Raw genomic sequence first — 57,671 nt, 5'->3', positions numbered from 1 at the left:
ATCTTAAATCTGACAATAATTAAAACGGTTTCATCAGAAGTTTTTTAAAAATTGAGAAAAAAAGTCATCTATACTATAATGGTCATTGTAAACGTATGCAAAGGGGGACTGTTTGATGAAAGTGGAAACGCTACCATCAGTAAAAGGGGACTATCATTTAAATGATTATGAGCAAGCATACAAAGAATTTTCATGGGAGGAAGCGAGAAAAAATTTCTCTTGGTATGAAACAGGAAAAGTAAATGCAGCTTATGAAGCGATTGACAGACATGCGGACTCGTTTCGTAAAAACAAGGTGGCGCTTCACTACAAAGATTCACAGCGGGATGAAAAGTATACGTTCAGGGATATGAAAATCAAGACAAACAAAGCAGGAAATCTATTAAGAGAACAGGCACATGTGCAAAAAGGGGATCGCGTGTTTATCTTTATGCCAAGATCACCTGAGCTCTATTTTCTACTGCTTGGTGCTGTCAAAATTGGTGCGATCGTCGGTCCGTTATTTGAAGCATTTATGGAAGGTGCCGTCAAAGATCGTTTAGAAAATAGTGAGGCAAAAGTGATTGTGACAACGCCTGATCTGCTTGAGCGGATTCCGTTTGCAGAACTTCCAAAGCTTGAATCCGTCATCATTGTCGGTGGTGAAAAAGAGGATGCAGGTGGTGTGCGGACGATTCACTTTGAAGAAGCATTTGAGCAGGCAGCGAAGGAACTTGAAATCGAGTGGATGGATGAAAAAGATGGATACTTGCTTCATTACACGTCAGGGTCCACTGGTACGCCAAAAGGTGTGCTCCATGTTCATGGCGCAATGGTGCAGCAAGGCCAGACGGGTAAATGGGTACTTGATTTGAAAGAAGAAGATGTCTACTGGTGTACAGCTGATCCAGGCTGGGTAACAGGGACGGTGTACGGTATTTTTTCTCCGTGGTTGAATGGAGCGACGAATGTGATTTTAGGCGGCAGGTTCAATCCTGATACGTGGTACGAAACCATTGAATCGCTTGGTGTGACCGTTTGGTACAGTGCACCGACAGCCTTCAGAATGCTGATGGGAGCAGGAGACGATCTCATTCAAAAATATGATCTCAGCTCACTCCGTCATGTGTTAAGTGTAGGAGAGCCACTTAATCCAGAAGTGATCCGCTGGGGAGACGCTGTATTCGGTAAACGAATTCATGATACTTGGTGGATGACAGAAACAGGTGCACAGCTGATTTGTAACTATCCATCCATGGATATCAAACCAGGTTCGATGGGGAAACCAATTCCAGGCGTTGAAGCTGCGATTGTGGATAATGCCGGAAATGAACTTCCGCCATACCGGATGGGGAACCTTGCCATCAAAAAAGGCTGGCCGTCTATGATGCATACGATCTGGAACAATCCTGAAAAATATGAATCTTACTTTATGCCGGGAGATTGGTATGTTTCAGGAGATTCTGCTTATATGGATGAAGACGGATACTTCTGGTTCCAGGGACGTGTCGACGATGTCATCATGACGTCAGGAGAGCGGGTCGGTCCATTTGAGGTAGAAAGTAAACTGGTGGAACATCCGGCCATTGCAGAGGCTGGTGTCATCGGAAAACCAGATCCTGTGCGCGGTGAAATTATTAAAGCATTTATAGCGCTTAGAAGCGGATACGAACCGTCTGATGACCTGAAAGAAGAAATTCGTACGTTCGTGAAAAAAGGACTCGCTGCACATGCAGCACCGAGAGAAATTGAGTTTAAAGACAAATTGCCAAAAACACGCAGCGGTAAAATTATGAGACGTGTGCTAAAAGCGTGGGAACTGAATTTACCTGCTGGCGATCTCTCGACAATGGAAGATTAATCACTTCCGTCAGTTGACTTGATATCAAAAGTATGTTAAAAATGACTTTAGTTGAATATGAAAAGGTTTTGACTGAGATTCAGTAGAATCATCTTTCCCTGTCCAAGAGAGCTGACGGCTGGTGCGAGTCAGTACAAAGAGATATTCGAATTACCCTCACGAACCGCTTTTACGAAAAGGAGCATATGCTATCTGATTAGTGAAAGAACGGATCTGTCCGTTATCAGTGTAAGTGAAAAGACGTGTTGTTTTGTCTTTTAAGCAGGGTGGTACCGCGATATATATCGTCCCTTCGTTCATTCGAAGGGGCGTTTTTTATGTTGAATTGTAAAAAAAGGAGATTTGGATATGAGTCAATTGATGGAAGAATTATCGTTCAGAGGATTAATTCAGCAACAAACAGATGAAGAAGGTTTAACAAAATTATTAGCAGAAGAAAAAATCAAGCTATACTCCGGCTTTGATCCAACAGCTGACAGCTTGCACATTGGTCACTTACTCCCAATTTTAACATTGCGCAGATTCCAAGAAGCAGGCCATCATCCGATTGCACTTGTTGGTGGCGCAACTGGACTGATTGGTGACCCAAGTTTTAAAAAAGCAGAACGTTCACTAAACCCAGCAGAAATCGTCGAACAGTGGTCAGAGAAAATCAAGGGCCAGCTCTCTCAATTCCTTGATTTTGAAGCAGGTGACAACCCAGCTGTTATCGTCAATAACTATGACTGGATCAGTCAAATGAATGTCATCACGTTCCTTCGTGATATTGGAAAGAACTTCGGTGTCAACTTCATGCTCGCAAAAGATATCGTCAGCTCCCGTATTGAAACAGGGATTTCGTACACAGAATTCAGCTACGTGATTCTGCAATCGTTAGACTTCTTGAACCTTTACAGAAATGAAAACTGTAAGCTGCAAATCGGCGGAAGTGACCAGTGGGGAAATATCACATCTGGACTTGAGTTGATCCGTAAGTCTGAAGCAGAAGGCGCAAAAGCATTCGGTCTCACAATGCCGCTTGTGACAAAAGCAGACGGCACGAAGTTTGGGAAAACAGAAGGTGGTGCCATCTGGTTAGATAAAGAAAAAACATCACCATATGAATTCTACCAATTCTGGATTAACACAGATGACCGTGATGTCGTGAAATACTTAAAATACTTTACGTTCCTATCAAAAGAAGAGATCGCATCGTACGAAGAAAAAGTGCAAACAGCCCCTGAAAAACGTGAAGCACAGCGCCGTTTGGCAGAAGAAGTCACAACACTTGTGCATGGCCGTGAATCACTAGAACAGGCTGTCAACATCTCAAATGCGCTATTTAAAGGCGAGATCAAATCTCTTACAGCAGAAGAAGTGAAAGTAGGCTTTAAAGATGTGCCATCAATGGAGAAAGACAGTGGAGAAGAATTAACACTTGTTGATGTTCTTGTCGAATCAAAACTGTCTCCATCAAAACGTCAAGCACGTGAAGATATCACAAACGGTGCCGTCTACATCAACGGAGAGAGACAAACCGACAAAGACTATGTCCTTTCAGCTGAAGACCGAATTGAAAACCAATTTACCGTCTTAAGAAGAGGGAAAAAGAAATACTTCCTTGTAACGTATAAATAAATCCTTATGAAACAGTAAGTATCATGAAAAGCACCTCAAATGTTCATATACATTGAGGTGCTTTTCTTTTTTATTCAGAAGGAGGAATTAAGCTTTTACAGAGCAGTTTTCTCTCATTTGTCTGTTTCTTATTCAAGAAGTGAATCTTCGTTTGTATAAGCATGTTCTACCTTACAAATTCGGGTTGTATAGGACTCATACCAATCTTTTTTTCCTTTTTTTTGAACACGCTGATGTGCTGTATGTGCTTTCCATTCTTTGATGGCTGCTAATGAATCCCAGTAAGAGACAGTGATTCCAACACCATGTTCATCTCGTGCACTTTCTATTCCAAGAAACCCGTCTAGTTCTTTCGCTAATTGTTCCATTTTTTGAGCAGCAGCAGCGTATTCTTTCTGCTCAACATTCGTTCGTTTTGATGTGAAAATCACTGCATAGTAAGGTGGTGCAGGTGTTTGAGTAAATAGCATCTAGTAGAACCTCCTTTTGTCTATTCACATTATATATGAAAGATAGAGTGGCTCGTAGTCTTTTTGTTTTAGTTTCAAAAAGACCATGGTGCTTTTTCATTAGGTATTGTGCTGTAAAATCATCTCATAAAACATTACCTTGTTCACTTTTCTGACATATTTTTCTTGTATAAAATAGAGTCGAATAAGATGAATAAGGGGGAATGAAAGTGATTCGATTTAAGAAAAAGAGTTTGCAAATTCTTGTTGCCCTTGCCTTAGTGCTAGGTTCAATGGCCTTCATCCAGCCGAAAGAAGTCAAAGCGGCTGCGCATAATCCGGTTGTGATGGTGCATGGTATGGGCGGTGCGTCTTATAACTTTGCTTCGATCAAACGATACTTAGTATCACAGGGCTGGGATCAAAACCAACTTTTTGCAATCGATTTCATAGACAAAACAGGCAATAACCTGAACAATGGCCCGAGGCTCTCTAGATTCGTGAAAGATGTACTAGCCAAAACGGGCGCCAAAAAAGTAGATATTGTGGCTCATAGTATGGGTGGTGCGAACACGTTATACTATATTAAAAACCTAGACGGCGGAGATAAAATTGAAAACGTCGTCACACTTGGTGGAGCGAATGGACTCGTATCACTCAGAGCATTACCAGGCACCGATCCAAATCAAAAAATTCTTTACACATCTGTCTATAGTTCAGCCGATCTCATTGTCGTCAACAGCCTCTCACGTTTAATTGGCGCGAGAAACGTCCTCATCCACGGCGTTGGACATATCGGTCTATTAACCTCAAGCCAAGTCAAAGGCTATGTGAAAGAAGGATTGAATGGCGGAGGACAGAATACGAATTAAAAAATGAAAAAGACAGCGATTTGTGCTGTCTTTTTTGATGTCATGGTTATATAGGGTCTACTAGGTGTTGCAGAAGGTTTTTAGGAGGATAAAAGATGACGCAAAAACTCAAACAATATTTCTTAGGCTACTTTCTCTATTTCCCATGTTCATTTCTGATTATCTATATGATCTGGATGGCAATCGTCAAATCAGTGCAATGGGCAGAAGTCATATCTAATTGTACATCCATCATTGGTATCTATTACTTAATAGCCAGTGTGTGGTTTGTCTTTTTACTGCAAAAACAGACAAAACATCGTACATAGCCAAATAAAAACATGTACAAATCAACCACCATTCCTTACACTACATATAATGAACGAGATTCTTTGGAGGTGGGGATTTGTGCAACATCATCAAAAGGCTTTGATTATGGTCGATGTACAGAAAGCATTCGAGCACGAACAATGGGGAGAACGGAATAATCTAGATGCAGAGAAGAACATCAGTCGTCTATTGACGTTTTGGAGAGAAAAAGGCTGGACAGTCATTCATATTCAGCATACATCGGATCAGCCGCACTCCTTATTTCATCCAGCAAATGAAGGGCACTCCTTCAAAGAGGTCGCCAAACCGCTAGATGAAGAAACGGTCATACAAAAGAAAGTCAACAGTAGCTTTATAGGCACAAACTTAGAGGAACAACTAAGATCGAACGAGATCGACACTATTGTGATCGCTGGACTCACAACACCACACTGCGTATCTACCACAACAAGAATGAGTGGAAACCTAGGCTTTGATACTTACCTCATGTCAGATGCAACAGCCGCCTTTGGACTCGCAGATCAAACCGGTACATACTATGATCCAGAAACGATCCATCGCCTTTCACTTGCAACACTGCATGACGAATTTGCGACTATCCTGACAACTGAGCAGCTGATCACAAATTGGGCAAGCAAAAGCTCCTAGAATCATCTCTAGGAGCTTTTTGCTTGTTCATCCAGCGGCTGTTTTCGTTGTTCAATACTTGAGTAGATGAGATCTATTCCAATAAATAAGAAGCTGACAAAGAAAGATAAAATGAGTGTGCCGTGCTCCCAAATGGAGATATTTACTAGTTTTATGTAAAGGATATACTTAATCGAGAGGTGTAAAACGATCCAAGAACTGATCCACTCCAAAGCAAAAGTCAGCCATGAAGGGAATTTGAGTAAATAAGCCAGCCCTTTGCCTATGAAAAGAAGAAAAGGCGACCAAAAAACCACGATTCCACTCACCAATAAAGAGAACGAGATGAAAGAGAAAAATGAATCATATGTGATGTAATCTCCAAAAAGATAGTTTATCCCTAAAGCAACGATGCACAGCATGACACTTGGAACAGCGATCACGAGGCAGAGAGAAAAATAAAGCAGTAATATGAACGATATCGTAGCCAATAGGTTTGGTGGTGCATCTATGACCTGCTTTTTTCTTAAAAGAGAATAGGCGAAAATAGACAAGAAAAAGAGAACGAAAATCATGACTATGGTAAAAAACATGGAATTCCTCCAGCTTAGTGCGTTAGAAAAAGATCTCTATCATCATTGTACCAATAGACAAACGGCAGCTAAATGATATTTTTTTCCTATAGTTGCATGTGGGAATGACAATCACGTAATGAAGCGTGAAGGTGGTTATGCTGCTAAGAAAGGTTTTTGAATATGGAAGGTAACTTCCAATGTTTTCATGTATAATAGAGAGCGTGCAAATGTACGGCGTACTCAAAGGTGGTCTTGGCTAAATCCCCTTGAAAGGGGGTGCTGCCTATGTCAACTTTTCAAGCATTGTCCCTTATGTTTTTATTTGGGATGTTTATTCTTGCTTTGTTGACGTATATAGACAAAAAGAAATAGACCACCCTTTGAGCCTAGACAACTTGTAGGGTAGGTCCATTTATTGTGTACCTTCTAGCCAGCTCACTTTGAGCCAAGCATTTGTGCATTGCTGGGATGTGACAGCATCCTGGCTTCTTTTAATTTACGCTACATCTATTTGTATTATAACATAAAAAGGATTTGGTTAAACACTGTCATACATCCACTCTCATCTAGTTAGGTGTTAGAACATGATGGAATACAAACAAAAAACCCTAGAAATCCTTGAACAATCAAGGTCTCTAGGGTTTGTTTGATCACTCTCTGAGAGAGTCATGAAATTAACGAGAGTAGAACTCAACGATTAGTTGTTCGCTGATTTCAGGCGCTAATTCAGAACGCTCTGGAAGACGAGTGAAAGTTCCTTCAAGCTTTTCAGCATCGAAAGTAAGGTATTCAGGTACGAAGTTGTTCACTTCAACTGATTCTTTCACAACTGCAAGGTTTTGAGATTTCTCACGAAGAGCAATCGTTTGACCTGGTTTCACAGAGAAAGATGGGATGTCTACACGGCTTCCATCAACAAGGATGTGACCATGGTTTACTAGCTGACGAGCTTGGCGGCGCGTACGAGCAAGGCCAAGACGGTATACTAGGTTGTCAAGGCGAGTTTCAAGAAGGATCATGAAGTTTTCACCTTGTTTACCAGGAAGTTTAGCAGCTCTGTCAAATAGTGTACGGAATTGACGTTCGTTGACACCGTACATGTGACGAAGCTTTTGCTTCTCTTGTAATTGTAAACCGTATTCAGATAGTTTTTTGCGTTGTCCTGGACCATGTGGGCCTGGAGCGTAAGGGCGTTTTTCAAGTTCCTTACCTGTTCCGCTTAATGAAATGCCTAAACGGCGGGAAATCTTCCAACTTGGACCTGTATAGCGAGCCATAATGTGACTCCTCCTTATTGTTTTTATTTGTGAAAAATAAAAACCGTCTGTTCTTTGTCTTTTCCGTCATTATGTTTTCATGCATCCTCGCTCCAGCAGCAGGGAGTTACAAGATGCACCTCCATATAGAAGGAACAAAATGATACAAAAAAGCCGAACAAAAAGGCTGCCATATTTCACACAAACTCTATTATATGACGCCAGATAGGAGAAGTCAACCTATTTAAAGAGGAGAATGTCAAACGTGGTCGGCATTCATCCGGGAAGAAAGCAAAACAAAAAAGCAGACACATTGTCTGCTTTTCACGCATCATGACGCATCAGTAGAGGCTGATAACGCATTTTGGAGAACCTCTGTAAATTGAACTAAGTACGTTTCATCCACTTCATTGAAACGATCTTTCACTGGACTGTCAATATCGAGTACCCCAATGATTTGTCCATTTACTTTAAGTGGGATCACAATTTCAGATTGCGATGCTGCATCACATGCAATATGACCAGGGAATGCATGGACATCAGCGATACGCTGTACATCACCTGTCGCAAATGCTGTACCGCAAACCCCTTTTCCAGAAGGAATGCGTACACATGCGGGCAGTCCGTTGAATGGACCAAGCACAAGTTCTCCGCCTTTTGCTAAATAAAATCCTGCCCAATTGACTTCAGGAAGCGAGTGATAAAGCAGCGCCGCAGCATTGGCTAGGTTGGCAATGAGATCAGGTTCACCATCCGTAATCGCTTCTACTTGCTTGATGAGTAATTGATAGTCTTTCGATGGATCACCAGACTGTTTTTCGACATGAAACATGAAAATCTCCTACTTTCTATCTCAAAAATACATAACTTGCGCTTCGCATGTGGGATTTGTCGAGCAATGATTAAAGGAACTTCCGCCTTCACCTTGAAGTATGTACACATGAAGAGGGGTGAGCGGATGAAAACATCAACAACCGTGCAAACAAAAGACCGTATTATTGAAGCTGCCATCAGACTTTTTAACCAAAAAGGATTTTCTGGAACCTCTGTCCGTGAGATTGCGAAGGAAGCAAACGTCAACGTTGCCCATATATCTTATTACTTTCAAGGAAAAGGAGGGCTGCTCGAGCAACTCGTATCCGATTTTTATGAAGGCTATATTCAGATGATTGAATCGCACATCCAGCACATGGAAACCCGTCATGCAAAAGAATGTTTACTTCATGTGGTTTTTGATATTTTATCTTATCAGCATGAAAATCGTCAATTAACCCGTTTCGTTTATCGAGAGGTGACCATTGATTCAACGCTGATCAGGGAAATCATGTCCACCTATTTAACAAAGGAAAAATACTTGTTTCAGCTCATCATTGAAAAAGGAAAAAGCACCCATGTGATTTGTAAGCAGCTGTCACTCTCATCATTTATGATCCAGCTAAAATCACTTCTGATGATGCCATATTTACAGCCGCAATATTTAACAGAGGTGCTTTATATCAACCCAAACGAGCCTTACTTTTATCAAACGTACTATAAGGAACTGAGCCGGTCGCTTCATCATCTGTTAGAACCAAACGAATCGGCACTTGATCCTCACCTGAAACTCATGATGTCTTCAAATTGATCATACGCATACCCGAGATCTTCCGCTTGATGGGCATCAGACCCGAATATGAGCGGAATTTTTTTCTGTTTTGCAAGATCGATCATCCATTGATCTAAATAGATACTTCTGGCATATGTTTTACGAAGACCTGATGTATTAAAATCTAAGGACATGCCTTTTTTTGCCGTTTCTTCAAGACAAAGGGTAACCCTTTGACATAGTTCTGGCGACATTTCGTATGGGAAAAGTTGTTTGAATTTCTGGACAAGGGTGATATGACCGATTCTCTTTGGCTTATATGGACCTAAAGATGATAGAATAGAAGAATGAATTTGTTCATAGTAGCTTTGATAGACGTGTTCGGTGCTGCCATAGATGCTGATCAGCTGCTTGAAGGCGTGCTCATCAAAATCAAGACAAATATAATCATTGCCAGCAGGAAGAAAGTGAACAGATAAAATGCTATCGTCTAGTTCAGGGCCGTAGCAGTCTAAAAAGGCACTTGTTTCCTCTTCATACTCTTTGATATAGTCGACCTCAAGCCCAGTTTTTACTATTAACTGTCCTTTGTATTCCTGTTTCAGCTGATCCAGCTTCGTCAAATAGGCTTCAAGGTCTTGAAGCTTCATGGCACTATCCTGCTCAGGCGTTGGATCTCGAAACGAAGGAGGCAGCGGGGCATGCTCGGTAAAGGTGATGGAATCAAATCCCTTTTTCATTGCTTTTTCAATATAAGAATGAAAAGGATCAAGCGTACCGTGCGGGCAAAATGGCGTATGTAAATGTGCATCTTGTTTCAACATGTCGTCACCTCTTGTCGATATTTTGAAAAACGTCATGTTTATCAGCGAAAATAATGAAAAATCATGACCAAAAATGCTGGTTACATGGTATCATAATAACAATGAAAACGACAGCTTCTGCATACATAAAAACAGGTCACATCAATACATGTGATCAAATGATAGAAAGCCTGAATGACTTTCTTGAAAAAACATACATAAAACCGTGAATGGATCGTATTGGCAAAAATACAATCCTGCTTATAAAAAACAAATGCAAAGCGGACACGAAAGGGTTCTCAGGTCTACTCGGGACACTACCCTGACATCACTTAGATCACAACAAGGGGGCTCATTATGGAGTTTATCATCGGTTTAATTGTCATTTTGCTTGCTTTGTTTTCAGTCGGTTATTTCCTCAGAAAAAATATATATAAAGAGATTGACCGATTGGAAGCATGGAAAATTGAAATTTTAAACAGATCAATTGTAGAAGAAATTTCAAAAATCAAACATTTAAAAATGACCGGAGAAACAGAGCAGTTTTTTGAAAGATGGCGTGCAGAGTGGGACGATATCGTCACAGCCCATCTTCCAAAGGTAGAGGAGCTATTATATGATGCAGAGGAGTATTCTGATAAATATCGATTCTCCAAAGCGAAGCAAGTTCTTGCACATATAGGAGATCTGCTCACCGCTGCTGATTCAAACATCGAAGACATTTTAAAAGAGATTGCAGACCTTGTCACAAGTGAAGAGCAAAACCGAAAAGACATCGAGAAGGTCAAAGAGCAATATCAAACGGTACGAAAAAATCTACTTGCTTACAGCCATTTATATGGCACCCTTTATGACAAAATGGAGCAGGACTTAGATGAGGCCTGGGAAGGGATCAAGCAGTATGAAGAAGAGACAGAAAACGGAAACTACATGACAGCAAGGAAAATTTTGCTTGAGCAAGACCGCAGACTCGATCAGCTGCAATTATATATCAATGATGTACCGAAGCTCATCGCAGACTGCAAACAAACGGTGCCAGGTCAGCTGACGAAGCTGAAAGACGGTTATAAAGAAATGACAGACAAAGGCTACAAGCTAGAGCACATCCAGATCACAAAAGAGCTGGAGAACTTGAATAAACAGCTGACCAGGGCGGAAAAGCTGCTGATTGATGAACTCAACTTAGATGAAGCATCAAGCATTCTGCAAATGATTGATGATGCGATTCAGACGCTGTATGATCAGCTAGAAGCAGAAGTAGAAGCAGGTCAGGAAATCAAGAGCAAAATGCCTGAGCTGACCGAAGCATTTGAAAAACTTGAACAAGACCACACGCAGACAAAGGCAGAAACGGCTCTTGTGAAAGAAAGCTACAAGCTTACAGCAGGAGAGCTGGATCAGCAGAAAGCCTTCGAAAAACGATTAGAAGAAATTGAAAAGCTCATGAAGCAAATACGAGAGAAGCTTGATCGTGACCATGTCGCATACACATTATTAATGGATGAAATCAATCAGCTTGAGACCTTTATTGAGGATGCCAAAACGCTTCATGAAGCGTTTAAAGATCACCTTCAATCGTTACGAAAAGAAGAATTACAGGCAAGAGAAACATTGGCTGAACTTAAAACCATGCTGACAGATACAGTGCGCCAGCTGCACAAAAGCAACATTCCAGGTGTACCTGCTGACATCAAAGACCGTGCTGAAAAAGCGCAGGAGATGATTCGGCAAGTGCAGGAGCAGCTAGAGAATTTGCCGCTGAATATGCCAGCAGTGAACCAGCAATTAAAAGAAGCCTCTGAAACAGTCAGACATGTCGTTGATGAAACACATGACATGCTTCGTAAAGTGGATCAAATTGAACGGATTATACAATACGGCAACCGGTTTAGAAGTCAAAACCACATTCTTTCAGAGCAATTAAAAGAGGCAGAACGAAGATTTTATGCCTATGATTATAACGATTCATTTGAAGTGGCAGCAGCAGCTGTCGAAAAAGCATCACCTGGAGCCGTCCAGAAGCTTTTAACTCAGCAAGAAAAAGAATATCAGCATCAATAAAAAAGCTGAAGTCCATTTTAGGACTTCAGCTTTTTCCGTGTTATGAAGCTTGCTTTTGACGTTCTTCTGAAGCAGAAGAAGTGAAAAGAGAGATCACAAATCCAATCACGACTCCGAGTATGGCAGGCATAATCCAGCCAATGCCAAGGTCATATAGCGGCAAGATCGTTTGAAAGAGATCTTTCACAGGACCAATCGGCAGTTTCGCCGCTGCTAAGCCGTCAAACAGACTGACGCAGCCAGTTAAAATCAAAGTAAGGATATACACAGGTCTTCTATGACCAAGCCATTTGTCAGCAAGTGATAAAACAATAATCACAATCGCTAACGGGTAAATCGCAGTTAAAACAGGTACTGAAAAAGCGATAATATGAGCAAGTCCAAAATTTGAAATGATAAAACTGAATAATGTCACGAGTGTCACAACTGTTTTATAAGAAAGCTTAGGTAGTAATTTTGAGAAATACTCTCCGCACGATGTCACAAGACCGATGCTTGTTGTTAAACAGGCAACCGTAATCGCCGCGCCTAACACAATATTACCTAAACTGCCAAAAAGAAATTGCGAAGACTGAGCCAAGATCTTACTGCCATCTCCAACAAAACCAATGGCGTGTGTACTTGAAGCGCCTAAATAAGCAAGTGATAGATAAACAAATGTTAATCCGCAAGCTGCAATTAGGCCAGCTTTGATACAAGCAGATGTGAGTGCTTTTTTACTTGTTACGCCGCGTCCTTTAATGGCGTTGATGACAACAACTCCAAACACAATAGATGCAAGAGCGTCCATGGTTTTATAGCCTTCTAAAAACCCTTTGAAAAATGATCCATTGCTATAGGACACATCAGGTGTGCCAATGACGCCCATCGGTGTCAAAATGGCTTTGACGATAATAATCAAAATGATCGTAAATTTAATCGGTGTTAACACTTTCCCTACACGATCCACAATTTTCGTTGGATTTAGCGCAAGATAATACGTAATACCAAAAAAGGCCAGTGTAAATAAAAAAAGTGAGAGCCAAGCTGGTACACCAGCTAAAAAGGGTAGTGCACCAATTTCATATGAAACCGTTCCCGTACGAGGAATAGCGAAAAGTGGCCCGATAGATAAATATAAAATGACGGTAAACGCTGTTCCAAAAGCTGGGTGAGCTTTATCAGCTAATCCTTTTGCATCTCGACCTGTCAAAGCGATTGCAATAATCCCTAGAAGAGGTAAACCGACACCTGTTAATAAAAATCCGCCCATTGCTTTCCACACATTTTGCCCAGCATATTGCCCAAGCTCTGGTGGATAAATCATATTACCGGCGCCGAAGAATAGAGCAAACAGCATAAAACCTATGATAACCGTATCTTTCGTCGACAAAGTTGCCTTCATTGCATTTAAAGCCTCCATTATTATGTTGAAATATTCTGTTAATTAGTTGCTAGGTAACCGTTCATCATTAACAATCACTAATTATAAAGGATGTACGCCTGATGTCAACATGTGTTTTCGTACAAAAGTCATGAATTTTTCTATTTTAGTATATGGAGGACAATAAAAAAACATCCCCTTCACTTTGGAAGAGGATGTTTAAAGAATGATTAGGATGCAAGCTGTTTAGGCGGACCAGTCAACATAGAGATGAGTACGCCAATCCCTGCGCCGATGATCGCTGGTACAACCCACCCAATGCCTAAATCGTAAAATGGAATGAATGAATCTAAGAAGTTAGGTAAACCCCCTAGATTGAATTTGGCAGCAAGTAAGCCGTCAATAATGGCAAAAAATCCAGTGAAGATCAAGGATACGACATAAATCACTCGTCTGCCGTTAATCCAGCGGTCAAGGAACGATAATAAAATAATGACAATGGCCAGTGGATATATCGCCACAAGTACAGGGACTGATAGAGAGATAATTTGTGCCAGTCCAAGGTTTGCAACGAATGTGCTAAATAAAGAAACAATTAGAACGACGGTACGATAAGAAAGCGCTGGGAAAAGCTTTGAAAAATATTCCCCGCATGACGAGACAAGTCCAACACTTGTTGTGAGACAAGCGAATAAAATGGCTGCGCCAAGAACAATGTTACCAGCAGAACCGAATAAAAAGTTTGCAGAAAGTGAAAGTAGTTTTCCTCCTTCATTTGCTCCGACCATTCCAGTTGCATCAGGGCTTGAAGCACCAACATAAGCAAGTGAAATATACACGAGTGCTAGTCCCACTGCTGCAACAAGACCAGCTTTTATACAAGCCGATGCAAGTGATTTTCGTTCTGTGATCCCTCTATCTTTCACAGCTGTTACGACCACGATTCCAAAAACGATAGAAGCAAGAGCATCCATTGTTTTATAACCTTCTAAAAACCCAGTAAAGAGAGGGTTTGCTTTATATGTCGCATCAGGCGCACCGATCATTCCCATCGGTGTAGCAATGGCTTTAAACACAATAATGGCAATAACTGCTAATAAGATTGGTGTCAGCACTTTACCAATTCGATCAACCAGCTTTGAAGGGTTTAAAGCAAGAAGATACGTAATGGTGAAAAACACCAGAGTAAAGATGAATAATGGAATCCATGATTCAGCCTGTCCTTCAGAAAGAAATGGAGCTAATCCAATTTCATAAGAAACGGTACCTGTTCGCGGAATGGCGAAAAATGGCCCAATGGATAAATACAGAATAACGGTGAAGATGGTCCCGAATTTAGGGTGAGCTTTATCCGCAAGACCTTTGGCTCCGGTACCTGTAAGGGCGACAGCAATAACCCCTAATAGCGGAAGACCTACGCCTGTGAGTAGAAATCCGCCGATGGCAAGCCATACGTTTTCACCAGCATATTGTCCAAGAACAGGCGGGAAAATCATATTTCCTGCGCCAAAGAATAATGCAAAAAGCATTAGTCCAATAGCCAATGTTTCTTTTATACTTAAACTATTTTTCAAAATAGTCCCTCCTCAATCAGTGTATTGTGTCAAATTTAAATATTCTGACAATTTAGGTGTTTATATGACAATTGCACTATGGATGATATAGTGAAAATGAAAAGTTGTCAACTGCCATTTTCAGAAAATTCTCTGTCTGACTTCATTATGGTAACATATAAATGCATTTATTTTTTAAGTTTTTTTGTAAGGAGTTTAAGATATGATTTATCTTGATAATAGTGCAACAACAAAGCCTTATCCAGAGGTTTTACAAGTACATCAGCAAGTGAGTGAGCGTTTTTTTGGGAATCCGTCTTCGCTGCATCAACTTGGAATTGATGCGAGCCGTCTATTAAGTGAAACGCGAAAACAAATCCTTCACTATACAGGCTTTACACAATATGAGATTATTTTTACTTCAGGTGCAACAGAAGCAAATAACATAGCCATCAAAGGGGCTGCTCTTGCCAAGATGAACCGAGGCAGACATATTGTCACAACAGCGATTGAGCATCCATCTGTCATCGAATCGTTTGAACAGCTGAAAACATTATTTGGCTTTGATATTTCCTATATTCAAGTAAATGAGCATGGCCGTGCAGATATGACGCATTTAAAAGAAGTGCTTCGCCCTGATACAGTGCTTGTCAGTCTCATGCATGTAAACAATGAAACAGGCGCGATTCAGCCGATAGAGGAAGCGGCAAGCATCATTCGGACGTATGCCAAAGAGGCGATTTTTCATGTCGACGGCGTACAAGGAATTGGCAAGGTTCCGCTGCCTAAAGAGATGGATATTGATCTTTTAACGATGTCAGGCCACAAGATTCACGGCTTGAAGGGAACAGGTGCCCTCTTTTTAAAGAAAGAGATCGTGCTTGCGCCTTTTATCACAGGAGGAGAGCAAGAACTTGGCCTTCGCTCAGGGACTGAGAATCCTGCTGGAGCTGTCAGCTTAGCAAAAGCCATCAAGCAATCATTTGAACATTTAAATAAGCATCATGACGAGATGATCGCTTTAAAAACGGAGCTAGAGCAGCAGCTTGGAAAGATAGAAGGCGTCGTCATAAACACACCGCTGACACATAGTGCACCGCACATTGTGAATTTTTCAGTGCCAGGTATTCAAATTGAAGTCCTTCTGCATATGCTCGAAAAAGAAGGCATTTACGTTTCGACAACGTCTGCTTGTTCTGCTAAGAAAAAGGAACCAAGCCGTGTCCTGCTGGCGATGGGGAAATCAGAAGATGCAGCCAAAAGCAGCATGAGAATCAGTTTGACATATGGACAAGGACCAGAGCTAGCGCCACAAATCATCACATCGATCGCACAAAGTGTGAAAAAATTAAAAGGAATGAGATAACAACATGAAGTATGACCATATTTTAGTCCGTTTTGGTGAGATTTCAACAAAAGGGAAAAATAGAAAGAAATTTATTGAAAAACTAAGACAGCACATCCGGTTTGTATTAAAAGACTTTGAAGCATTAAAGTATGCATCTGACAGAGACCGCATTACGATCATGCTAAACGGAGAAGACCCTGAACCAATTTCAGAACAGCTTAAAGGTGTATTTGGCATTCAAAGCTTTAGCCTGGCTGTGAAATGTGAGACAAATCTTGATGCCATCAAAGAAGCGGCACTCTCAGCGGTTCAGGAAGTGTATGAACAAGGAAATACATTTAAGGTCTCAACGAAACGCTCTTATAAACAATTTGAGCTTGATTCAAATGAAATGAACCGAGAAATTGGTGGACATGTTCTAAGGAATACAGACAACTTAACCGTTAATGTGAAACAGCCAGATGTTCACTTGCGAATTGAAATAAGAGAACACGCGACGTACATTACATTTAAAGATGTAAAAGGTGCAGGCGGACTGCCAGTTGGTTCAAGCGGAAGAGCGATGCTAATGCTCTCTGGCGGCTTTGACAGCCCAGTGGCAGGCTATCAGGCAATGAAACGAGGCATTCAAATTGAAGCTGTTCATTTCTTTAGCCCACCTTATACAAGTGAACGTGCTAAGCAAAAGGTCATTGATCTAGCGGAATGCTTAGCTGCCTATGGAGGCGAAGTCAAGCTTCACATCGTTCCTTTTACAAAAATCCAAGAGCTCATTCACAAACAAGTACCAGAAAACTATACGATGACTTCAACGAGAAGAATGATGCTCAAAATTGCAGATAAAATAAGAGCCAAGCGTGATGCGCTTGCCATTATTACAGGGGAAAGCCTTGGTCAAGTGGCAAGTCAGACACTTGAAAGCATGTATGCCATTAATCATGTCACAAACACACCAATCATTCGACCGCTGATTGCCGTGGATAAGAATGACATTATCGAAGAAGCGAGACGAATTGGCACATATGAGACAAGCATTCAGCCATTTGAGGATTGTTGCACGATCTTTACGCCGCCATCTCCAAAAACAAAACCAAAACTTGAAAAAGTAGAACGCTACGAAAGCTTTGCTGAATTCGAGCCAATGCTTGATGAGGCAGTGGAGCAGATCGAAACAATCGTTGTCACAAATGAAAAGAAAGCAGCTGACAAATTCGCTGATTTATTCTAAATAAAAAATTTCATAATAATTACCATAAAATCAATCGCATGAAGTCATGTGTTTCTACACATTCTATATTCACAAGGAGGTGAGAACACATGGCTCAACAAAACAGACAAAGCAGTTCTAATCAATTAGTCGTTCCAGGCGCTGCACAAGCGATCGACCAAATGAAGTACGAAATCGCTTCAGAATTTGGCGTAAACCTTGGACCAGAAACAACAGCTCGCGCTAACGGATCAGTTGGTGGAGAAATCACTAAGCGTCTTGTATCTTATGCTCAACAACATATGGGTGGCGGATCTTTCTAAGACACACAATTAAAAAGCTATGGCTTATGAGCGGGTTCATTCCCGCTCTTTTTTTTGTACATAAATTGTTAGAATATTTTTAAAAAAGAAGACGAAATGAAAAAATTATGGCATAATACTAGGAGTAGGTCCTAATTCAAGCATTTTTCAGTTATGAGTGTTAGAATAGGTAAATTGAAACATGATTCGTTTCATAGAAAGAGGCTAAAAGGAGCTGTACCATGAAAAGAGAAGACTTAATTGCACCAGAACAATATAACTTAGTCAGTGAGATTGAAGCGTTCAGTCATGACCAGGAGAAAATCGCCCTGCACTGGCAGGACGGAAATGGCCATGAAGCGCATGTGACATATGCAGCATTAGTGGAAGAGGCGAATAAAATTGGTCATGTTCTATTAAATGCAGGCTTTAAAAAAGGCGATAAAATCATTGTGATGGTGCCTCGTATGCTAGAGGCATACAGCATTTATTTAGCCATTCTAAAAACAGGAATGGTTGTGATTCCTTGTTCAGAAATGCTTCGCGCTAAAGATATAGATTACCGAATTGAACATGCAGAAGCAAAAGGAGCGATTGTTTACGCATCATTCATTCAATCGTTTGAAGGAACCAACCAGCCAAAAGATTTCAAAACATTCTCGATTGGTGAGAATGATCATGGCTGGACAAACATTGTTGCGCAAAAGGAAGAGCAGTCAAGCGAGTTGAAATTGGCAGACACAACAAGTACGGACATGGCGTTTCTCTCTTATACATCAGGCACAACAGGTAACCCAAAAGGGGTTGTTCATACACACGGCTGGGCGTATGCACATTTACGTACTGCGGCCAAAGCATGGCTCTCCATTAATGAAGGGGATAAAGTATGGGCAACAGCAGGACCGGGCTGGCAAAAATGGGTGTGGAGTCCTCTCTTATCTGTTTTAGGAAGCGGAGCAGAAGGTTTTGTTTATGGAGGGAAATTTAATCCGAATACGTACTTAGAGCTGCTTCAAAAAAATGAAATCAATGTTCTATGCTGTACACCAACAGAATATCGATTTATGGCAAAAGTGGATGACCTCAGTCAGTACGAGCTACCCAAATTGCATAGTGCTGTTTCTGCGGGAGAGCCGCTCAACCGTGAAGTCATCGATACGTTCAAAAAACATTTCGATATCGAAGTGCGAGATGGTTACGGGCAAACAGAAAGCACGCTGCTAGTCGGGGTGCTGAAAGGAATGGACATCAAGCCAGGTAGCATGGGCAAACCAACACCTGGCAATGAAGTAGAGATCATTGATGAGAATGGCCAGATCTGTGCTCCAGGAGAAATAGGTGACATTGCCGTTCATCTTGAAACGCCGGCTTTATTCAAGGAATACTACAAAGATGCAGAGCGTACAAAGGCGCAGCGCCGTGGGGATTACTTTATTACTGGTGACCGTGCGAAAAAAGATGAAGACGGGTATTTTTGGTTTGAAAGCCGCAGGGATGACATCATCGTCAGCTCAGGTTATACAATTGGCCCGTTTGAAGTCGAAGATGCACTGATTAAACACCCAGCCGTGAAAGAATGTGCTGTCGTGGCAAGTCCAGATGAAATCAGAGGATCAATCGTGAAAGCATACGTCGTCCTGCGTGATGCATCTACACAAAGCGATGAGCTGATTAAAGAACTGCAAACACACGTGAAAAATACAACAGCACCGTACAAATATCCAAGAGAAATCGAATTCATTGACGAGCTACCAAAAACTCCGTCAGCGAAAATTCGACGTGTCGAGCTGAGAGAAAGAGAGCTTGCGCGAAAATCATCATAACAGTAGAAACAATAAGCGTCTGGATGGAAAATCATCCAGCGCTTTTTTTATTGGACAAATCAAATATGTAAAATTCGTTCATGATGTTTTATGTTAAAATGTGTAAGGATGACTTGAAAAGGAGAATGTTCTGAAAATGTCGATTGCGATAATTCATGGGATTGTGCTTGCTTTTGGTCTTATTTTACCTTTGGGCGCACAAAATGTATTTGTATTTCAGCAAGGAGCCCTTCAGCCTCGATTATATCGCGTACTGCCTGTGGTCATTACAGCTGCTCTCTGCGACACACTTTTAATTACTTTAGCTGTCATTGGGGTTTCGGTTGTTGTACTCACCATTCCTATCTTGCAAATAGGTCTTTTTATCATTGGATTTTTCTTTTTACTTTATATGGGGTGGTCAGTTTGGAACACGAGCTCCGCAACAGGTAATCAAGAAAAGATGGACTTGATGCCTGTGAGAAAACAAATCGTATTTGCCTGTTCCGTTTCCCTATTAAATCCTCACGCGATTCTCGATACGATAGGAGTAATAGGAACGAACTCTCTTCAATATCATGGGGCGGAAAAGGTGGCATTTACCGCAGCCTGTATCATCGTCTCGTGGTTATGGTTTATGGGTCTTGCTCTTCTCGGGAAAATGTTAGGAAAGCTAGATACAAACGGCAAGTGGATGAACCGGATCAATAAAGCATCAGCCGTCATGATCTGGCTGGTTGCATTATATATCGCCTATCAGCTTATTGGATAAAGGATACATAGAGCAAAAGAGACGTGATGCATGAAAATGAGTGCTGAACATGTCATGGGAAAAAGCGTTGGATGGAAAACATCTGGCGCTTTTTTGTTGACTACTATTTCGGGAGAAGCTTCAGTTACATCCTGTTCATTTTTATCAGACATGCTGACGGTTCAATTACCTGTAGGAAATGATCAAAATAGGATCTATGCTACATTATAAAAATGTAATTTAGAGGTTTTAAATGGCTCATAAAGAACAGCGTAAAGGGGCAGTGCTTGCTGTCTTTGATACATTGACGTTTGGTGTACCAGTTTTGCTGTGAAATTTATATAAGAATACGAATAAAACATAGTAGGTTTCATCACGTATCTTTTAGCATCTCTTTACTAATGTGTTCAAAAATCATTTGCATGAGCGATACGCTCATGCTTTTTTCATTCGATCATTTTTTGAAGATGGTTTGATTTAATAGACGGAGAGCTTGTACGATATCATCCATTTGATTTCGGTCAGAGGAAGAAAGGCTGTCCATGAGCATGGATTCAATTTGTTGAAATGCTTTGTCCATACACTCGCGGCCTTTTTTAGACAGCATAATGACATGTTTTCGCTTGTCATCTTTATCTTCTTGTCTATCAATGAATTGTTTTTCGTGAAGCTTTTTCAATTCTCTGCTGACATTCGGAAGAGACATGTGCTGACAATCGGCGATTTCGCTAGGTGTTAGCGGCTCACTGACGGCTAACTGCTCCAGAATCAAATATTGTAGAGTGGTTAGATCAGATGGTTTGATCTTGCTCATCATAGCATGTTTCAGCTCAGAAAAAGTAGAAGCAAATGTGACAAACTCTTTGAAAAAATGTGGGTTTTTCATCCTGTTTCACCTCCTACGTACCATACCAAATTTATTATCAAAAAACAATTATCATTTGACAACTAAAAAAGATAGGTGTATGCTTTTTGTTATCAAATGATAACTAAAGGAGATAAGCCATGAATGTACTCATTATTTATACTCACCCTCATCACAATAGTTTAAATGGTGCTTTTTTTAAAGAAATCCTAAAGGGCAGTGAAGAAAATCCAAACGTTCAAGAAGTGAGAATCATAGATTTATACCAAGACAAATTTGATCCTGTACTTATTTTTAATGAAGAGAAAAAAAGACGTGATATGCATAAGGACCCTGAGATTCAAGAATATCAAGAGAAAATCAAATGGGCAGACAACATCGTGTTTGTTTATCCGATTTGGTGGGGTAGGCCGCCAGCTATGTTGCTTGGTTTTATTGATCGCATGTTTGCAGCGAATTTTGCTTACCGTCAAACTGGCGGTCTGCTTCCAGAAGGCTTGTTAAAAGGAAAGAGGGCTGTATGTGTATCGACAATGCAAGGACCGACCCACTACCCTTTCTTCTTTTTGCAGAATGCCCACAAGGTGTTAATGAAACGAGCTCTTTTACAATATGTCGGGATTAAACCGGTGAAGTTCTTTGAATTTGGCATGATGGAAAGTCCAAAAGGGAAGCATGACGTGAAATTAAAACGGATATACAACTATTTTCGGAATATCAGCTCATAAAACCACATTCCTTGAGTCACTTTTCTTCTAATTTGAACCTGTTATGTCTTAAAATGACAGAGAGGGTGAGTGACTCATTCTCTTTATTTGAAAAGGGGGATATGGATGAAGAAAACATTGTTTAAAGATGCGGCTCTTATCACACTTGATCCATCTTTAGGTTTTCTGGAGAAGGGAGATCTATTAATTGAAGGGGCACATATTGTAGAAGTCGGACCTTCGATTGAAGCAAGCGGTGCTGATGTTGTGGATGCGTCTGACATGGTCATCATGCCAGGGCTTGTGGATACCCATCGTCATGTGTGGCAGTCTGTCATACGGGGGATCGGAACAGATTGGTCTTTGCAAACGTATTTGAGCAAAATTTATTATGGCAACTATGGGGCGATGAGACGTCCATCAGATGATCGAATTGCTAATTATTTAGGCGCATTAGAGGCATTAGATGCAGGAGTGACCACGTTTTTCGACTGGACGATGATCAATTCTATGGATCATACAGAAGAACTCATTGGAGGTTTAAAAGATGCGGGTATTCGAGCGGTCTTTGGTTTTGGTACCTCTGGAGATGCAGCGTATTGGGACAGAGAGAGTACGCTCACGAATATGGAAGACGCAGCCCGCGTGAAACAAAAACATTTTCAATCATCGGATCAGCTGTTGACGATGGGACTTGCCATTCGTGGACCTGAATTTTCTTCATGGGAGACGACCGTTTTTGAAATTGAAACAGCGAGATCACTAGATGCATTATGCAGTATGCACATTGGCTTTGGAAATTGGGGAGCAGCGGATCGATCGATTGAGCGACTTCATCAAGCAGGGCTGCTCGGGCCTGATTTGAATATGGTGCATATCAATGCAATTGATGCAGATCAAATGAAGATGTTAGCTGACAGCGGAAGCTCCATCTCGATTACACCTGAGATTGAAATGATGATGGGACACGGATATCCTGTCACAGGGCTCGCCATTGAAAACGGCGTTCTGCCAACGCTTGGTGTAGATGTGGTGACAGCGACAGGCGGAGATTTGTTTGCTCAAATGAAATTCGGACTACAGGCGGAACGAGCGATTCAAAATCAATCTTTATTGATGGAAGGGACGATGCCAGGGCCTGAACTTGGATTGTCTGCACAGCAAATGCTTGAAGCAGCCACAATAAACGGGGCTCGTGCCTTGAAGCTTGATGACAAAATCGGCTCGCTCACACCTGGAAAAGAAGCTGATTTTATCTTGATCGATCGGACAAGCATGAATCTTCTTCCGATGACAGATCCAGCTGGGGCAGTTGTGCAAACGGCACACCCTTCAAATGTTGATTCTGTCTATGTGGCTGGAAAAGCAGTGAAACAAAATGGGAAGCTAGTTGGAGTGAACTTAGAAGAGATCAAACAAAAAGCTTATGCGGCAAGAGATCATATTTTATCGCACAAGTTTGAATCAACGCCATCATAAACAAACAATCCCCATAGGCAGCTGCCTATGGGGATGAGATTACAAGGATTCTTTAATGACTTTTTTGTAATACTGGACAGATAGGAATCCGAAGATAGAATATAGCACCGTATAAATCGACATGACGATGAGCATTGGTGTCCACAGTTCACCGCCGAAGAAAAACCAGCCTGACTGTACTGCAAAGTAGCTGTGAAGCAACCCGACAACGAGCGGAATCCCAAAGTTAAATAGCTGTTTGAGCCGAATACCTTTTAATAGATCCTTCTCAGTAAAACCAAGCTTACGCAAGATCGTGTAAGAGCTTTGTTCTTCTTCACTTTCATTCATCTGCTTAAAGTATAAAATACAGCCTGATGTGACAAGGAAGCTGAGACCTAAAAATCCGACTATAAACATCATCAGTCCGATGGTTTGTTTTTGTTGCTGAGTGGTAGCCAATTGAGACATGCTGTTGTCACCTAGTTTTAAAGAAGTAAACACATCATTCGCTTGTTCAAGGTTTTGATCATCTTTTATATTGACTGCGTGATATTGATTATTCTCAATCTGAAGTTTAGGATCTTTCTGCTGGTCAAGCTGATCAAAGACACTTTGACTGACGACAGCAACAGGTAGACCACCAAACGTAAAGTTGTAAGAAATGAGGTAATCTTTCTTCATATCAATGACCTTTAAATCAAGGGGTTTCTTAATAAGTAGTTTCACATCACCTGAACTTTGAATCGGCATGAATTTCTTCAATAAATCACTGTAGCCGCTTAAGATGACTTCGTTGCTTTTCACATGAATATTTGGTGCGTTTTTCTCACTGATCACAGGTAGAGTTAAGACACCTGGATCATTATTCATATTTTTAATCTCTGAATCCATGATCTTTTTTGCGTCAAACTTCGCTTGAATGACCTTGAACTGCTTTGTTTCATACGCAATATGTTTGTCAGAAAGTGCACGAGTAAAGGTGTTGGCTTCTTTCTCAGATCCCATGACGAAATGTGAAGGGATCTGTTGTTCAGCGGTTTTTTCTGCTGAGTAATAGGAAATGTAGCTTAAAGATAACAACCCGATGGCAAGCGCAGATACCGTTGTAATAATCGTTAAAAGCAGTGCGTTTGATTTTAACCGGAACATAATAGATGACAGAGACAGGACTTCATGAATGGCGAGATAGCCATTTTTTCGTTTGCGTACGATATTGGCAATGAACGAAACAGAGCCTTTATAGAAAAGAAAGGTACCGATAATGACAGAGGCTAGAATATAAATCATCGCTAAAAGTAACGCAAGCATGGACGTATATGTGCCGGTAAAAAGCTGAGAAGAAATATAATAGCCTGAGCTGATGAATGCAATGCCTAGAACCCCAATGATGATTTCAAACACAGAGATTTTTTTCACACGCTGTTCTGTAGAAGACGTGGTTCTAAATAAAGATAAAATCGTCTGTCTATTAATAAACCATCGATTTCTTAACATAATTAATCCATAGATGACGAAAAAGACGATCAGTGTCTGCAAAAGGGCCATGCCTGAAAAATGCAGGTTGGCGATGGCGTTCACGCCGGTTACTTTAAATAGCACCATCAGCATGAGTTTTGAACCGATAAATCCAGCTATGATACCAATAGCCATGGAGACCACATATAGGATAAAGTTTTCTGCATTGAGTAGTTTGGCAATTTTTTGTTTCGTCATGCCAATGAGCTGCAGGAGACCTATTTCTCTCCCTCTTCGTTTAATAAAAATGCTGTTCGCATATAACAGGAAGATTCCAACAATGGCAATGAGTAGTACTGAAGCGGCTTTAATCGACGCACCGCCCTTAATGGACCCCTTTACATCATCAAGTGCTGGTGAGTACTGCAAGGTGACAAAAGAAAAGTAGAGCGCCACACTAAATACAAGTGCAAACACGTATAAATAGTAATTTTTTAAGTTTTTCTTCAGATTGCGGAAGACGAGCTGATTAATGTTCATGCTTCACACCGCCTAAAACACCTTGCGTTTTCATAATATCCTCGAAAAACATCTTTCTCTCTAGAGCGCCTTTATTCAATTGTGTATAGATCTGTCCATCTTTGATAAAAATCACTCGTCTTGAATAACTGGCTGCAACAGGGTCATGCGTCACCATGACAATGGTTGCTTTGCGCTTGTGATTGAATTCTTGCAGCTTGTTCAGTAAGTCAGAAGCAGATTTGGAATCAAGTGCTCCAGTTGGTTCATCAGCAAAAATAAGGCTTGGTTCATGAATAAAGGCACGTACCGCAGATGTCCGTTGCTTTTGTCCACCAGACAGTTCATTTGGATATTTGTCTCTTAGTTCATAAATCCCCATATCCTCTGCAAGCTGTTGAAAGCGTTCAAAAGCTTCTTTTTTAGGCGTTTTGGAGATGGATAATGGCAAGAGGATGTTCTCTTTAACCGTGAGTGTATCAAGTAAGTTGTAATCCTGAAAAACAAAGCCAAGCTGTTTCTTTCTAAATTCAGCGAGCTGCTGATCTTTCATTTGCGTCATATCTGCATCTGCGATCCGAATCGATCCGCTGGACACATGATCAATCGATGACAATACGTTCAAAAGGGTCGTTTTCCCCGAACCTGATGGCCCCATGATGCTGACAAATTCTCCAGCTTCTATCGTCAAATCAATGCCTTTCAGCACCTCTTGTTTATTGAATTTATTTCCATAGCTTTTATATAACTTGCGAGCTTCTAAAATGTTCATCTGTCGAACCCCTTTTTTATTTAATTGATATCTCTAGTATAAAAAGAAGCCGATCAGACTTCCTGCGATTTGGCGAACAAAACAGACGAGCATGTGACATTGTTGTCACATGCTTGTTTCATATGTCAAAGCCTTATGTAGAATTCAGATTGTTATTCAATTATTTTATCTGTTTTTCGCTATGATGTATCAAATTTCTTGTTTTTTTCTGATGAACCTTTACAGAGTATTTGATTTCATGTAAGATATGCATATCAAATATATGCATAGTAAATCTATGTATTAGAGGTGACGATGGATGAAAGTGAGTAAAGAGCTTCTAAAGGGGAGTACTGCTACCCTTATTTTAAGCTTGTTAAATGAAAAGCCGATGTATGGATATGAAATGATTAAGGAATTGGAGTCGAAATCCGAAGGAATTTTTAGCTTTAAAGAGGGGACGATATATCCTATTTTGCACACTTTGGAGGGGAAAGGATTTATTGTGTCTTACTGGGGCGAAGGGAATGGCAATCGAAAAAGGAAGTATTATCGGATTAATGAACAAGGCAAAGCGTTTATGAAGGAAAAGAAAGAAGAATGGACTGTGTTTAAAGATGCAGTAGATGGCGTTTTGAACGGGGAGAAAGTCGTATGGGACTAGAGAAAAAGTTTGAACAATATATCAAAAATGTGTGTAAACGAATCAAAAATAAAGACGTACATGCAAGTATAAAGCTTGAGCTTCGTGATCATTTATACACGCTGAAAGAGGAAGCGGTCAGTGCGGGCATGTCAGAAGAAGAGGCGGTAGATCAAGCGCTCGATCAAATTGGAGATGCAGCCATACTCGGAATGCAGCTTCATGAAACACACAAAACTCAAGTTGACTTTAAAACGATACTTCTTGTATTAGCTACTTGTTTATTTGGGCTGTTTGTAATGTATTATTTTCAGTTTCATTCTCATTTACTTCATTTTCAAGACACGAATATCTTTTATAAAAGTCTCATTTACTATGTATTTGGTCTTGCGTTGATGCTTGGACTGTTTGCTTTTGATTATCGGCGCTTTTTACCCTATTCATGGCATTTATACATAGGAACGATTGGAATGCTGATTCTTACAATGATGATTGGGACAAGAGTGAACGGTATTCTCTTTTTAAGCTTAAATAATGGATCGATCAATCTGACTGAAATTTTTCCATTTCTGATGATTATTTCGTTAGCTGGCATTTATCAATCTTGGAATTGGAAGAATGGTTTCAAGTCCTGGCTAGGGTTAGCGATTGTCACTTTACCCATTATTTTATTACATATAGTCGGATCTCTTTCTGCAACCATCACCTTTATGGTCATATGCATAACGATGATGTATGTATCTCATGCAAGAATGAGACAGCTTATTCCGTTTACAGCAGCAGGTATTGTCTATCTCATTGTTCAATTATTTTCTCTGTATCAAGTTGATATGGCCCACTTTTACCAATACTCACTTCATGAATTTAGCTCAAATGGTTTTCAAATAAATCCGTACGCATTGTATGATGTTCACACTGATTGGATGTTGACGTATATCATTTATTCATTCGGATGGTTTGCAGGATTGGCCGTTCTTATGTTGTTTGTGACTTTGATTTATAGAGTAGTTCATACAGCGAAACGAGTTCAATCTGCTTATGGCAAAATATTAATGATTGGTTTGGCAACCACATTTGCAGCAAAATTTATCTTAAGTATTTTCACAAACTTTGGATTATTGCCTATATCAGGAGTTTCCATGCCTTTTATGAGCTATGGGGGATCTCATATTCTTCTAGAAATGATGTCAGTCGGGCTGCTAATGAGTATTTATAGAAGGAAACAGCTAGGAGAAATATGCCGTGAAGTAGCGTGATATGGCTGTATAAAATAACCCAATCTCTTCAATGCATCGTTGAATGAAGAGATTGGGTTTCTTGAACTGCATGTTCACATGCTCGCAATATGCACAAAATCATTCTTTTTCGGAAAGATAAAGGTAAAAGTGGTCCCTTGATCTAATGTGGAGTTGACCTCGATCGTGATATGAAGAGCGTCAGCTCCCTTTTTTGTTAAATAGAGCCCCATGCCTGTGGAGGCCGTGTCATTGTGATGTCTTGTGGAGGTAAAGCCTTTTTCAAAAATACGGGACACGTCTCTTGGGTCAATTCCTCTGCCTTGATCTGTGATGGTGAGCACCACTTGTTCGTTCATTTGTTTGCTTTCGATGATAATGTCAGATGATTGGCTGTACTTGACGGCGTTTGTCAGCACTTGTCTGATCATAAAGGATAACCATTTTGTATCACTTAATACATCTCGCTCTTCTAATAAAAGGTCAAAGCCAATTCCTTTTTGCATACACCACGATTGGAGCGCTTTGATTTCTTTCGTTAGCATGTTTTGGAGATCCAGTTTTTCAATAAATAAATCATTTTCAATATGTTGGATCCTGCTTTGATGCAGCTGTGCATCAAGGAGTAAATGTATTCTAAGCCATTCATATGTCATATTTGATTTGAGCGGCTGTTCTGTTATGCGGTCAATCATTAAGTGCATCGCCGTAAGCGGCGTTTTCACCTCATGTATCCATGAGAGCAGTTCATCTTTTTCTTCTTCCAGCGCAGTCTTTTGCTTAGCCGTCATCTGGCGGTATCGGTCAATTTGCTCTGACGCTGCCTCCTGTACAATTTGTTCAAAGGGGGAAGAGGGTTTGAGACGCATTTGATGGTCTATATTTTCATCCCATTCTTTCAGTTGCATGTAATAAGCAGTTTCTTTCCGGTAACGAAAAAAAAGAAAAACAATGAAGAGTAATGTAGACAAAAGCACGATATAAAAAAGAGAAGCCAGTGGAATCGTTGTATCCAAATATGCAACAAAGAGAATGAGAAGCTGCAAACTAAGAAAGAACAAGATCCAGCTTCTTCGTTCTTTTAGAAATGCTTGCAGCATCATTGATCATCCTTTTCTTTTGCAAGATAACCTTGACCCACCTTTGTTTCAATGAAGGCGCCAAGGGAGATTTCGTCTAGTTTTTTTCTAAGGCGGTTGACGTTTACAGTGAGTGTATTGTCACTCACGAATCGTTCATCGTCCCATAAAGCTTGGATGAGAGATTCCCTTTTGACGATATGATTTTTATGCTGAATCAATTCTTTTAGAATAAAAAACTCATTTTTTGTTAATTCAACCTCACCGTTTTCATTTGTCACTGTATTATTTTCGAGATCAAGGGTAGCGCCGCACCAGACTTTTAAGTTGGCTGGTTCCGCATTATAATCATGGACTCGGCGAAGAACAGCACTTACTTTGGCGATGAGAACGTCAAAGTGAAAGGGCTTTTGTACAAAATCATCAGCTCCAAGCTGCATCGACATGACCATATCAGCAGGATGATCACGAGATGAAAGAAAGATGATGGGCACATTAGAATGATGCCGAATCATCCGGCACCAATGAAAGCCATCGTACTTTGGCAGCTGAATATCAATAATGACTAAATCAGGCTGGATGGAAGTGAACTCCTGCATGACCTGTTGAAAATTGTTGATCCCATACACATCATAAGACCAGTTGACTAAACGTTCTTTGATTTCTTGGAAGAGGGTTGTATCATCCTCAATCAGCAAAATTTTAAACAAAACGAGCACCACACTTTTTGAATTACTTGTACATCATTGTAGCGGAAAACAGGCACTCCCGCTAGAAGCAGACAGTAAAAAAGCAAGGGAAGAGATCCCTTGCTTCGGTTTATTTACCTAAAAAGTGCTTTTTAAAGAATGATAATTGATATTCAAGTGTGAGTGGGTCATTAAAGTAAAACTCTTCCGCATTTGCTTCATACACACGATGTTTTTTCACAGCAGGAATGGACTTATAGATTTCACTGTTTTGATAGGAATTGTCCATTTCGCTGTTTTTGCTAATGATCATATAGTCTCCGGCAAATTCAGGGATGACCTCTTGTGATACCGCATAATAACCAGCTTTTAATGCTTTTTCTTTTACTTTTTCAGGCATTTTTAGTTTCATTGCTTGGTAGAGGATTTCTGTTCCGCGTCCCCATGCATCTCCAAAGACGTAAAGATCTTTTGTGCCGCTTTCAAAGACAGATACGGTTGCATCTTCACCGATTTTTGCTTTGATTTCTTTGCCAGCTTCAGCTGCACGCTGTTTGAAATCCTTGACCCATGCTTTTGCTTCTTTTTCTTTGTTTAAGACTTTTCCAATTTCAATATGCTGCTGAAGGTAATCGACTTTGTTATACGTGAATAAAACAGTTGGGGCGATTTTTTTTAGTTTTTCTACATTTTTTGCACCGCTTAAACCAATGATGACATCAGGCTTTAGCTTCATGATTTTTTCTACATTTTCATCTGATACTTCTTCCACATTTTTTAATTTCTTTTTGAAACGTGGATTCTTTTTTGACCAAGAGTCAACACCCACAAGGTTCACACCAAGTGACAAGACATTTCCTGTATAAGAGGCGAGAACAACAACACGTTTTGGATTTGCTGGCAACTTCACAGGTCCATTTTCAGATTGATATGTAATCGTGTCTGACGTTGATTGATTTTTTCCCTTATTTGAGGAAGAGTTGCTGCTATTGCCACATGCGCTCAACGCAAGTACGAAGATGAGCATCAGAGGGAACAATATTTTCTTCATGAATGTAGACTCCTTTGAAATCGGCACATAAGCCGTGTATTTGGTTGTATGAGTGATAATGATAATTATTATCACTCAGATATCATACCATAGATGTGAGGTTTGTTGTCAATGATATTTTAGCAGTGGATAGAGGAATTCGGATAGAAAGAAAAAAAGATCAAGGCAGTGTCTGACCTGATCTTTTTTCTTATTTAAACCAGCCTTTTTCTTTGGAACGAGTGATGGCTTCAATTCGGTTTTTGACTTCTAGTTTATCTAAAATAACGGATATGTAGTTTCGGACAGTGCCGCTTTTTATGCTGAGTTCCTTGGCGATTTCTTTTGTGTTTTTTCCGTCTGCGACGAGTTCTAGAACCGACTTTTCTCGTTCAGTTAAAGGATTTTCGTCGCAATACAAGTCTTCCATTAATTCAGGGGCGTACACCTTTTTCCCTTTCATCACGCTGCGGATGGCACTTGCCAAATCCTCGCTTGGGCTGTCTTTCAGCATGTAGCCGCTAACGCCAGCTTTCAGCGCTCTTTGAAAATAGCCAGAACGGGCAAAGGTAGTTAAAATGATGATCTTCACATCAGACTTTTTGAGTTCTTCAGCGGCATCGAGCCCAGATTTTCCTGGCATCTCAATATCCATTAAACAAATGTCGACCGGGTGTTTTTTAGCAAAATCTATGGCGTCCTGGCCGTTTGTGCCTTTTCCAACAACCGTCATATCGTCTTCTAAATCGAGAAGCGATCCAAGAGCACCGAGCAGCATTTGCTGATCCTCTGCGATAAAGATGTTAATCATTTTATTTCCTCCTTATCTTTCGCTGCTGAATCATTTGGAATGCTCATGATCAGCTTCGTCCCGTTTTTTGTCTCAATGTGCAGGCGTCCATTTGCAAATTCCAATCTTTCTCTAATCCCTAAAAGGCCATGTCCCTTCGTTTGAGAGGATGGATCACCGCCTTTAAATGTGCCGTTATCCTCAACTGTAATGACAGCTTCCTTTGACTTTTGATGAATGGTGATTTGACAGACAGTGGCGTCGCTATGTTTGACGACATTCGTCACGGCCTCTTTGATGCACATGCTCACAATGTTTTCGTTCAGAAGAGAGATGTGTTTCGGCGCTTCCTTTTCATCATAAATCATGTCAATATCGGCGGCTTCAAGGATTTGCTTGATATTCAATATCTCATCTTTGATCCGAATACCTTTCATGGAAGAAACAATTTTCCGCACTTCATTTAGAGACGTTCTAGCTGTCTGCTGAACACTCTTTAGTTCGGCACGAGCCTGTTCAGGATCTTTATACACGAGCTTACGGGCAAGGTCACTCTTTAATCCAATGAGAGAGAGTTTTTGTCCAAGTGTGTCATGCAGATCGCGAGCAATTCGCTGTCTTTCTTCAAGTTTGACAAGATCGGCGATCCGTTCATTGGCATATTCTAATTTCTCTTCTAGCCGTTCACGTTCCTTCCTGCTTCGAATGCTAAGAGGGAGGAGGATGGCGCTGATCAGTGTAATCACGACAAACGGAATTTGTGTGAGAAACCAGCCCTTTTTTAAGATCAGGCTAAAATTCACCGCTACGGCAGCGCTCCCTAGATGAATATAGTATAAGATATAGAAAGGGACTTTTCTTTTGATATGCCCGTTGAAATAGGCGATACAAAAAGCAAAATAAATGTAGCTATAGAGCATCACATAACCAGTCGAAATGGCGATTAATAGAAGGCCGAATACATATAACGACCAGCCCTTTGAGACAAAGGCAAAACGGTAGACCGCAAAAAAAACGACGTTTAAGATAATGCCGATCACAATGCTTAAAGTCGAAGGGGTCTTAAAGATAAAATAAAAGGGCAGGATGAAAAAAATCGCCCAAATATATGGGGAAATCCCATGCAGTTTTTGAATTTTAAGTTGTTTTTTCATCCGTGATTCACCTTTTTCATTTTTTCAGTCTTTTTCACTACTTTATCAAATTGAACAGGTGACTGCATCCTGCAAATACAACAAGCTCCTTCTATTGTAAGAAAGAGCTTGCGCCAATTATGCATTCTTCTTCAGAATGTCTCCTTTAATGACAGGTGCGGGCATCTTCTTAGATTGCCGTGCTTCTTTAAAGGTAACGAATGCTTTCGTTTCTTCATCCCAAAGTCTAAATTTCATTGATTCGATACTTGTTTTTAAAGTGATGGTTGGCACATTTTGAAGCGGCTCACTATGATCATGTGCATGCTCCAAGTGATAATTCGGTACCCTCGGGCTTAAATGATGGACATGATGGTAACCAATATTGCCTGTTAACCACTGAAGAAGCTTTGGCAATTTGTAAAAAGAACTGCCTTCTACAGCTGCCTGCACATAATTCCAATGTTCATCTGCTTCAAAGTAAGAATCTTCAAATGTATGCTGCACGTAAAACAGCCATACACCGATTGATCCTGAGATCAAGAAGATTGGACCTTGGACAAGCAGGAACTCCTGCCAGCCAAAAAGAAGACACGTTGCAGTTGCTAGCGCAATGATGCTCACGTTTGTGAAATACGTGTTCCAGCGCTCTTTTTTACGAGCATTTTTGACGTTGAAACGGTTTTTTAAGAGAAAAACAAAGATCGGTCCTAAAATAAACATCACAAAAGGATTACGGTAAAATCTGTAGCGAAATTTCGTCCAAGCTGATGCCTCTTGATATTCTTTGACTGTCAGTAGCCAAATGTCGCCAGTACCTCGTTTGTCTAGATTACTGCTTGTGGCATGGTGAATTGAATGATCTCTTTGCCATTGAAGATAAGGGAAAAGGGTGAGTACGCCCGTTACAAAACCGAACAGGTGATTCAGCGGCTTCTGTTTAAAAAAGGATTGATGGCAGCAGTCGTGAAAAATAATAAAGACACGTACTAAAAAACCAGCTGCAATCACCGCAAAGAAGAGGGTTAAAAGGTAGGAGATGTTCAGGCTATAATAGGCAAGAAACCAAAGCCCCAAAAATGGAATGAATGTATTAAAGAGTTGAATGATACTTTTTTTCGAATTAGCACCAGAGAATTGGCCAACTTGTTTTCTTAAAGTGGCTTGCTGCTGTGTGTTTGTTGAAGTCGTCATGAACGTTCAAGTCCTTTCCGTTTCTTTCTACTTCAAAGTATAGAAGGAAAGGTGTCATGCTCATAGTAGCACCCATCATGTATTCAATATGACATTTGTCATGTTGGACGCGGGAAAGGCTGATGGTTCAAGGATTGTAAGCTTATTTTATTTTAAATAAAAAAGTAAAGGCGCTTAGCCTTCACTTTTTATGCACGTGCTTCATGTACTTTTAACTGCTTGCCTTTAATCGTTGTGTGGCGCATGGCTTTTAGCACAAGAGGGCCTTTGCCATTTAAAATATCTACATATGTTTTTGTTTCCTGAATGGTAATAATCCCAATGTCATCAAACGCAACGCCGTCTATTTTGGCGATCGTTCCAACGAAATCAACTGCCCGGAGTTTCTTTTTCTTCCCGCCGTTAAAATACAGCTTCATAATATCTTTCTCTATGCCGGCCTGCTTATTTTCCTTTTGAATCGGTGTTTCAATTTTTTCTTCAAAGTTTGCCACATGCTGTTCTGCTTCTTCTTTTGTAGGATAAGGCTGAATTTGAAAATGAATACCAGCTTCCTCTTTTAATTCTTCAATGAGCGGCTGCCCGTGCCTTGTCATAAACGCAATCGTTTTTCCGCTTTTACCCGCTCTGCCAGTTCTTCCGGTCCGATGAATATAGCGTTCTTTTTCATATGGCAAGTCGTAATGAATGACATGTGTCATATCACTGACATCAATTCCTCGGGCTGCAATATCTGTTGCGATCAAATAACGGAATTCCCCGTTTTTGAATTCATCCATGACGGCAAAGCGATCTTCCTGCCTCATCCCGCCATGAATCTTATCGCAAGGAACATCCCACTCATCCAGCTTCATCGTCAGCTCATTCACTCGCTCCTGCGTATTGCAAAAAATGATACAGCTATCTGGATTTTCAATGACAATCGTTCGTTGAAGTAATGAAAACTTGCCTTCTTCCTCGGTTTCAATCAACGTGTGGGTGATTTGCTGCTTCGTCGTTTCCTCCCGAGCAATCTCTATCACTTTTGGCGATTGTAAAAACTGCTCACTCAAATCCTTCATTTCATCAGACATCGTCGCTGAAAATAACATCGACATCCGCTTTGGCGGCAGATGCTGAATAATAGAAGAGACTTGATCAATAAATCCCATGTTCAGCATTTCGTCTGCTTCATCTAACACGAAAAATGACAGATTGTCTAAAGAAAGTGTCCCTTTTTCAAGGTGATCCAATATTCGTCCTGGCGTTCCGCACACAATGTGGTTCTTTTGTGCAAGCTCTATTTTTTGTGCTTGAAATGGAGCTTTCCCGTAAATGGCGGCCGCTTTGATTCGTTTAAATCGTCCGAGGCTGGTCAGATCCTGTTTGACCTGCATGGCAAGTTCTCTTGTTGGGACGAGGATGAGGGCTTGAGGTTTATTCTCAGCCCAATCCACCATTTCACAAATTGGCAGACCGTAGGCTGCTGTTTTGCCACTGCCTGTCTGAGATTTGACAATGAGGTCCTGCTTTGAAAAAGCAACGGATAATGTCTCGTGCTGGACGGGTGTAGGTGTATGGAAATGAAGCGCTTCTAGCGCTTGTTTCAATTCATCGCTTAATGGATATTGATCAAAATGTTGTAATGGCATCGTGTTCTCCTTTTCGTACATGTATACTTGTGACATCATACCATATCTTTTCAAAGACACCATGACCTTGAATGAAAAGGCATGAAAAAAAGCCCCGTAAAGGAGCTTTCAGCGTGTAGACAAACCCTCGCATTCGGTGTCAGATTTGCGCTCCGGTACTCACGAATGTCAAATTCGCTCCGTTCCGGTGCTCACTCTTCCTAGACTTCAAAGGTTTTCTATCACGCTGAAAAGAAAACAAAAGCCCCTTAAAGGAGCTTTTTGATTAAAGGAATCTGCGTTTTACTTTTTCCCAATAGGAGTTATCTTTTAATTTGACCGTTTTGATCACTTTACCAGAAAGGCCAATATCAATTTGTTTGACATGTTTTGTACCTAGCGCTTCGTTATCAAGACCGATAATCGGATGGTCGTTACCGTCCTGAACAACCTTTAGTGTCAGCTTGCGGTCACTGCTTAAAATGAAAGGAGCTCCAAGTGTACGGTATGAGTTGTTATTCAGCGATGCCAGCTCGGTTACTTGCATACACGGAAGCATCGGATCCACCACGGCGCCGTTTACAGATTTATTGTAGGCCGTTGAACCGGTCGGAGTGGAAATAATCATCCCGTCGCCTCTAAAGGTTTCAAAATGGAAATCATCTATATACACATCGATGACAAATGTTTTAATGATGCTAGAGCGGATCGACAGTTCGTTTAAGCAATGGAACTGGTTTGTACTGTCAACGCTTACATCGATGATCGGATATTTTCTCACTTCAATTTGTTCAGTGTTCATGGCATCAATCATTTGATCAAAATGTTCTAACGAAAAATCGCAGTATAGGTGCGAATTCTCTGTTTTTGATACCCCTACATACAAGCAGTCATCCCGGAAGTTCGTTTTGCGAACCGCTTGAAGAAATGTACCATCTCCACCAATTGAAGCAATGATATGGGCATCTTCTGCACGCTTTACGACGTGAAAGCCTTGATCGGTAGCGAGCTTCTCCAGAGAAGAAATGTGTCCATCCAATTCATGATCTTTTTTGTAAAAGAAAAATACATTGCGACGATTGTCTGTCATTGACGTTCTCCCCTTTGTTGTCAAAAATAGATTTCGAGTAGTAAAGGGCTTACATAAAAACCCTTGTTCACATTTTACACTTTTTTCATATGAAAGTAAAAATATTAGAAAGACGCTTCATCATGATAGAGGCTTCCATTTAAGAAATGAGTCATTGTAAGTGATTAGACGACGCTGACTTTGAGCATAATTTAATAGCTCATTTTGGAAGAAAGAGAGGTCTGGGCGTTTCGTTGTGAAGATGGTCTGAGCTATTAGATATAGGGAGAGGATAAAATAACCAATTTTTCGTCATGATGAGCAAATGATAGAAGATGTAAAGTTGATCGTCATTTCACATCGGTGCTATCATATGTTGAAATGAAATGTAAAAAAACCACAGTTCCTGTGAAACATTTCATGTGTGTATTCGTATGAACGAAGTGAGACAAAAAGGAGGAGAAAGAAATGAATGCGAAAAGATGGGTAGCCTTAATCATTGCACTTGGTGTTTTTGGCTTTTCGATTGTGATTAGTATCACGACGGCCTTGTATGAAAGCTTCAATGATAATAAGATGAGCTATCAATTCGGGGACGAAATCGAAGAAAAGGTACTAGAGGATGGCAGCGGAGCGAGTAAAATTGCTGTACTTGAGATTAATGGCACGATTCAAGATAACGGCGGTGCATCCAGCCTTCTAGGCGGGGAAGCATATGATCATCGTGCGTTCTTAAAAGAATTAGATAAAGCAAAAGACGATGCGTCTGTGAAAGGTGTCTTGCTGCGCGTCAACTCTCCTGGCGGCGGTGTCTATGAAAGTGCTGAAATACATAAAAAATTAGAAGAAGTAAAGAAAGCGAAGAAACCAATTTATGTTTCTATGGGTTCAATGGCGGCTTCTGGCGGCTATTATGTATCCACTCCAGCGAAAAAAATCTTTGCTTCACCTGAAACGTTAACAGGGTCTCTAGGGGTCATCATGCAAAGCTTGAATTATGCAAAGCTGGCAGATAATTTAGGCATCAAATATGAAACCATTAAAAGTGGAAAATTCAAAGACATCATGTCCCCAAATCGTGATATGACAAAAGATGAGCGCGACATCATGCAAAGCATGGTTGACAACTCTTATGAAGGCTTTGTGAAAGTCATCTCAGAAGGACGCGGCATGTCTAAGCAGGACGTCAAGAAAATTGCTGACGGCCGAGTATATGACGGAACACAGGCGAAATCGAACGGATTAGTGGATGAGCTTGGGTACTATGAAGATGCACTAAAAGCAATGAAGAAAAATGAAAAAGGCTTAAAAGGAGCAACAGTAATCAGCTATTCACAAAGCTTTGGCTGGAACTCTCTTTTCAATATGAGTGCAAGCAAGCTCTTTAAAAGCGAAATTGATTTTCTGAACTTAAAAGAAACACTGGCTGGCTCAAATGGGTCTAAACCGATGTATCTCTATTCAAAATAAAGGAGGGATCATAGATGGATTCTACATTCGATGAAGTAACGGAAAGTCGCAGCCAAGAGGGAGAATCAAGGCCGACTCTTGCGAAGCGCACTTCAATTGAAGCGCAAGCCTTTGCAGGTTTCTGGATTAGATTTTGGGCATTTATCCTAGATTGGCTCGTCGTATGGGGTGTTAACCATTTGACAGTTTCTCCAATCTTTAGTCTCTTTGGCTGGTCAAAAGGGGGAGGCTGGTTTTCCCCATTTTCCGTCACAACCACAATTGTCTTTCTGCTTTATTTTGCGATCATGACGAAGATTTTCCAACAAACACTTGGAAAGATGGTGTTTGGAATCAAAGTCGTCTCACTTCAGCCGGAGAAGAAGCTGTCATGGGATGTCATTTTCTTTAGAGAAATTGTGGGGCGATATATTAATACGCTTTTTGTTCTCTATGCTGTGGTTGGGTTCACGCCGAAAAAGCAAGGGGTTCATGACTACTTTGCAGATACGGTGGTTGTTCATGAACATTTATATGAAAAAACAGAATCAAACGCATAATCAAAGAGAGTTTGGCCGGGTACCGGTCAAACTCTTTTTTGTGTGATTGGGTATAAAATCCAGAAGGAGAGCCATAATCGTAGAGGAAGCATCATTTGTTATGGAGGAAGTGAGCACAGTGCTGTACGTTTGGATTGCCGCTTTTTTGTTCCTTGTGATTTTATTGATCTTTATGAAAGTGACCATTTCACTGGACTATTCACATGCAAATGACAATGACCATATTGCGGTGAAGATCATCACCTTATATGGAATCGTCAGACTGAAGAAAGACATTCCGATGGTGAAAGTGAATACGGAAGATCAAACGATTGATATTCGTGAAAAGAAAATGGCCAGCACCAAAACGCCGAGTCAAGAAAAAGAAACCATGCATAAAAAAGTGGGAAAACGTGATGTAAAGGAAATCCTTCATCAAATGGAGCGTATTACAAAAGAAATTGTCGATCTAAACCGGATCATGCGAAAGTTTTTCATTCATATAAAAATCGTCTCATTTCACTGGTCCACATGGATTGGTTTTCATGACGCAGCTTTAACAGGTGTAGCAGCCGGTGGTGTGTGGTCAGTCAAAGGAGCACTTCTTGCCTTTATGCAGGAGCACCTCACCTTTAAGCACAAACCCGTCTATGAAGTGATTCCCGCTTTTCAGCACAATGTGTCACAGACACACTTTGCATGTATAGCTTATTTTCGGATTGGACATGCTATGCTTGCAGCCATTCGATTACTTGTCCATTGGTTAAAAGGGAGAAAGGCGAGAAAAAATGCCTCTCTTCAAGCAACGAAGAATGAATCATCTGTTTAAGGAGGAACCCGAAAATGGCAGATCATCCAATCCAAGGTCTGATGAAGACAGCGATGGAAAACTTAAAAGAAATGATTGATGTGAACACGATCATCGGCGATCCAGTCGAAACCCCTGACGGCAGTGTCATTCTCACTGTGTCAAAGGTTGGTTTTGGATTTGCAGCCGGCGGCAGTGAATTCAACGGTAACCAAAAGAAAGAAAAACGGTCTGATGAACAAGAACGAAAAGAACCGAGACTCCCATTTGGAGGCGGAAGCGGTGGGGGAGTATCGATTACACCAATCGCCTTTTTAATTGTGGGAACAAATGGCGTTAGAATGCTTCATTTGGATGAACACACACATCTGCTCGATAAAATATTGGATTCTGCTCCTCAAGCAATTGAACGTCTTCAGCACATGTTTAAGAAGGATGAACGGGAGCATCGTCACAAAGAACGAAAACTAGATGACATAGACCTTTAAAAAGTTAGCTGCCCTGCAGTTAACTTTTTTTTCAAAATGGACGATTAGGCTTTGCAGTTTTTTGCTTTCTCTACTATGATAGAACCATACATTTGATAAGGGAGGAATTGTTTTGGCATCGATCACATTTAAAGGGAGCCCAGTAACGCTTGTAGGAAATGAAGTGAAAGTAGGCGAGCAGGCTCCAGATTTCACGGTATTAACGAACTCACTAGGGGAAGTTTCACTTTCTGATTTAACAGGAAAAGTGACGATTATCTCAGTGATTCCTTCTATTGATACAGGTGTGTGTGACGCACAAACAAGACGTTTCAATGAAGAGGCAGCCGGTTTAGGTCCGGTCAATATCTATACCATTAGTGCAGACCTACCATTTGCACAAGCACGCTGGTGCGGAGCAAACGGAATTGAAAATGTCGAAACATTATCTGATCATAGAGATATGTCATTTGGTGAAGCGTTTGGTTTATATATGAAAGAATTGCGTTTATTGGCGCGTGCGGTCTTCGTATTAGACCCAAGCGGAAAAGTGGTTTACACTGAGTACGTAAGCGAAGCAACCAATCATCCAAATTATGAAAAAGCCATTGAGGCTGCGAAATCACTGTTATAAAAGCAGCATCGACAAGAGCTCCGGCTTCATACTGGGGCTCTTTTCAATGAGAACATCTAGCTTTTAACAAAGCGAGGAGAGAAAAGCATTGCAGAAAGATCAAGTGAGTACGATTTTTGAGCTGCTCGATACAGCTTCAATTCGTTTAAAAAAGGAACAGAACATTTCCTATATTGAAGCATTGGCAGAAGCAGGAGAAGCCTTTTTCCAGGCAAATGATCGAAACGGTTTATTAAAAGATTTAATAGAGAAAGCAGATTTCGCCTCTTATGATCATGAGCAGATTCGTAAAGCGTTTCAGCTCGCCGTATTAAAAGGACAAAAGGATATTTCACATCCAAACCGTCAGATGACACCTGATACAATTGGTCTGTTTGTCAGCTATTTGGTCAATAAATTTTTAGAAGGACAAAAAGAGCTGGTTGTCTTTGATCCAGCAGCAGGAACAGGGAATTTACTGCTTGCGGTCCTCAACAATGTAACAGCAGAAACAACACGTGGTTTTGCCTCTGAAATTGATGACGTGCTCATTAAAATTGCGTGGGCACAAGCGAACTTAGAAGAAAAAGAAGTAGAGCTTTTCCACCAGGACAGCCTTGAGCCGCTTCTTATCTCACCTGCAGATGTTGCTGTATGCAGTCTTCCTGTCGGGTATTATCCAAATGATGAGCGCGCTAAAGACTATGAATTAAAGGCAAAAGAAGGTCATTCCTTTGCGCATTATTTATTCATTGAGCAAAGTCTTCGTTACACGAAAGAAGGCGGCTTCTTATTCTTCATCATTCCAAACGATTTGTTTGAAGGAAAAGAAAGCGTACAATTAAAGGATTTCATCAAAGAACATGCATATATGAATGCGTTAATTCAGCTGCCAGTCTCTATGTTCAAAGACAAAAAGCACGCCAAAAGCTTATTTGTGATGCAAAAGAAAAAAGAGGGGCTCGAAGCACCGAAACGTATGCTATTTGCCAATCTGCCATCTTTCTCACAGAAGGAAGCAATGGTTGGCGTCATGAGAAAATTAGACCAATGGTTTATAGAAAAAAAAGAAACGAAAGAATAGCCAGAGTGATGTCTGGCTATTTTATTATTCAGAAAATAACGACTTATTGATGTAAGCGGTAACAGTTCGAAGGTGTACTTGAAATGCAAAGTTTTCAATGTTTAAATGAAAAAGTCAGATATTTTTCGGACTTATCGTTAAACTATAAAAGACCCGTTCAAACAGGTTGAATATAGCACCGAAAAAACGTGAAACCTTATATAACAACTGAGTAAAAGGAGCGACAGTAATGTCCAAAATTATTGCAATCAACGCAGGAAGCTCATCTCTTAAATTCCAATTGTTCGACATGCCAGAAGAAACCGTTTTAACAAAAGGTCTTGTTGAAAGAATCGGAATGGACAACAGTATCTTCACGATTTCTGTAGATGGAGAAAAGAAAACAGAAGTCACAGATATTCCAGATCATGCAGTAGCGGTTAAAATGCTACTTGAAAAACTAATTGAATTTAACATCATCAAAGACTTTAATGAAATTGATGGCGTAGGACACCGCGTCGTTCACGGCGGAGAAAAATTCAGCGATTCTGTTGTTTTAACAGATGAAGTCATCAATGACATTGATCAGCTTTCAGAGCTTGCACCACTTCACAACCCTGCAAACGTTGTAGGAATCAAAGCATTCAAACAAATTCTGCCTGACGTACCAGCGATTGCTGTGTTCGATACAGCGTTCCACCAAACAATGCCAGAGCAGTCTTACCTATACAGCCTTCCGTACGACTACTACAAAAACTTTGGTATTCGTAAATACGGATTCCACGGGACAAGCCATAAGTTCGTAACAGAGCGTGCAGCAGAGCTATTAGGTCGTCCTCTTGAAGAGCTTCGTTTGATTTCTTGCCACCTTGGAAATGGTGCAAGTATCGCAGCAGTTGAAGGCGGAAAATCAATCGATACGTCAATGGGCTTCACACCACTTGCGGGTGTTGCAATGGGAACACGTTCAGGTAACATTGACCCTGCCCTTATTCCATTTATTATGGAGAAAACAGGACATACAGCTGAAGAAGTACTTTCTACTTTGAATAAGAAGAGTGGTCTTTTAGGTGTGTCTGGTCTTTCAAGTGATCTTCGTGATATCGAAGAAGCGACAGAAGAAGGAAACGACCGTGCAGAAGTAGCACTAGATATTTTTGCAAGCCGTATTCATAAATACATCGGTTCTTATGCAGCCAGAATGAATGGTGTAGATGCCATCATCTTCACAGCTGGAATCGGTGAAAACAGCTCAGAAGTGAGAGCACGTGTACTTCGTGGTCTAGAATTCATGGGCGTATACTGGGATCCATCTCTTAACAACATGAGAGGCGAAGAAGCATTCATCAGCTACCCTCACTCTCCTGTAAAAGTCATCGTGATTCCAACGAACGAAGAAGTCATGATTGCAAGAGACGTTATGCGTTTAGCGTAACATCCTTTTGAAGCTCTTTTCCTCAGCGGAAAAGGGCTTTTTTCTATTGAAATCAGCATGCTATAATGTGAGGCAATATGAAAGGAGCGGTGTGAAGAGATGAGCGCCCAAGAACATAAACGCGAAGCGAAAACGAGGCTTCATGTAAAAGTCATTACCGTCAGTGATACAAGGACAAAAGAAACAGATAAAAGCGGCCGTCTGATGATTGATTTGCTCAAAGAACAAGGGCATCTTATTCTTGCATACGATATTGTGAAAGATCACATTGGAGCGATTCAAGACGCCGTTTTAGAAGGAACAAGTGAAGCGAAGATTGATGCCGTCTTGTTAAACGGGGGAACTGGTATTGCAGCAAGGGACGTCACGATTGAATCCATTACACCTCTTTTCTCAAAAGAGCTGCCGGGCTTTGGAGAAATTTTTCGCATGCTGAGCTATACAGAAGATATTGGATCAGCCGCTATCTTATCTAGAGCGACGGCAGGGGTGATTAACCAAAAAGCCGTTTTTGCCACACCAGGCTCTACCGGAGCAGTTCGGTTAGCCATGACCAAACTCATTATTCCAGAGCTTCCTCATGTGTTGCGAGAGCTTGAAAAAGATCAAAAATAGCCCAAAATGACTCTGCCAAGAAAATTTGGCAGAGTTTTTTTCATAAAGGGGTTGAAAAAACAATTTTTCCTTGTTACAGTGTATACATACTAAATGCATGTTTATAAATTAAAACTTATTTTTATGCAAAAAACATTCACAGAATCAAAACAAGCGAGAGGAGCTTTTCAAACATGTCACAAAATAAAAAAGTCGTATTAGCATATTCCGGAGGTCTTGATACCTCTGTTGCAGTTAAATGGTTACAGGAGCAAGGTTACGAAGTTGTTGCTTGCTGCCTGGACGTAGGTGAAGGAAAAGATTTAGCATTCGTTCAACAAAAAGCACTTCAAGTCGGAGCTGTTCAATCTTACATGATCGACGCAAAAGAAGAGTTTGCTGAAGAATTTGCACTTGCAGCACTGCAAGCACACACGATGTATGAAGGGAAATACCCGTTAGTGTCTGCACTATCTCGTCCGCTCATTGCCAAAAAGTTAGTGGAAGTCGCAGAGAAAGAAAATGCCGTAGCCGTTGCACACGGATGTACAGGGAAAGGAAACGACCAAGTTCGTTTTGAAGTATCAATCAAAGCTTTGAATCCAGACCTAGAAGTTCTTGCACCAGTGCGTGAATGGAAATGGTCTCGTGATGAAGAAATCGACTATGCACAAAAGCACGGTATTCCAATTCCGATTAACTTAGATAGCCCATATTCAATCGACCAAAACCTTTGGGGCAGAAGTAACGAATGTGGTATTTTAGAAGATCCTTGGGCAGCGCCGCCAGAAGGTGCTTATGATCTGACAAATCCACTTGAAAAAACACCTGACACACCTGAAATCATTGAAATCACGTTTGAAAAAGGAAAACCAACAGCGATTGACGGAATCCAGTATTCATTATCTGATCTGATCCTTCATTTAAATGAAGTTGCTGGCCAGCATGGTGTAGGCAGAATCGATCATGTTGAAAACCGTCTTGTTGGAATCAAATCTCGTGAAGTGTATGAGTGCCCAGGTGCAGTTACCCTATTAAAAGCACACAAAGAACTTGAAGACTTAACGCTTGTTAAAGAAGTAGCACACTTTAAGCCAATCGTTGAACAAAAAATGGCTGAATTAATATACAACGGCTTATGGTTCTCACCACTTAAATCAGCACTAGATGCATTCTTACAAGAAACGCAAAAGAACGTAACAGGTGTTGTACGTGTGAAACTATTTAAAGGCCATGCCATTGTAGAAGGACGTAAATCACCATATTCACTTTATGATGAAAATCTAGCAACTTATACAAAAGCAGATGAATTCGATCATGATGCAGCTGTAGGATTTATTAACCTTTGGGGTTTACCAACAAAAGTAAACAGCATCGTGAACAAAAAGGAGCAGGTTAAAGCATGAAAAAGCTTTGGGGAGGCCGATTTCAAAAAACACCAGAAAAATGGGTCGATGAGTTTGGTGCATCCATTCATTTCGACAAACAATTAGTCAAAGAAGATCTGACCGGCTCCCTTGCCCATGCAAGTATGCTGAATAAATGCGGTATCATCGGTGATGAGGAGGCCGCTGCAATCAAAGACGGACTGAATACGCTCATGAAAAAGGCAGAGGCCGATGAACTTGAATTCTCAGTGGATTATGAGGACATTCATTTAAACCTTGAAAAAATGCTCATTGATGAGATTGGTCCGCTTGGCGGCAAATTACACACAGCGAGAAGCCGGAATGATCAGGTCGCAACCGATATGCATTTATATTTGAATAACCAAGTAGAGCATATCATTGAGCTGATCTCTTCTTTTCAAAAAGTGCTTGTAGAAAAAGCTGAACAGCACGTTGAAACAATTTTTCCGGGATATACGCACTTACAGCGTGCACAGCCTATTTCCTTTGCCCATCATATGCTCGCCTACTTTTGGATGCTTGAGCGGGACAAAGCGCGTTTTCAAGATTCATTGAAGCGGATTAATGTGTCACCACTTGGATGCGGGGCGTTAGCAGGAACGACCTTCCCAATTGATCGTGAATATACAGCAGAGCTTCTTGGCTTTGACCATATTTACGAGAACAGCCTTGATGGCGTGAGTGATCGTGATTTCATTTTAGAGTTCTTGTCTAATAGCAGTCTTGTGATGATGCATCTCTCACGTCTTTGTGAAGAAATCATTTTATGGTGCTCTCAAGAATTCAAATTTATTGAGCTTGATGACACGTACGCAACAGGCAGCAGCATGATGCCGCAAAAGAAAAACCCGGATATGGCTGAATTGATCCGCGGCAAAACAGGGCGGGTATATGGCAACCTGATGGGGCTGCTCACGATTATGAAAGGCTTGCCGCTTACGTATAACAAAGACTTGCAAGAAGATAAAGAAGGCATGTTTGATACGGTGAAAACGATCGCTGGCAGCCTGCAAATCTTCACAGGCATGATTCAAACGATGACAGTGAACGAAGATGTCATGAAAAAAGCAACAAAAGAAGATTTCTCAAATGCGACCGAAGTGGCAGACTACCTTGCGAAAAAAGGTATGCCATTCCGTGAAGCACACGAAATCGTAGGGAAGCTTGTGTATACATGCATTCAAAAAGGCATCTATTTAAGTGACCTTCCATTTGAAACATTTACAGAAGCAAGCGGCCTCTTTGAACAAGATATTTACACTGTTCTTGATCCGTATGTTGCTGTTGAAAAAAGAACAAGTGCAGGTGGAACTGGATTTAAACAAATTCAGCTCGCTTTAGAAAAAGCAAAAGCCTGCCTAGCATAATTCGCCAAAACCATTCGTTTATACGGATGGTTTTTTTCATGGGAAAAAGGAGATTGATCTTCACTGGAGAAAATGAAAGCATATCAGTGTCAAGCTGAATAAGGAGTGACAACAGTTCATGAAGAAAACGCTGCAGGCTTTGTTTGATCAGCCTATCGTATCAGTGAAAACGTTAGGAGAACCATACGACGGCAGGGCTAATGATGTGTGGCTGATTTCCTTACAAGACCAAACGGAATATGTAGTGAAATCTCCAAAAACTGCAAGAGAAGAAAGTGAATTTGTATATGGGATCAACTTGATTTATGGAGTAGATGCCCGTACTGTACAAGAGCATCTTGATGAAATCAATGAAAAGCTGGCTCATACGAATTCCTTTCATATTCCGAAAGTTGTTCGTAAAGTGAAGAAGGCGGGGAAACACTTTTACGTCATGGAAAAAGTAGAAGGAATCCCTTTAACATCTTTTGAGGGCCGTTCAGCACAATTCTATAGGGATTACGGGAGGAAACTAGCGCATCTTCATTCATATCAAACAACCTTTTTCGGACCAGTATACGTGGGAGAAAAGAGACATTTGAGAGAATTCCATGCGCTGTTAAAAAAGGCAGTTTCCAAACTTATCAGCCGCTATTACGCTGATCAGCCTGAATATCAGGATTATGCAGAAAAGGTGCAGCAAAAGCTTGAAACGCTAAGTCCTCCTGATTCAGCCAGTCTCATTTTAATTGATTTAGACCCATCGCAATATATTGAAGACGATGATCAAGTGGCGAGTCTAGTTGATACGGAATATGTCGTATTTGGACCAGCTGCGTTTGATTTTATTGCACTCGAATACCTTTTGACGAAAGAAGCTGCACAAGCGGTTCAATTAGGATATGAAGAGATTTGCCCGCTTCCTCGCCAGCTTCATGAGGTGAGAGAATGCTATCGGTTTGTTTCGCTGCTTCTCGATATCCATGGTTCATGGGATATGAAAAAGTGGATGAATCACCCTATACGGTTTTCCCCTCACTGTTAAAGGGTTCAAAAGTGCGAAGGGAGCCGGTTTATAGTAAAGTAAAGATAATAAAAGAAACACATGAACTTGCAACCTTTGCTTTAGGAGGAGATTGTGTGCGACACGCATTAATAACAGCGGGTTCTAAAGGACTTGGCAGGAAAGTCACCGAGTCTTTACTGAATATGGGGTATTCTGTGACAGTGAATTATCGAAGTGATGATGAAGCTGTCCGGCAGATGAAAGAAGAACTGCAAGAATACGAAGAAAAGCTTCAATTTGTCCAAGGCGATGTGACAAACAGAGAAGATTTAAAAAACATGGTCGAGCTGGCAGTAGAACGATTTGGGCGGATTGATGCCTTGATCAATAATGCTGGACCTTATATTTTTGAACGAAAAAAACTCGCGGATTACTCTGAAGACGAATGGTATCAAATGATGGAAGGCAACCTATCCGCAGTGTTCCATTTGTTCCGAATGGTGATCCCTATGATGAGAAAACAAGGCTTTGGCCGGATTATCACATATGGCTTCCAAGGAGCAGACCATGCGCCAGGCTGGATGCACAGATCAGCCTTTGGAGCGGCAAAAGTGGGCCTTGCGTCATTGACGAAAACCATTGCGATTGAAGAAGCCGAAAACGGCATCACCGCTAATATGGTGTGTCCAGGCAAAATCGTTGGAGACATGAAAGAATCGACAATAGAGGAAGCCCGCCAAATCAAAGACGATGAAACGCCAATAGGCAGGTCTGGTACTGGAGAGGATATAGGGCGTATCATTTCATTTCTATGTGATGACCGTTCAGACCTCATTACAGGAACCGTCATTGAAGCAACAGGTGGTCTTAATGTGATTCATAGGCACTAAGTTTTTCAGCTTTTTATAGAGGGAATAGACAAAATGAGATCAAATTCGAAAGGTGGATATATTTACATGAAAGCTACATATCATGGACATTCAGTCGTACACATTGAAACAAACGGATACCATATTTGGATTGATCCATTTTTAAATGGAAATAAGCACACGGATATCAAACCGCAAGATGTCAAAGCAGATGTGATTTTGCTCACGCACGGGCATGGAGATCACGTCGGAGACACGATTGAAATCGCTAAAAACAATGACGCACTCGTGATTGCGCCATTCGAACTTGCCACTTATTTAGGCTGGCAAGGGGTGAAAACACACCCGCTTTCTATTGGCGGCGGCCGTGAATTTGAATTTGGTAAAGTCAAGCTGACGCAAGCGTTCCATGGCTCAGCGGTCATTGATGAAGAATCCAAAACTATTACGTATACAGGTATGCCATCCGGTATTTTATTTACTGCTGAAGGCAAAACAATTTATCATGCTGGAGACACGGCTCTCTTCTCGGATATGAAACTCATTGGGGAACTGAATCATATTGAGCTTGCCTTCCTGCCAATAGGTGATAACTTCACAATGGGACCAGACGATGCGAGAATCGCAGCAGAGTGGCTTCGTGCGAAACAAGTCGTACCGATTCATTACAGTACATTCCCGCCGATTGAGCAAGATCCTCATGCGTTTGCAGACAGCTTGCATGGCGGCGTGGGTCACGTATTAAACAGTGGAGAATCCATCGATATATAATTAATAGAAAGAAAAGCCGGCACCCTACCGGCTTTTTTATTTGCCTGTATCGTGCTCGTGTAAAAGACAAATTGCTATTAAAAGCCTCCTGCCTGTATAATGAAATATAGATGAAAACGCTGAAAACAAAAAGGGTGAACGGGATTGGCGACAAAGCATGAGCAAATTTTATCGTATATTGATTCATTGGATGTCGGAGAGAAAATTTCTGTCCGGCGTATAGCGAAAGAAATGAAAGTCAGTGAAGGCACGGCTTACCGGGCTATTAAGGATGCTGAAAATAAAGGGTTCGTGAGCACCATTGAACGAGTCGGTACCATTCGAATTGAACAGAAGAAAAAAGAAAATATTGAAAAGCTGACATATGCGGAAGTCGTCAATGTCATTGATGGCCAGGTGCTTGGTGGACGAGCTGGCTTACATAAAACGTTAAATAAATTTGTCATCGGTGCAATGGAACTGGATGCAATGATGCGTTACACAGCAGCAGGCAACCTGTTGATCGTCGGAAACCGAATCAATGCTCACCGGCAAGCATTAGAGGCGGGAGCGGCTGTGCTGGTCACGGGCGGATTCTCAACAGATGATGAAATTATTCAGCTCGCAGATGAGCTTGAGCTGCCCATTTTATCAACAAGCTACGATACATTTACCGTAGCGGCTCTCATTAACCGGGCCATTTATGACCAGTTGATTAAAAAAGAAATTGTGCTTGTGGAGGATATTTTAACGCCGATAGAACGGACCGTCTATTTATCGCCAGAAGACAAACTTGAGAAATGGTATGAAAAGAATTATGAAACCGGGCACGGAAGGTTCCCGGTAGCAGACGATCAAATGAAAATTCACGGCATTTTGACCTCAAAGGATATTGCAGGCCATGACCGTTCTACACCGATTGAAAAGGTGATGACAAAAAATCCGCTGACCGTTATTGGCAAAACATCTGTCGCTTCAGCTGCACAAATGATGGTGTGGGAAGGTATTGAGGTGCTGCCAGTTGTAAATGATCATGCGAAGCTGATTGGGATGATTAGCCGTCAGGACGTGCTGAAGGCGCTGCAAATGATTCAAAAGCAGCCGCAGGTCGGTGAAAAGCTGGATGATGTCGTGTCTAGAGGATTTAAGGAAGCTGATACAGAAAAACCAAAAACAGATGCGGTGTACCAATATGAAGTCTCACCACAAATGACAAATCAACTCGGCAATATTTCGTATGGTGTGTTTACACAAATTTTAATCGAATCAGCCAACCGCTTCTTAAAGTCTCATAAAAAAGGTGAACTAATTGTAGAAAGTCTTTCTGTCTATTTCTTAAAACCAGTTCAAATGGAATCCACGATACAGATCAAACCGAATATTTTAGAAGTTGGGCGCAAGTTTGGAAAACTGGAAGTGGAAGTTTACCATCAGTCAAATATTGTAGGCAAAGCGATGTTGATGGTGCAGCTGATGGAGAGAGGATAATAGGCAAAAAAGGGCGGCATGAATGCGCCCTTTCTCTATTATGCGTGGTCTTTTTCGCCTTCCTTTAAAAAGAGCGGAAGATAGTGCTTATAGGCTTTATATCCGGCCCATGTACTGCCGATACCAACTGCAACAAAAACAAACCCAATGACAAATGCGAGTGACGAGCGGTTTAAAAATAATTGATTCACACCGAAGAGCAGGACAAAGCAGCCAAGTGCCATACTTGATTTAGCAGACCAGAATTTCTTCTCGACCGGCCGGTTCGTACGGACATTTTTTGCTTTGTAGTATAAATAAAACATGGCAGAACAAATAATAAACACAATCAAAACAAGCATGTGCCAAGCCTCCATTGTAAGTGGTTACAACCCTATTTTAAACGTAAATAGGCTTGCTTACTAGAATAAATTGTCTATTCCTCACTTTTCTGTCTGGGTAGATTATGATTTAATAATAAAAAGAGTATCGCATAAGAAGGAGTATTTATGAAAAAAGAACTGATTAGAACCATATCATTATATGACACCATCATCATTCATAGACATGTAAGACCTGATCCAGACGCATATGGATCACAGTGCGGCCTTACGGAAATCTTGCGTGCCACCTATCCAGAAAAAAATATTTATGCGACAGGAACCCCTGAGCCATCCCTTTCATTTTTATATGAATTAGATGACGTGCCGGATGAAGTGTACAAAGGTGCCCTTGTCATTGTCTGTGACACTGCGAATCAAGCTAGAATTGATGATCAGCGCTATTCAATGGGCGATAAGTTGATGAAAATTGATCATCATCCGAATGAAGATCCGTATGGTGATTTGCTTTGGGTTGATACAGAAGCAAGTTCTGTTAGTGAAATGATTTATGAGCTGTATTTAGAGGGGAAAGAAGAAGGATATCAGCTGAATACAAAGGCGGCAGAACTCATTTATGCCGGCATTGTAGGAGACACAGGCCGTTTCCTTTTCCCAAACACAACGAAAAAGACACTCAAATATGCGGGTGAACTCATCGAATATCCGTTTTCATCATCAGACCTTTTCAATCAATTGTATGAGACAGATTTGAATGTGGTGAAATTAAATGGCTATATTTTTCAACATATCTCTTTATCAGAGAATGGCGTAGCTTCTGTTTTTATTAAACGTGACATTTTGGAGTCATTCCAAACAACAGCGCAGCAAGCCTCACAGCTTGTTGGGACACTTGGAAATATTGCAGGGATTAAGGCATGGGTCTTTTTTGTGGAAGAGAACGATCAGATTCGTGTGAGATTCCGCTCAAAAGGCGTCGTCATTAACACCATTGCTAAAAAATATCATGGCGGAGGTCACCCGCTTGCAGCCGGTGCGTCCATATATGATTGGGCAGTTGCAGATGAGATTTTGCGTGATTTAGAAGAAGTATGTAAATCATCATCGTGAGAGAGGGGCTTCAAGTCCCCCTCTCTTTTTTGAGCTTTGAGAAAAGGGTTACTTGGATACAGGGATAAACCAGCAGCCGATGTCAGTTGAATCTTCATAGGCTTGGAGATTTTGATGCTTTAATTCTTTTTTAATTAAATGGGCCATCATTTCTGTCTCAGCATAAGCACACATGCCGTCTTTAATCCGGCTTGCTTTGTCTCGTGCCATTTGACGATAGCTGTAAACCTCCATTGTTCTCACCTCTTTCTTATAATCATCTCGTTCTTCTTTTAGTGTATAAAAATAACAAGTGAAAAGCGATCATTGAGTGCAGAAATTCATAAAAATTCCACATCATTTATTATTCAGCGAAGGAAATACGCACTTCAAGCGAAAGCTTTGTATAGATGGTCAGCTCTGTGACTTTGGCGCGGTATGCCTTTTCTCTAATCGTATATTCTTTATTTTCCACGGTCCGTTTTAAGAGTTCTTTTGTTTTATAGACACTTTCAATATCCTTTGTGATCACCTCTGAGATATCCTCTTTCACCTGATCTTCAAATTTCAAGGTATCTGGCTCCGGGATTTTGTACTGCTCTCGGTTGACGAGGTGAACGTCTACGCTCTGAATAAGCAGACGCTGCTTATTGTCTTCATTTAATTTATGCAAATCTTCCCGATAGAGTGTGATTTGTTCTTTCAGACTGTCCATATGGTGCTGCTGGCTTCTGAGCAGTGTCACTTGCTTCTCCTGAAAGGTGCCGTACGTAAAGAGAAAAATCAGCCAGCTGATAATTGCGCCGAACATCATCCCAGCAAAAAAACGCTGCCAGCCTGGACGTTTATACAGCTCAGGCACCCTCATGATGATACATGCTCCTGAGTGAGCCACGTAATCAGGAGATACCCCGTTTGCGCACCGCCCATAGCAGAGATAATGAGCAAGATCTGCTTGAAAATATCACGTGTGTTCCCTTCGAAAATCCCTCTTTCAAAACTATAGACCGCATCAAAAGTTCCACCGATTGCCGCAACAAGTGCCCAAATTTTTAATCGGTTGGCAAGACTTGAAATAATTGATAGCGGTGGCTGACCAGATAAATATGCACCTACCCCGCCGATAATGGCACCGCCCAAAATAACCCCCAGTGCGATAAAATAACAGCTAATAAAGTTTGGAATAAAGGCTTCCTTCACATCCATTTTTCCCACCTCACTCTATTCAATATATGGCGTGTGCTGGACAAGTATGAACGAGCGGAAAAGAAAGAACATTTGTTTCTCACCGCATCGCGATTTATAATGAAAGAATGAATTTAGATGAAAGGAGTGGATTAAGCATGTCCTATGTTCATCTTCAGGTCCACAGTGGATACAGCTTATTGAGCAGTGCAGCGAAGGTCAAGGAGCTCGTATTAAAGGCGAAAGAACTTGGCTATCAAGCGCTCGCTCTTACCGATGACCATGTGATGTATGGAACGGTTGAATTTTATAAGGAATGTAAAACACATGGCATCAAGCCGATTATCGGTTTAACAGCTTCTGTCTTCATAGATGAACAAGAGACAGAGGCTTATCCTTTGATCCTCCTTGCCAAAAACAATGAAGGCTATCAAAACTTGATCAAAATTAGCAGTGTCTTGAAATCAAAGTCAAAAACCGGCCTGAAAGAGAAATGGCTGAAAGCCTATCATCATGGCCTTATTGCCATCACACCAGGCGTATCCGGCTATATTGAAACGCTGCTGCAACATGATCAGCTAGATGAAGCAAGGGATGCGGCCAGCCATTTAAAAGATCTTTTTGGTGAGGAACATGTGTATTTAGCCGTTCAGCCGTTTCAGCAGGACGAAGAGCTGTCTCATAAGCTCAGGGAACTCTCAAAAAGGGCGAACATCCCGCTTGTGGCAACAGGTGACGTCCACTATATCCATCAAGAGGACAAAACCGCATATACATGTTTAAAGGCCATTAAAGCAGGCCAGCAGTTATCAGAAATAGAGGAAGACCAAGCAGCCAAGCATTTCAGATCGATCGAAGAAATGACGCAGTGGTATGGTGATGATCCAGAATTGCTGGCAAGAACGGTTGAGATTGCAAACCGCTGCGAGGTCGATTTAAATCTTGGCCAGACGAAACTGCCAACCTATCCGACACCTGATCAATCAACAGCTGATCAGTTTTTACGAAGAGTGTGCCAAGAAGGCATGAAACGAAGACAGATTGCTTCAAATGACACATATATCAAAAGGCTTGAGTATGAGCTGAGCATCATTCAAAAAATGAATTTCAGTGATTATTTCCTCATTGTGTGGGATTTTATGAAGTATGCTCATGATCATGGCATTGTCACAGGTCCTGGCAGGGGATCAGCAGCAGGCTCTTTAGTTGCGTATGTTCTGTTTATTACAGATGTCGATCCGATCCGTCACGGGCTTTTATTTGAGCGTTTTTTAAATCCTGAACGAATCAGCATGCCGGATATAGATATCGATTTTCCTGACACGAGAAGAGATGAAATCATTTCATATGTAAAAGACAAATATGGGGATATGCATGTGGCGCAAATTGTCACGTTTGGAACACTTGCTGCAAAGGCAGCTTTAAGAGATGTCGGACGTGTGATGGGAATTGATTCAAAAGCAGCAGACCGCCTTGCAAAGCTCATCCCATCAAAGCCAGGGACGACACTGAAAGAAGCGGTGACAGTCTCCTCAGAATTAAAAACACTGCTCCAGCAATCTGAAGAGCTGCAAAGAGTGTTTCAAACCGCTTTAAAGGTAGAAGGATTACCAAGACATACATCAACACATGCAGCCGGCGTTGTCCTAAGTGAGGAGCCGCTCACACAAGTCGTGCCTATTCAAGAAGGCCATGATGGAGTGTATTTGACACAATATGCGATGAATTATTTAGAAGATCTCGGTCTTTTGAAAATGGATTTTTTAGGTTTGAGAAACTTAACATTAATTGAATCCATTAAAAACCAGATTGAAAGACAGGAAAACGTCCACATTAACTTTAGTGACATTTCATATGAAGATCAGAAAACGTTTGATTTGTTATCAGCGGGAGATACAACGGGGATTTTCCAGCTCGAATCACAAGGTATGCGTCAGGTGCTGAGACGACTGAAACCTTCTAGTCTAGAAGATATCGTGGCTGTCAATGCCTTATACCGCCCGGGTCCGATGGAGAATATCCCGCTCTTTATCGACCGAAAGCATGGCAGAGTGAAAGTCTCCTACCCGCATCCAGATTTGTATGACATCTTAAAGGATACATATGGGGTCATCGTCTATCAGGAGCAAATCATGCTGATTGCAGCAAAGATGGCAGGCTTTAAGCTGGGCGAGGCCGATCTATTAAGAAGAGCCGTTTCAAAGAAGGATAAAAAGGTGCTTGATGAAGAGCGAAGCCATTTTGTTGAAGGATGCCTAAAAAAGGAGTATCCTGTTAACATTGCAAATGACGTTTATGACCTAATCGTCAAATTTGCAAACTATGGTTTTAATAGAAGCCATGCTGTTGCATATAGCATGATCGGCTTTCAGCTTGCTTATTTAAAAGCGCATTATCCGTTATATTTTATGTGCGGTCTTTTAACGAGTGTGATTGGAAATGAAGACAAAGTGGCTCAATATTTCTATGAGGCAAAGGAAAAAGGGATATCTGTGTTGAAGCCTTCTATTAATAAGAGCGAATTTCCATTCACGGTTGAAAAAGGGGAGATCCGCTACAGCTTAAGAGCGATCAAAAATGTCGGAGTGTCAGCTGTAAAGGATATATACAGAGCAAGACAGGAAAGGCCATTTGAAGATTTATTTGATTTTTGCGCAAGGGTATCAACAAAGAGTGTCAACCGAAAAACGATTGAAGCCCTCATTTTCTCAGGGGCAATGGATGAGCTTCATCCAAATCGTGCTTCGTTATTAGCATCGATAGATATTGCGTTAGACCATGTGTCATTTTTAACACCTGAGGATCAACTGGACTTTCTTGGGGATACAACGTTCTCCATTAAGCCAAAATATGCGGAGATAGACGAACTGCCGCTTGTTGATCTCCTGCAATTTGAAAAAGAGGCACTCGGGTTATATTTATCAAATCACCCTGTACAAGCGTATCGAGATCGCTTAAGAGAGAATGGTGCGGTGGAAATCATCAGACTTTCTTCCTATATAAAGCGAAAGGTCTCAATGGGTGGTCTTTTGACAAAGGTGAAATCGATTCGGACAAAAAATGGACAATCGATGGCATTTGTCACATTCGGGGATGAAACGGGAGAAATGGAAGGTGTCGTCTTTCCAGAGCAATTTAGAAAGCTGTCCCCCTTACTTGAGGAGGGCGCAATGCTTTATGTTGAAGGCAGAATAGATGTCAGAAATGAGAGCAGTCAAATCATCGTGCAAGAAGCTGTTCTACTGGAAGAGATGGGCTCTAAAAGAAAAGAATCTGTCTACATTCGAGTCAAAGAAGAGAACCATACGCAGGAGCTGCTAGAACAAGTGAAGCGAGTGATCTCCATGCACAGCGGAGAAGCAGATGTCTATTTGTATTATGAAAAGCAAAAAAAGACGATGAGACTTCCAGATGCATACAAAGTTCATGCAGATCATGCGGTCATTTTCCAGTTAAAAGAGCTGCTAGGTGAACAAAACGTTGTGATTAAATGATGACAAATCGTCTGAATATGTTTTACAATTTCACCTATTGTGTTATCATTTTAAAGATTCTGTGTATTTAAACTGCCAAGTATGTGCTTATCAACTTAGCAATTCATTAAATCATTTTCCACTTGAAGGAGTGTTCATCACATGTCATTAAGAGAAGAAGCATTACATATGCACAAAGAGAATCAAGGCAAACTTGAATCAAAATCAAAGGTACAAGTGAAAAATGCGAAAGACTTGAGCTTGGCTTACTCACCAGGTGTGGCAGAGCCATGTAAAGATATTTATGACGACACAAGCAAAGTGTATGATTATACAATGAAAGGCAATATGGTCGCTGTTGTCACAGATGGAAGTGCTGTGTTAGGGCTTGGAAACATTGGGGCTGAAGCATCTCTTCCAGTAATGGAAGGAAAAGCTGTCTTATTCAAAAGCTTTGCAGGTGTTGATGCATTCCCAATCGCACTTGCAACAAACGATGTAGACAAAATCGTTGAAACAGTGAAGCTTCTTGAGCCGACGTTTGGCGGCGTGAACCTTGAAGATATTGCAGCACCAAACTGCTTTATCATTGAAGAGCGTTTGAAAAAAGAGACAAACATTCCTGTTTTCCACGATGATCAGCACGGGACAGCGATTGTAACAGTGGCAGGACTTGTGAATGCACTGAAGCTGTCTGGAAAATCAATGTCTTCAATTAAAGTGGTTGCAAACGGCGCTGGAGCAGCAGGAATTGCGATTATCAAACTTCTTTATCATTTCGGTGTACGTGATATCATCATGTGTGATACAAAAGGCGCTATTTATGAAGGCCGTCCGAATGGTATGAATGCAGTGAAAAATGAAGTAGCTAAATTCACGAACCAAGATCGTAAAGAAGGTTCTTTAGAAGAAGTGATTGAAGGCGCAGATGTTTTTATCGGCGTTTCAGTAGCAGGCGCATTAACAAAAGAAATGGTTGGAAAAATGGCAAAAGATCCTGTGATCTTCGCAATGGCGAATCCAAACCCAGAGATCATGCCAGAAGATGCACATGCAGCAGGTGCAAGTGTTGTAGGAACTGGCCGTTCTGACTTCCCGAACCAAGTGAACAACGTCCTTGCATTCCCTGGTATTTTCCGCGGGGCGCTTGATGTACGTGCGACACACATTAACGAAGAAATGAAAATTGCAGCTGTTGAAGCGATTGCTTCCCTTGTA

57 protein-coding genes and 1 other annotated feature (1 of these 58 cut by a window edge) are annotated in these 57,671 nt (G+C 41.0%); of the genes, 35 read left to right on the top strand and 22 right to left on the bottom strand.

All coding sequences use genetic code 11. The features are described from left to right. Positions 1 to 115: 115 nt before the first annotated feature. Together acsA and tyrS are read left to right on the top strand one after the other, a co-directional pair. Entirely contained in the window at positions 116 to 1,840 is a 1,725-nt protein-coding gene (acsA, locus tag NST09_RS13640) for an acetate--CoA ligase (RefSeq protein ID WP_035391106.1), read from the top strand. 59 nt (positions 1,841 to 1,899) lie between these two features. Next, positions 1,900 to 2,135, top strand: a binding site (T-box leader). A 53-nt stretch (positions 2,136 to 2,188) separates the two neighbouring features. Continuing rightward, positions 2,189 to 3,457, top strand: a complete 1,269-nt coding sequence (gene tyrS / locus NST09_RS13635; protein ID WP_048002736.1) for a tyrosine--tRNA ligase — start codon at positions 2,189 to 2,191, stop codon at positions 3,455 to 3,457. 128 nt (positions 3,458 to 3,585) lie between these two features. Here tyrS and NST09_RS13630 read toward each other — a convergent pair whose 3' ends face one another. After that, complete coding sequence (locus NST09_RS13630) at positions 3,586 to 3,927, bottom strand: antibiotic biosynthesis monooxygenase (protein ID WP_007501790.1); 342 nt, start codon at positions 3,925 to 3,927, stop codon at positions 3,586 to 3,588. Positions 3,928 to 4,130: 203 nt separating this feature from the next. Here NST09_RS13630 and NST09_RS13625 point away from each other — a divergent pair, with 203 nt between their 5' ends. The 3 genes from NST09_RS13625 to NST09_RS13615 all read left to right on the top strand — a co-directional run bounded on the left by NST09_RS13625 (position 4,131) and on the right by NST09_RS13615 (position 5,735). Continuing rightward, positions 4,131 to 4,778 carry a triacylglycerol lipase gene (locus NST09_RS13625; RefSeq protein WP_025207804.1) on the top strand — a complete coding sequence of 216 codons (648 nt, stop codon included), beginning with the start codon at positions 4,131 to 4,133 and terminating at the stop codon, positions 4,776 to 4,778. Between the two features lie 95 nt (positions 4,779 to 4,873). Continuing rightward, the gene (locus NST09_RS13620) at positions 4,874 to 5,086 is read left to right on the top strand and encodes a hypothetical protein (protein WP_035702043.1); all 213 of its coding nucleotides are present in this window, start codon (positions 4,874 to 4,876) and stop codon (positions 5,084 to 5,086) included. Positions 5,087 to 5,135: 49 nt separating this feature from the next. Then, complete coding sequence (locus NST09_RS13615; RefSeq protein WP_116307273.1) at positions 5,136 to 5,735, top strand: cysteine hydrolase family protein; 600 nt, start codon at positions 5,136 to 5,138, stop codon at positions 5,733 to 5,735. A gap of 8 nt (positions 5,736 to 5,743) precedes the next feature. Here NST09_RS13615 and NST09_RS13610 read toward each other — a convergent pair whose 3' ends face one another. Then, positions 5,744 to 6,307: a hypothetical protein gene (locus tag NST09_RS13610; protein WP_058213923.1), complete on the bottom strand. Its 564-nt coding sequence runs from the start codon at positions 6,305 to 6,307 to the stop codon at positions 5,744 to 5,746. Between the two features lie 267 nt (positions 6,308 to 6,574). Here NST09_RS13610 and NST09_RS13605 point away from each other — a divergent pair, with 267 nt between their 5' ends. Continuing rightward, positions 6,575 to 6,661, top strand: coding sequence for a putative holin-like toxin (locus NST09_RS13605; RefSeq protein WP_017358303.1), 87 nt, complete (start codon positions 6,575 to 6,577; stop codon positions 6,659 to 6,661). A 302-nt stretch (positions 6,662 to 6,963) separates the two neighbouring features. On the opposite strand, the gene rpsD is transcribed toward NST09_RS13605, so the two are convergent. Beyond that, the gene (rpsD, locus tag NST09_RS13600) at positions 6,964 to 7,566 is read right to left on the bottom strand and encodes a 30S ribosomal protein S4 (RefSeq protein ID WP_007501777.1); all 603 of its coding nucleotides are present in this window, start codon (positions 7,564 to 7,566) and stop codon (positions 6,964 to 6,966) included. 310 nt (positions 7,567 to 7,876) lie between these two features. Further along, complete coding sequence (locus NST09_RS13595) at positions 7,877 to 8,377, bottom strand: GAF domain-containing protein (protein WP_041092574.1); 501 nt, start codon at positions 8,375 to 8,377, stop codon at positions 7,877 to 7,879. Between the two features lie 126 nt (positions 8,378 to 8,503). Here NST09_RS13595 and refZ point away from each other — a divergent pair, with 126 nt between their 5' ends. Next, a complete protein-coding gene (gene refZ, locus NST09_RS13590) occupies positions 8,504 to 9,169 on the top strand; it encodes a forespore capture DNA-binding protein RefZ (RefSeq protein ID WP_058337281.1) in 666 nt (221 codons plus the stop codon). Here refZ and hisJ read toward each other — a convergent pair. Then, positions 9,139 to 9,954 (bottom strand): histidinol-phosphatase HisJ, encoded by an 816-nt coding sequence (gene hisJ / locus NST09_RS13585; protein ID WP_046344221.1) that lies wholly within the window; start codon positions 9,952 to 9,954, stop codon positions 9,139 to 9,141. The genes refZ and hisJ overlap by 31 nt on opposite strands. A gap of 336 nt (positions 9,955 to 10,290) precedes the next feature. Here hisJ and ezrA point away from each other — a divergent pair, with 336 nt between their 5' ends. Then, positions 10,291 to 11,994: a septation ring formation regulator EzrA gene (gene ezrA, locus NST09_RS13580; protein ID WP_342493056.1), complete on the top strand. Its 1,704-nt coding sequence runs from the start codon at positions 10,291 to 10,293 to the stop codon at positions 11,992 to 11,994. A 40-nt stretch (positions 11,995 to 12,034) separates the two neighbouring features. On the opposite strand, the gene brnQ (NST09_RS13575) is transcribed toward ezrA, so the two are convergent. After that, complete coding sequence (gene brnQ / locus NST09_RS13575; RefSeq protein WP_050827562.1) at positions 12,035 to 13,378, bottom strand: branched-chain amino acid transport system II carrier protein; 1,344 nt, start codon at positions 13,376 to 13,378, stop codon at positions 12,035 to 12,037. A 209-nt stretch (positions 13,379 to 13,587) separates the two neighbouring features. Then, positions 13,588 to 14,931, bottom strand: a complete 1,344-nt coding sequence (gene brnQ / locus NST09_RS13570; protein ID WP_057079202.1) for a branched-chain amino acid transport system II carrier protein — start codon at positions 14,929 to 14,931, stop codon at positions 13,588 to 13,590. A 202-nt stretch (positions 14,932 to 15,133) separates the two neighbouring features. Between brnQ (NST09_RS13570) and NST09_RS13565 the strand changes: the two genes are divergently transcribed. The 6 genes from NST09_RS13565 (at position 15,134) to NST09_RS13540 (ending at position 20,551) form a co-directional block, all read left to right on the top strand. Beyond that, entirely contained in the window at positions 15,134 to 16,276 is a 1,143-nt protein-coding gene (locus tag NST09_RS13565) for a cysteine desulfurase family protein (RefSeq protein WP_144610547.1), read from the top strand. 4 nt (positions 16,277 to 16,280) lie between these two features. Then, positions 16,281 to 17,486, top strand: a complete 1,206-nt coding sequence (thiI, locus tag NST09_RS13560) for a tRNA uracil 4-sulfurtransferase ThiI (protein WP_007501769.1) — start codon at positions 16,281 to 16,283, stop codon at positions 17,484 to 17,486. A gap of 89 nt (positions 17,487 to 17,575) precedes the next feature. Beyond that, positions 17,576 to 17,788 carry an alpha/beta-type small acid-soluble spore protein gene (locus NST09_RS13555; protein ID WP_003216385.1) on the top strand — a complete coding sequence of 71 codons (213 nt, stop codon included), beginning with the start codon at positions 17,576 to 17,578 and terminating at the stop codon, positions 17,786 to 17,788. 221 nt (positions 17,789 to 18,009) lie between these two features. Next, positions 18,010 to 19,590: an acyl--CoA ligase gene (locus NST09_RS13550; RefSeq protein WP_116307265.1), complete on the top strand. Its 1,581-nt coding sequence runs from the start codon at positions 18,010 to 18,012 to the stop codon at positions 19,588 to 19,590. A gap of 136 nt (positions 19,591 to 19,726) precedes the next feature. After that, the gene (locus NST09_RS13545) at positions 19,727 to 20,341 is read left to right on the top strand and encodes a LysE/ArgO family amino acid transporter (protein ID WP_046344214.1); all 615 of its coding nucleotides are present in this window, start codon (positions 19,727 to 19,729) and stop codon (positions 20,339 to 20,341) included. A 30-nt stretch (positions 20,342 to 20,371) separates the two neighbouring features. After that, complete coding sequence (locus tag NST09_RS13540) at positions 20,372 to 20,551, top strand: hypothetical protein (RefSeq protein WP_046344213.1); 180 nt, start codon at positions 20,372 to 20,374, stop codon at positions 20,549 to 20,551. A gap of 223 nt (positions 20,552 to 20,774) precedes the next feature. Here the strand turns inward: NST09_RS13540 and NST09_RS13535 are convergent, their stop codons facing one another. Next, a complete protein-coding gene (locus NST09_RS13535; protein ID WP_035391122.1) occupies positions 20,775 to 21,206 on the bottom strand; it encodes a MarR family transcriptional regulator in 432 nt (143 codons plus the stop codon). 119 nt (positions 21,207 to 21,325) lie between these two features. On the opposite strand from NST09_RS13535, the gene NST09_RS13530 reads away from it, so the two are divergent. Both NST09_RS13530 and NST09_RS13525 read left to right on the top strand, forming a co-directional pair. Continuing rightward, positions 21,326 to 21,913, top strand: a complete 588-nt coding sequence (locus NST09_RS13530) for an NAD(P)H-dependent oxidoreductase (protein WP_017358293.1) — start codon at positions 21,326 to 21,328, stop codon at positions 21,911 to 21,913. Positions 21,914 to 22,018: 105 nt separating this feature from the next. After that, a complete protein-coding gene (locus tag NST09_RS13525; protein ID WP_058213915.1) occupies positions 22,019 to 23,371 on the top strand; it encodes an amidohydrolase family protein in 1,353 nt (450 codons plus the stop codon). 39 nt (positions 23,372 to 23,410) lie between these two features. Here the strand turns inward: NST09_RS13525 and NST09_RS13520 are convergent, their stop codons facing one another. Together NST09_RS13520 and NST09_RS13515 are read right to left on the bottom strand one after the other, a co-directional pair. Beyond that, a complete protein-coding gene (locus NST09_RS13520) occupies positions 23,411 to 25,348 on the bottom strand; it encodes an ABC transporter permease (protein ID WP_008343108.1) in 1,938 nt (645 codons plus the stop codon). Continuing rightward, positions 25,338 to 26,099 carry an ABC transporter ATP-binding protein gene (locus tag NST09_RS13515; protein ID WP_017358290.1) on the bottom strand — a complete coding sequence of 254 codons (762 nt, stop codon included), beginning with the start codon at positions 26,097 to 26,099 and terminating at the stop codon, positions 25,338 to 25,340. The genes NST09_RS13520 and NST09_RS13515 overlap by 11 nt, the downstream gene beginning before the upstream one ends. A gap of 298 nt (positions 26,100 to 26,397) precedes the next feature. Here NST09_RS13515 and NST09_RS13510 point away from each other — a divergent pair, with 298 nt between their 5' ends. Then, positions 26,398 to 26,742: a PadR family transcriptional regulator gene (locus NST09_RS13510; RefSeq protein ID WP_035391131.1), complete on the top strand. Its 345-nt coding sequence runs from the start codon at positions 26,398 to 26,400 to the stop codon at positions 26,740 to 26,742. Beyond that, entirely contained in the window at positions 26,733 to 27,977 is a 1,245-nt protein-coding gene (locus NST09_RS13505) for an FtsW/RodA/SpoVE family cell cycle protein (RefSeq protein WP_060781283.1), read from the top strand. The genes NST09_RS13510 and NST09_RS13505 overlap by 10 nt, the downstream gene beginning before the upstream one ends. Before the next feature lie 74 nt (positions 27,978 to 28,051). Here the strand turns inward: NST09_RS13505 and NST09_RS13500 are convergent, their stop codons facing one another. The 8 genes from NST09_RS13500 to NST09_RS13465 all read right to left on the bottom strand — a co-directional run bounded on the left by NST09_RS13500 (position 28,052) and on the right by NST09_RS13465 (position 36,571). Continuing rightward, a complete protein-coding gene (locus tag NST09_RS13500; RefSeq protein WP_019743716.1) occupies positions 28,052 to 29,056 on the bottom strand; it encodes a sensor histidine kinase in 1,005 nt (334 codons plus the stop codon). Then, positions 29,056 to 29,745 carry a response regulator transcription factor gene (locus tag NST09_RS13495; RefSeq protein ID WP_047945292.1) on the bottom strand — a complete coding sequence of 230 codons (690 nt, stop codon included), beginning with the start codon at positions 29,743 to 29,745 and terminating at the stop codon, positions 29,056 to 29,058. Before NST09_RS13495 ends, NST09_RS13500 begins: the two co-directional genes overlap by 1 nt. A 109-nt stretch (positions 29,746 to 29,854) precedes the next feature. Continuing rightward, complete coding sequence (locus NST09_RS13490; protein ID WP_046344205.1) at positions 29,855 to 30,775, bottom strand: iron-hydroxamate ABC transporter substrate-binding protein; 921 nt, start codon at positions 30,773 to 30,775, stop codon at positions 29,855 to 29,857. 190 nt (positions 30,776 to 30,965) lie between these two features. Then, the gene (locus NST09_RS13485; protein ID WP_017358285.1) at positions 30,966 to 31,565 is read right to left on the bottom strand and encodes a response regulator transcription factor; all 600 of its coding nucleotides are present in this window, start codon (positions 31,563 to 31,565) and stop codon (positions 30,966 to 30,968) included. Beyond that, positions 31,562 to 32,698, bottom strand: a complete 1,137-nt coding sequence (locus NST09_RS13480) for a sensor histidine kinase (RefSeq protein WP_144610551.1) — start codon at positions 32,696 to 32,698, stop codon at positions 31,562 to 31,564. The genes NST09_RS13485 and NST09_RS13480 overlap by 4 nt, the downstream gene beginning before the upstream one ends. 117 nt (positions 32,699 to 32,815) lie before the next feature. Beyond that, positions 32,816 to 33,871 (bottom strand): fatty acid desaturase, encoded by a 1,056-nt coding sequence (locus NST09_RS13475; RefSeq protein WP_007501745.1) that lies wholly within the window; start codon positions 33,869 to 33,871, stop codon positions 32,816 to 32,818. A gap of 188 nt (positions 33,872 to 34,059) precedes the next feature. Continuing rightward, positions 34,060 to 35,502 (bottom strand): DEAD/DEAH box helicase, encoded by a 1,443-nt coding sequence (locus tag NST09_RS13470; protein WP_048001846.1) that lies wholly within the window; start codon positions 35,500 to 35,502, stop codon positions 34,060 to 34,062. A 265-nt stretch (positions 35,503 to 35,767) separates the two neighbouring features. Continuing rightward, positions 35,768 to 36,571 (bottom strand): NAD kinase, encoded by an 804-nt coding sequence (locus tag NST09_RS13465; protein WP_017358281.1) that lies wholly within the window; start codon positions 36,569 to 36,571, stop codon positions 35,768 to 35,770. A gap of 447 nt (positions 36,572 to 37,018) precedes the next feature. On the opposite strand from NST09_RS13465, the gene sppA reads away from it, so the two are divergent. The 14 genes from sppA (at position 37,019) to NST09_RS13395 (ending at position 50,386) form a co-directional block, all read left to right on the top strand. Further along, entirely contained in the window at positions 37,019 to 38,020 is a 1,002-nt protein-coding gene (sppA, locus tag NST09_RS13460) for a signal peptide peptidase SppA (protein ID WP_007501739.1), read from the top strand. Positions 38,021 to 38,034: 14 nt separating this feature from the next. Further along, entirely contained in the window at positions 38,035 to 38,559 is a 525-nt protein-coding gene (locus NST09_RS13455) for an RDD family protein (RefSeq protein ID WP_007501737.1), read from the top strand. Positions 38,560 to 38,659: 100 nt separating this feature from the next. Beyond that, complete coding sequence (locus NST09_RS13450; RefSeq protein WP_017367840.1) at positions 38,660 to 39,367, top strand: DUF2953 domain-containing protein; 708 nt, start codon at positions 38,660 to 38,662, stop codon at positions 39,365 to 39,367. A gap of 14 nt (positions 39,368 to 39,381) precedes the next feature. Continuing rightward, on the top strand, positions 39,382 to 39,834 hold the full coding sequence (ytfJ, locus tag NST09_RS13445) for a GerW family sporulation protein (protein ID WP_007501733.1): 453 nt from the start codon (positions 39,382 to 39,384) through the stop codon (positions 39,832 to 39,834). 112 nt (positions 39,835 to 39,946) lie between these two features. Beyond that, complete coding sequence (gene tpx / locus NST09_RS13440; RefSeq protein WP_007501731.1) at positions 39,947 to 40,447, top strand: thiol peroxidase; 501 nt, start codon at positions 39,947 to 39,949, stop codon at positions 40,445 to 40,447. An 88-nt stretch (positions 40,448 to 40,535) separates the two neighbouring features. Next, the gene (locus NST09_RS13435; protein WP_081114412.1) at positions 40,536 to 41,510 is read left to right on the top strand and encodes a class I SAM-dependent methyltransferase; all 975 of its coding nucleotides are present in this window, start codon (positions 40,536 to 40,538) and stop codon (positions 41,508 to 41,510) included. 229 nt (positions 41,511 to 41,739) lie between these two features. Then, positions 41,740 to 42,924 (top strand): acetate kinase, encoded by a 1,185-nt coding sequence (locus NST09_RS13430; protein ID WP_007501728.1) that lies wholly within the window; start codon positions 41,740 to 41,742, stop codon positions 42,922 to 42,924. A 99-nt stretch (positions 42,925 to 43,023) separates the two neighbouring features. Further along, on the top strand, positions 43,024 to 43,539 hold the full coding sequence (locus tag NST09_RS13425) for a molybdenum cofactor biosynthesis protein B (RefSeq protein WP_046526486.1): 516 nt from the start codon (positions 43,024 to 43,026) through the stop codon (positions 43,537 to 43,539). A 173-nt stretch (positions 43,540 to 43,712) separates the two neighbouring features. Next, positions 43,713 to 44,924: an argininosuccinate synthase gene (locus NST09_RS13420; RefSeq protein ID WP_008343148.1), complete on the top strand. Its 1,212-nt coding sequence runs from the start codon at positions 43,713 to 43,715 to the stop codon at positions 44,922 to 44,924. Next, positions 44,921 to 46,294 (top strand): argininosuccinate lyase, encoded by a 1,374-nt coding sequence (gene argH, locus NST09_RS13415; RefSeq protein ID WP_272511778.1) that lies wholly within the window; start codon positions 44,921 to 44,923, stop codon positions 46,292 to 46,294. The genes NST09_RS13420 and argH overlap by 4 nt, the downstream gene beginning before the upstream one ends. Positions 46,295 to 46,412: 118 nt before the next feature. Further along, on the top strand, positions 46,413 to 47,318 hold the full coding sequence (locus NST09_RS13410) for an aminoglycoside phosphotransferase family protein (RefSeq protein WP_342493055.1): 906 nt from the start codon (positions 46,413 to 46,415) through the stop codon (positions 47,316 to 47,318). A gap of 95 nt (positions 47,319 to 47,413) precedes the next feature. Then, a complete protein-coding gene (locus NST09_RS13405; protein WP_035391151.1) occupies positions 47,414 to 48,169 on the top strand; it encodes an SDR family oxidoreductase in 756 nt (251 codons plus the stop codon). Between the two features lie 66 nt (positions 48,170 to 48,235). Then, positions 48,236 to 48,919 (top strand): metal-dependent hydrolase, encoded by a 684-nt coding sequence (locus NST09_RS13400; RefSeq protein WP_035391153.1) that lies wholly within the window; start codon positions 48,236 to 48,238, stop codon positions 48,917 to 48,919. A 144-nt stretch (positions 48,920 to 49,063) separates the two neighbouring features. Then, positions 49,064 to 50,386 carry a CBS domain-containing protein gene (locus NST09_RS13395; RefSeq protein ID WP_007501721.1) on the top strand — a complete coding sequence of 441 codons (1,323 nt, stop codon included), beginning with the start codon at positions 49,064 to 49,066 and terminating at the stop codon, positions 50,384 to 50,386. A gap of 38 nt (positions 50,387 to 50,424) precedes the next feature. Here NST09_RS13395 and NST09_RS13390 read toward each other — a convergent pair whose 3' ends face one another. Further along, entirely contained in the window at positions 50,425 to 50,727 is a 303-nt protein-coding gene (locus NST09_RS13390) for a YtpI family protein (protein WP_008343164.1), read from the bottom strand. A gap of 147 nt (positions 50,728 to 50,874) precedes the next feature. On the opposite strand from NST09_RS13390, the gene NST09_RS13385 reads away from it, so the two are divergent. Next, positions 50,875 to 51,816 carry a bifunctional oligoribonuclease/PAP phosphatase NrnA gene (locus tag NST09_RS13385; RefSeq protein WP_025207776.1) on the top strand — a complete coding sequence of 314 codons (942 nt, stop codon included), beginning with the start codon at positions 50,875 to 50,877 and terminating at the stop codon, positions 51,814 to 51,816. A 48-nt stretch (positions 51,817 to 51,864) separates the two neighbouring features. Here NST09_RS13385 and NST09_RS13380 read toward each other — a convergent pair whose 3' ends face one another. The 3 genes from NST09_RS13380 to NST09_RS13370 form a co-directional block, all read right to left on the bottom strand. Continuing rightward, positions 51,865 to 52,050, bottom strand: a complete 186-nt coding sequence (locus NST09_RS13380) for a hypothetical protein (protein ID WP_008346082.1) — start codon at positions 52,048 to 52,050, stop codon at positions 51,865 to 51,867. Positions 52,051 to 52,159: 109 nt separating this feature from the next. Further along, positions 52,160 to 52,663, bottom strand: coding sequence for a sporulation membrane protein YtrI (ytrI, locus tag NST09_RS13375; protein WP_007501718.1), 504 nt, complete (start codon positions 52,661 to 52,663; stop codon positions 52,160 to 52,162). Next, positions 52,660 to 53,001 carry a YtrH family sporulation protein gene (locus NST09_RS13370; RefSeq protein WP_007501717.1) on the bottom strand — a complete coding sequence of 114 codons (342 nt, stop codon included), beginning with the start codon at positions 52,999 to 53,001 and terminating at the stop codon, positions 52,660 to 52,662. The genes ytrI and NST09_RS13370 overlap by 4 nt, the downstream gene beginning before the upstream one ends. Before the next feature lie 137 nt (positions 53,002 to 53,138). Between NST09_RS13370 and dnaE the strand changes: the two genes are divergently transcribed. Together dnaE and NST09_RS13360 are read left to right on the top strand one after the other, a co-directional pair. Beyond that, entirely contained in the window at positions 53,139 to 56,474 is a 3,336-nt protein-coding gene (gene dnaE / locus NST09_RS13365) for a DNA polymerase III subunit alpha (RefSeq protein WP_342493054.1), read from the top strand. 141 nt (positions 56,475 to 56,615) lie between these two features. Next, positions 56,616 to 57,671, top strand: the 5' portion of a protein-coding gene (locus NST09_RS13360) for a malic enzyme-like NAD(P)-binding protein (RefSeq protein ID WP_007501712.1). Its footprint extends 177 nt past the window's final position; only the first 1,056 of its 1,233 coding nucleotides appear in the window; the start codon lies at positions 56,616 to 56,618; its stop codon lies beyond the right edge, outside the window.

This window comes from Bacillus sp. FSL W7-1346, assembly GCF_038593335.1.
Taxonomy (GTDB): domain Bacteria; phylum Bacillota; class Bacilli; order Bacillales; family Bacillaceae; genus Bacillus; species Bacillus altitudinis.
This window is presented reverse-complemented; position numbering and strand designations above follow the sequence as displayed.

Excerpts from the sequence above, each read along its gene's own strand:
- acsA (WP_035391106.1), top strand. The coding sequence starts at position 116 with ATGAAAGTGGAAACGCTACCATCAGTAAAAGGGGACTATCATTTAAAT.
- tyrS (WP_048002736.1), top strand. The coding sequence starts at position 2,189 with ATGAGTCAATTGATGGAAGAATTATCGTTCAGAGGATTAATTCAGCAA.
- NST09_RS13630 (WP_007501790.1), bottom strand. The coding sequence starts at position 3,927 with ATGCTATTTACTCAAACACCTGCACCACCTTACTATGCAGTGATTTTC.
- NST09_RS13625 (WP_025207804.1), top strand. The coding sequence starts at position 4,131 with ATGAAAGTGATTCGATTTAAGAAAAAGAGTTTGCAAATTCTTGTTGCC.
- NST09_RS13620 (WP_035702043.1), top strand. The coding sequence starts at position 4,874 with ATGACGCAAAAACTCAAACAATATTTCTTAGGCTACTTTCTCTATTTC.
- NST09_RS13615 (WP_116307273.1), top strand. The coding sequence starts at position 5,136 with ATGAACGAGATTCTTTGGAGGTGGGGATTTGTGCAACATCATCAAAAG.
- NST09_RS13610 (WP_058213923.1), bottom strand. The coding sequence starts at position 6,307 with ATGTTTTTTACCATAGTCATGATTTTCGTTCTCTTTTTCTTGTCTATT.
- NST09_RS13605 (WP_017358303.1), top strand. The coding sequence starts at position 6,575 with ATGTCAACTTTTCAAGCATTGTCCCTTATGTTTTTATTTGGGATGTTT.
- rpsD (WP_007501777.1), bottom strand. The coding sequence starts at position 7,566 with ATGGCTCGCTATACAGGTCCAAGTTGGAAGATTTCCCGCCGTTTAGGC.
- NST09_RS13595 (WP_041092574.1), bottom strand. The coding sequence starts at position 8,377 with ATGTTTCATGTCGAAAAACAGTCTGGTGATCCATCGAAAGACTATCAA.
- refZ (WP_058337281.1), top strand. The coding sequence starts at position 8,504 with ATGAAAACATCAACAACCGTGCAAACAAAAGACCGTATTATTGAAGCT.
- hisJ (WP_046344221.1), bottom strand. The coding sequence starts at position 9,954 with ATGTTGAAACAAGATGCACATTTACATACGCCATTTTGCCCGCACGGT.
- ezrA (WP_342493056.1), top strand. The coding sequence starts at position 10,291 with ATGGAGTTTATCATCGGTTTAATTGTCATTTTGCTTGCTTTGTTTTCA.
- brnQ (WP_050827562.1), bottom strand. The coding sequence starts at position 13,378 with ATGAAGGCAACTTTGTCGACGAAAGATACGGTTATCATAGGTTTTATG.
- NST09_RS13565 (WP_144610547.1), top strand. The coding sequence starts at position 15,134 with ATGATTTATCTTGATAATAGTGCAACAACAAAGCCTTATCCAGAGGTT.
- thiI (WP_007501769.1), top strand. The coding sequence starts at position 16,281 with ATGAAGTATGACCATATTTTAGTCCGTTTTGGTGAGATTTCAACAAAA.
- NST09_RS13555 (WP_003216385.1), top strand. The coding sequence starts at position 17,576 with ATGGCTCAACAAAACAGACAAAGCAGTTCTAATCAATTAGTCGTTCCA.
- NST09_RS13550 (WP_116307265.1), top strand. The coding sequence starts at position 18,010 with ATGAAAAGAGAAGACTTAATTGCACCAGAACAATATAACTTAGTCAGT.
- NST09_RS13545 (WP_046344214.1), top strand. The coding sequence starts at position 19,727 with ATGTCGATTGCGATAATTCATGGGATTGTGCTTGCTTTTGGTCTTATT.
- NST09_RS13540 (WP_046344213.1), top strand. The coding sequence starts at position 20,372 with ATGAAAATGAGTGCTGAACATGTCATGGGAAAAAGCGTTGGATGGAAA.
- NST09_RS13535 (WP_035391122.1), bottom strand. The coding sequence starts at position 21,206 with ATGAAAAACCCACATTTTTTCAAAGAGTTTGTCACATTTGCTTCTACT.
- NST09_RS13530 (WP_017358293.1), top strand. The coding sequence starts at position 21,326 with ATGAATGTACTCATTATTTATACTCACCCTCATCACAATAGTTTAAAT.
- NST09_RS13525 (WP_058213915.1), top strand. The coding sequence starts at position 22,019 with ATGAAGAAAACATTGTTTAAAGATGCGGCTCTTATCACACTTGATCCA.
- NST09_RS13520 (WP_008343108.1), bottom strand. The coding sequence starts at position 25,348 with ATGAACATTAATCAGCTCGTCTTCCGCAATCTGAAGAAAAACTTAAAA.
- NST09_RS13515 (WP_017358290.1), bottom strand. The coding sequence starts at position 26,099 with ATGAACATTTTAGAAGCTCGCAAGTTATATAAAAGCTATGGAAATAAA.
- NST09_RS13510 (WP_035391131.1), top strand. The coding sequence starts at position 26,398 with ATGAAAGTGAGTAAAGAGCTTCTAAAGGGGAGTACTGCTACCCTTATT.
- NST09_RS13505 (WP_060781283.1), top strand. The coding sequence starts at position 26,733 with ATGGGACTAGAGAAAAAGTTTGAACAATATATCAAAAATGTGTGTAAA.
- NST09_RS13500 (WP_019743716.1), bottom strand. The coding sequence starts at position 29,056 with ATGCTGCAAGCATTTCTAAAAGAACGAAGAAGCTGGATCTTGTTCTTT.
- NST09_RS13490 (WP_046344205.1), bottom strand. The coding sequence starts at position 30,775 with ATGAAGAAAATATTGTTCCCTCTGATGCTCATCTTCGTACTTGCGTTG.
- NST09_RS13485 (WP_017358285.1), bottom strand. The coding sequence starts at position 31,565 with ATGATTAACATCTTTATCGCAGAGGATCAGCAAATGCTGCTCGGTGCT.
- NST09_RS13480 (WP_144610551.1), bottom strand. The coding sequence starts at position 32,698 with ATGAAAAAACAACTTAAAATTCAAAAACTGCATGGGATTTCCCCATAT.
- NST09_RS13475 (WP_007501745.1), bottom strand. The coding sequence starts at position 33,871 with ATGACGACTTCAACAAACACACAGCAGCAAGCCACTTTAAGAAAACAA.
- NST09_RS13470 (WP_048001846.1), bottom strand. The coding sequence starts at position 35,502 with ATGCCATTACAACATTTTGATCAATATCCATTAAGCGATGAATTGAAA.
- NST09_RS13465 (WP_017358281.1), bottom strand. The coding sequence starts at position 36,571 with ATGACAGACAATCGTCGCAATGTATTTTTCTTTTACAAAAAAGATCAT.
- sppA (WP_007501739.1), top strand. The coding sequence starts at position 37,019 with ATGAATGCGAAAAGATGGGTAGCCTTAATCATTGCACTTGGTGTTTTT.
- NST09_RS13455 (WP_007501737.1), top strand. The coding sequence starts at position 38,035 with ATGGATTCTACATTCGATGAAGTAACGGAAAGTCGCAGCCAAGAGGGA.
- NST09_RS13450 (WP_017367840.1), top strand. The coding sequence starts at position 38,660 with ATGGAGGAAGTGAGCACAGTGCTGTACGTTTGGATTGCCGCTTTTTTG.
- ytfJ (WP_007501733.1), top strand. The coding sequence starts at position 39,382 with ATGGCAGATCATCCAATCCAAGGTCTGATGAAGACAGCGATGGAAAAC.
- NST09_RS13430 (WP_007501728.1), top strand. The coding sequence starts at position 41,740 with ATGTCCAAAATTATTGCAATCAACGCAGGAAGCTCATCTCTTAAATTC.
- NST09_RS13425 (WP_046526486.1), top strand. The coding sequence starts at position 43,024 with ATGAGCGCCCAAGAACATAAACGCGAAGCGAAAACGAGGCTTCATGTA.
- NST09_RS13420 (WP_008343148.1), top strand. The coding sequence starts at position 43,713 with ATGTCACAAAATAAAAAAGTCGTATTAGCATATTCCGGAGGTCTTGAT.
- argH (WP_272511778.1), top strand. The coding sequence starts at position 44,921 with ATGAAAAAGCTTTGGGGAGGCCGATTTCAAAAAACACCAGAAAAATGG.
- NST09_RS13410 (WP_342493055.1), top strand. The coding sequence starts at position 46,413 with ATGAAGAAAACGCTGCAGGCTTTGTTTGATCAGCCTATCGTATCAGTG.
- NST09_RS13400 (WP_035391153.1), top strand. The coding sequence starts at position 48,236 with ATGAAAGCTACATATCATGGACATTCAGTCGTACACATTGAAACAAAC.
- NST09_RS13390 (WP_008343164.1), bottom strand. The coding sequence starts at position 50,727 with ATGCTTGTTTTGATTGTGTTTATTATTTGTTCTGCCATGTTTTATTTA.
- NST09_RS13385 (WP_025207776.1), top strand. The coding sequence starts at position 50,875 with ATGAAAAAAGAACTGATTAGAACCATATCATTATATGACACCATCATC.
- NST09_RS13380 (WP_008346082.1), bottom strand. The coding sequence starts at position 52,050 with ATGGAGGTTTACAGCTATCGTCAAATGGCACGAGACAAAGCAAGCCGG.
- ytrI (WP_007501718.1), bottom strand. The coding sequence starts at position 52,663 with ATGAGGGTGCCTGAGCTGTATAAACGTCCAGGCTGGCAGCGTTTTTTT.
- NST09_RS13370 (WP_007501717.1), bottom strand. The coding sequence starts at position 53,001 with ATGGATGTGAAGGAAGCCTTTATTCCAAACTTTATTAGCTGTTATTTT.
- dnaE (WP_342493054.1), top strand. The coding sequence starts at position 53,139 with ATGTCCTATGTTCATCTTCAGGTCCACAGTGGATACAGCTTATTGAGC.